Annotated in this window: 54 protein-coding genes, 1 tRNA gene and 1 pseudogene (2 of these 56 running past the window's edge); 25 read left to right on the top strand and 31 right to left on the bottom strand. The window is 46.3% G+C overall.

Features of this window, described 5'->3' with window-relative positions:
* The 3 genes from GA0116948_RS04095 to GA0116948_RS04085 all read left to right on the top strand — a co-directional run.
* Positions 1-779 carry the 3' portion of a sensor histidine kinase gene (locus GA0116948_RS04095; protein ID WP_089709315.1) on the top strand. The gene continues 241 nt to the left of window position 1, outside the view, so the window shows 779 of its 1,020 coding nt (coding positions 242-1,020); the start codon falls outside the window, past its left edge; its stop codon occupies positions 777-779.
* A gap of 53 nt (positions 780-832) precedes the next feature.
* Positions 833-1,540, top strand: a complete 708-nt coding sequence (locus tag GA0116948_RS04090; RefSeq protein ID WP_089709312.1) for a response regulator transcription factor — start codon at positions 833-835, stop codon at positions 1,538-1,540.
* 258 nt (positions 1,541-1,798) lie between these two features.
* Positions 1,799-2,518 (top strand): sensor histidine kinase, encoded by a 720-nt coding sequence (locus GA0116948_RS04085; RefSeq protein ID WP_089709310.1) that lies wholly within the window; start codon positions 1,799-1,801, stop codon positions 2,516-2,518.
* A gap of 52 nt (positions 2,519-2,570) precedes the next feature.
* On the opposite strand, the gene GA0116948_RS04080 is transcribed toward GA0116948_RS04085, so the two are convergent.
* From GA0116948_RS04080 to GA0116948_RS04070, 3 genes are all read right to left on the bottom strand, one after another.
* On the bottom strand, positions 2,571-3,326 hold the full coding sequence (locus tag GA0116948_RS04080; protein ID WP_089709308.1) for an SH3 domain-containing protein: 756 nt from the start codon (positions 3,324-3,326) through the stop codon (positions 2,571-2,573).
* Positions 3,327-3,354: 28 nt separating this feature from the next.
* Positions 3,355-5,253, bottom strand: a complete 1,899-nt coding sequence (locus GA0116948_RS04075; RefSeq protein WP_165798400.1) for a BatD family protein — start codon at positions 5,251-5,253, stop codon at positions 3,355-3,357.
* Positions 5,254-5,416: 163 nt separating this feature from the next.
* The gene (locus GA0116948_RS04070) at positions 5,417-6,118 is read right to left on the bottom strand and encodes an SDR family oxidoreductase (protein ID WP_089709305.1); all 702 of its coding nucleotides are present in this window, start codon (positions 6,116-6,118) and stop codon (positions 5,417-5,419) included.
* Positions 6,119-6,162: 44 nt separating this feature from the next.
* On the opposite strand from GA0116948_RS04070, the gene GA0116948_RS04065 reads away from it, so the two are divergent.
* Entirely contained in the window at positions 6,163-6,858 is a 696-nt protein-coding gene (locus tag GA0116948_RS04065; protein WP_089709303.1) for a YjjG family noncanonical pyrimidine nucleotidase, read from the top strand.
* Between the two features lie 80 nt (positions 6,859-6,938).
* Here GA0116948_RS04065 and GA0116948_RS04060 read toward each other — a convergent pair whose 3' ends face one another.
* The 3 genes from GA0116948_RS04060 to GA0116948_RS04050 form a co-directional block, all read right to left on the bottom strand.
* On the bottom strand, positions 6,939-7,586 hold the full coding sequence (locus tag GA0116948_RS04060; RefSeq protein WP_089709300.1) for a phosphatidylserine decarboxylase family protein: 648 nt from the start codon (positions 7,584-7,586) through the stop codon (positions 6,939-6,941).
* A 72-nt stretch (positions 7,587-7,658) separates the two neighbouring features.
* A complete protein-coding gene (locus GA0116948_RS04055) occupies positions 7,659-8,549 on the bottom strand; it encodes a phosphatidate cytidylyltransferase (RefSeq protein ID WP_240619173.1) in 891 nt (296 codons plus the stop codon).
* 11 nt (positions 8,550-8,560) lie between these two features.
* Positions 8,561-9,499: a CPBP family intramembrane glutamic endopeptidase gene (locus GA0116948_RS04050; protein ID WP_089709296.1), complete on the bottom strand. Its 939-nt coding sequence runs from the start codon at positions 9,497-9,499 to the stop codon at positions 8,561-8,563.
* 89 nt (positions 9,500-9,588) lie between these two features.
* Here GA0116948_RS04050 and dusB point away from each other — a divergent pair, with 89 nt between their 5' ends.
* The 3 genes from dusB to proC all read left to right on the top strand — a co-directional run bounded on the left by dusB (position 9,589) and on the right by proC (position 12,225).
* Positions 9,589-10,656 carry a tRNA dihydrouridine synthase DusB gene (gene dusB / locus GA0116948_RS04045; RefSeq protein WP_089709294.1) on the top strand — a complete coding sequence of 356 codons (1,068 nt, stop codon included), beginning with the start codon at positions 9,589-9,591 and terminating at the stop codon, positions 10,654-10,656.
* Between the two features lie 42 nt (positions 10,657-10,698).
* Positions 10,699-11,268, top strand: a complete 570-nt coding sequence (locus tag GA0116948_RS04040) for an NUMOD4 domain-containing protein (protein ID WP_089709292.1) — start codon at positions 10,699-10,701, stop codon at positions 11,266-11,268.
* A gap of 159 nt (positions 11,269-11,427) precedes the next feature.
* Positions 11,428-12,225 (top strand): pyrroline-5-carboxylate reductase, encoded by a 798-nt coding sequence (proC, locus tag GA0116948_RS04035; protein ID WP_089709290.1) that lies wholly within the window; start codon positions 11,428-11,430, stop codon positions 12,223-12,225.
* Positions 12,226-12,240: 15 nt separating this feature from the next.
* On the opposite strand, the gene GA0116948_RS04030 is transcribed toward proC, so the two are convergent.
* The 7 genes and pseudogenes from GA0116948_RS04030 to GA0116948_RS04005 form a co-directional block, all read right to left on the bottom strand.
* Positions 12,241-12,738 carry a SixA phosphatase family protein gene (locus GA0116948_RS04030; RefSeq protein WP_089709288.1) on the bottom strand — a complete coding sequence of 166 codons (498 nt, stop codon included), beginning with the start codon at positions 12,736-12,738 and terminating at the stop codon, positions 12,241-12,243.
* A gap of 292 nt (positions 12,739-13,030) precedes the next feature.
* Positions 13,031-14,878, bottom strand: coding sequence for an amidophosphoribosyltransferase (locus GA0116948_RS04025; protein ID WP_089709286.1), 1,848 nt, complete (start codon positions 14,876-14,878; stop codon positions 13,031-13,033).
* A gap of 158 nt (positions 14,879-15,036) precedes the next feature.
* Positions 15,037-16,023 carry a peptidylprolyl isomerase gene (locus GA0116948_RS04020; protein ID WP_394336944.1) on the bottom strand — a complete coding sequence of 329 codons (987 nt, stop codon included), beginning with the start codon at positions 16,021-16,023 and terminating at the stop codon, positions 15,037-15,039.
* 12 nt (positions 16,024-16,035) lie between these two features.
* Positions 16,036-16,446: pseudogene (locus GA0116948_RS21750) on the bottom strand (SurA N-terminal domain-containing protein); the annotation flags it as partial.
* A 157-nt stretch (positions 16,447-16,603) separates the two neighbouring features.
* On the bottom strand, positions 16,604-20,179 hold the full coding sequence (gene infB, locus GA0116948_RS04015) for a translation initiation factor IF-2 (protein WP_089709281.1): 3,576 nt from the start codon (positions 20,177-20,179) through the stop codon (positions 16,604-16,606).
* A 115-nt stretch (positions 20,180-20,294) separates the two neighbouring features.
* Positions 20,295-21,542 carry a transcription termination factor NusA gene (gene nusA, locus GA0116948_RS04010; protein WP_089709279.1) on the bottom strand — a complete coding sequence of 416 codons (1,248 nt, stop codon included), beginning with the start codon at positions 21,540-21,542 and terminating at the stop codon, positions 20,295-20,297.
* Positions 21,543-21,557: 15 nt separating this feature from the next.
* The gene (locus tag GA0116948_RS04005; protein WP_089709276.1) at positions 21,558-22,022 is read right to left on the bottom strand and encodes a ribosome maturation factor RimP; all 465 of its coding nucleotides are present in this window, start codon (positions 22,020-22,022) and stop codon (positions 21,558-21,560) included.
* 491 nt (positions 22,023-22,513) lie between these two features.
* Here GA0116948_RS04005 and GA0116948_RS04000 point away from each other — a divergent pair, with 491 nt between their 5' ends.
* Positions 22,514-22,867 (top strand): TM2 domain-containing protein, encoded by a 354-nt coding sequence (locus tag GA0116948_RS04000; RefSeq protein WP_089709274.1) that lies wholly within the window; start codon positions 22,514-22,516, stop codon positions 22,865-22,867.
* Positions 22,868-22,956: 89 nt separating this feature from the next.
* Positions 22,957-23,223: a DUF4834 family protein gene (locus GA0116948_RS03995; protein ID WP_089709272.1), complete on the top strand. Its 267-nt coding sequence runs from the start codon at positions 22,957-22,959 to the stop codon at positions 23,221-23,223.
* Positions 23,224-23,234: 11 nt separating this feature from the next.
* Here the strand turns inward: GA0116948_RS03995 and GA0116948_RS03990 are convergent, their stop codons facing one another.
* A complete protein-coding gene (locus GA0116948_RS03990) occupies positions 23,235-23,858 on the bottom strand; it encodes an HAD family hydrolase (RefSeq protein WP_089709270.1) in 624 nt (207 codons plus the stop codon).
* A gap of 100 nt (positions 23,859-23,958) precedes the next feature.
* Here GA0116948_RS03990 and GA0116948_RS03985 point away from each other — a divergent pair.
* The 5 genes from GA0116948_RS03985 (at position 23,959) to GA0116948_RS21415 (ending at position 26,260) form a co-directional block, all read left to right on the top strand.
* A tRNA-Ile gene (locus tag GA0116948_RS03985) sits at positions 23,959-24,032 on the top strand.
* A 279-nt stretch (positions 24,033-24,311) separates the two neighbouring features.
* Positions 24,312-24,815: a hypothetical protein gene (locus GA0116948_RS03980; protein WP_089709268.1), complete on the top strand. Its 504-nt coding sequence runs from the start codon at positions 24,312-24,314 to the stop codon at positions 24,813-24,815.
* A gap of 41 nt (positions 24,816-24,856) precedes the next feature.
* A complete protein-coding gene (locus GA0116948_RS03975; protein ID WP_089709266.1) occupies positions 24,857-25,390 on the top strand; it encodes a hypothetical protein in 534 nt (177 codons plus the stop codon).
* A 271-nt stretch (positions 25,391-25,661) separates the two neighbouring features.
* Positions 25,662-25,982, top strand: a complete 321-nt coding sequence (tnpA, locus tag GA0116948_RS03970) for an IS66 family insertion sequence element accessory protein TnpA (protein ID WP_089709264.1) — start codon at positions 25,662-25,664, stop codon at positions 25,980-25,982.
* Positions 25,983-26,098: 116 nt separating this feature from the next.
* Entirely contained in the window at positions 26,099-26,260 is a 162-nt protein-coding gene (locus GA0116948_RS21415; protein WP_205686087.1) for a hypothetical protein, read from the top strand.
* 51 nt (positions 26,261-26,311) lie between these two features.
* Here GA0116948_RS21415 and GA0116948_RS03965 read toward each other — a convergent pair whose 3' ends face one another.
* Complete coding sequence (locus GA0116948_RS03965; RefSeq protein WP_089709261.1) at positions 26,312-28,135, bottom strand: glycoside hydrolase family 9 protein; 1,824 nt, start codon at positions 28,133-28,135, stop codon at positions 26,312-26,314.
* 267 nt (positions 28,136-28,402) lie between these two features.
* On the opposite strand from GA0116948_RS03965, the gene GA0116948_RS03960 reads away from it, so the two are divergent.
* Entirely contained in the window at positions 28,403-29,026 is a 624-nt protein-coding gene (locus tag GA0116948_RS03960) for a hypothetical protein (RefSeq protein WP_089709259.1), read from the top strand.
* A 17-nt stretch (positions 29,027-29,043) separates the two neighbouring features.
* Here GA0116948_RS03960 and GA0116948_RS03955 read toward each other — a convergent pair whose 3' ends face one another.
* Together GA0116948_RS03955 and polA are read right to left on the bottom strand one after the other, a co-directional pair.
* Complete coding sequence (locus GA0116948_RS03955) at positions 29,044-29,592, bottom strand: GNAT family N-acetyltransferase (RefSeq protein ID WP_089709258.1); 549 nt, start codon at positions 29,590-29,592, stop codon at positions 29,044-29,046.
* Positions 29,593-29,782: 190 nt separating this feature from the next.
* Positions 29,783-32,593: a DNA polymerase I gene (gene polA, locus GA0116948_RS03950; protein ID WP_089709256.1), complete on the bottom strand. Its 2,811-nt coding sequence runs from the start codon at positions 32,591-32,593 to the stop codon at positions 29,783-29,785.
* A gap of 111 nt (positions 32,594-32,704) precedes the next feature.
* On the opposite strand from polA, the gene GA0116948_RS03945 reads away from it, so the two are divergent.
* Positions 32,705-33,058: an arsenate reductase family protein gene (locus GA0116948_RS03945; RefSeq protein WP_089709564.1), complete on the top strand. Its 354-nt coding sequence runs from the start codon at positions 32,705-32,707 to the stop codon at positions 33,056-33,058.
* A gap of 63 nt (positions 33,059-33,121) precedes the next feature.
* Here the strand turns inward: GA0116948_RS03945 and GA0116948_RS03940 are convergent, their stop codons facing one another.
* The gene (locus tag GA0116948_RS03940) at positions 33,122-34,237 is read right to left on the bottom strand and encodes a glycosyltransferase (RefSeq protein WP_089709253.1); all 1,116 of its coding nucleotides are present in this window, start codon (positions 34,235-34,237) and stop codon (positions 33,122-33,124) included.
* A 350-nt stretch (positions 34,238-34,587) separates the two neighbouring features.
* On the opposite strand from GA0116948_RS03940, the gene GA0116948_RS03935 reads away from it, so the two are divergent.
* Complete coding sequence (locus GA0116948_RS03935; protein WP_089709251.1) at positions 34,588-34,836, top strand: hypothetical protein; 249 nt, start codon at positions 34,588-34,590, stop codon at positions 34,834-34,836.
* Positions 34,837-34,948: 112 nt separating this feature from the next.
* Positions 34,949-36,091 (top strand): formimidoylglutamase, encoded by a 1,143-nt coding sequence (locus tag GA0116948_RS03930; protein ID WP_089709249.1) that lies wholly within the window; start codon positions 34,949-34,951, stop codon positions 36,089-36,091.
* A gap of 100 nt (positions 36,092-36,191) precedes the next feature.
* Here GA0116948_RS03930 and GA0116948_RS03925 read toward each other — a convergent pair whose 3' ends face one another.
* From GA0116948_RS03925 to GA0116948_RS03910, 4 genes are all read right to left on the bottom strand, one after another.
* Positions 36,192-36,605: a lysozyme inhibitor LprI family protein gene (locus GA0116948_RS03925; protein ID WP_165798399.1), complete on the bottom strand. Its 414-nt coding sequence runs from the start codon at positions 36,603-36,605 to the stop codon at positions 36,192-36,194.
* Positions 36,606-36,777: 172 nt separating this feature from the next.
* A complete protein-coding gene (locus GA0116948_RS03920; RefSeq protein ID WP_089709245.1) occupies positions 36,778-38,058 on the bottom strand; it encodes a M16 family metallopeptidase in 1,281 nt (426 codons plus the stop codon).
* A 39-nt stretch (positions 38,059-38,097) separates the two neighbouring features.
* Positions 38,098-39,339 (bottom strand): M16 family metallopeptidase, encoded by a 1,242-nt coding sequence (locus GA0116948_RS03915; protein WP_089709561.1) that lies wholly within the window; start codon positions 39,337-39,339, stop codon positions 38,098-38,100.
* A gap of 133 nt (positions 39,340-39,472) precedes the next feature.
* Positions 39,473-40,675: an aspartyl protease family protein gene (locus GA0116948_RS03910; RefSeq protein ID WP_165798398.1), complete on the bottom strand. Its 1,203-nt coding sequence runs from the start codon at positions 40,673-40,675 to the stop codon at positions 39,473-39,475.
* Positions 40,676-40,976: 301 nt separating this feature from the next.
* On the opposite strand from GA0116948_RS03910, the gene mqnC reads away from it, so the two are divergent.
* Both mqnC and GA0116948_RS03900 read left to right on the top strand, forming a co-directional pair.
* Positions 40,977-42,101 carry a cyclic dehypoxanthinyl futalosine synthase gene (gene mqnC, locus GA0116948_RS03905; RefSeq protein WP_089709241.1) on the top strand — a complete coding sequence of 375 codons (1,125 nt, stop codon included), beginning with the start codon at positions 40,977-40,979 and terminating at the stop codon, positions 42,099-42,101.
* 1,110 nt (positions 42,102-43,211) lie between these two features.
* Positions 43,212-43,754 (top strand): GNAT family N-acetyltransferase, encoded by a 543-nt coding sequence (locus GA0116948_RS03900; RefSeq protein ID WP_089709239.1) that lies wholly within the window; start codon positions 43,212-43,214, stop codon positions 43,752-43,754.
* Positions 43,755-43,804: 50 nt separating this feature from the next.
* Here GA0116948_RS03900 and GA0116948_RS03895 read toward each other — a convergent pair whose 3' ends face one another.
* Entirely contained in the window at positions 43,805-45,262 is a 1,458-nt protein-coding gene (locus GA0116948_RS03895) for an amino acid permease (protein ID WP_089709236.1), read from the bottom strand.
* 118 nt (positions 45,263-45,380) lie between these two features.
* The gene (locus tag GA0116948_RS03890) at positions 45,381-46,271 is read right to left on the bottom strand and encodes a hydroxypyruvate isomerase family protein (protein WP_089709234.1); all 891 of its coding nucleotides are present in this window, start codon (positions 46,269-46,271) and stop codon (positions 45,381-45,383) included.
* Between the two features lie 270 nt (positions 46,272-46,541).
* Here GA0116948_RS03890 and GA0116948_RS03885 point away from each other — a divergent pair, with 270 nt between their 5' ends.
* Positions 46,542-46,808 (top strand): hypothetical protein, encoded by a 267-nt coding sequence (locus tag GA0116948_RS03885; protein WP_240619172.1) that lies wholly within the window; start codon positions 46,542-46,544, stop codon positions 46,806-46,808.
* A 170-nt stretch (positions 46,809-46,978) separates the two neighbouring features.
* Here the strand turns inward: GA0116948_RS03885 and GA0116948_RS03880 are convergent, their stop codons facing one another.
* A complete protein-coding gene (locus tag GA0116948_RS03880) occupies positions 46,979-49,876 on the bottom strand; it encodes a TonB-dependent receptor family protein (RefSeq protein WP_089709230.1) in 2,898 nt (965 codons plus the stop codon).
* A 172-nt stretch (positions 49,877-50,048) separates the two neighbouring features.
* Positions 50,049-50,789 carry a GLPGLI family protein gene (locus GA0116948_RS03875; RefSeq protein ID WP_165798397.1) on the bottom strand — a complete coding sequence of 247 codons (741 nt, stop codon included), beginning with the start codon at positions 50,787-50,789 and terminating at the stop codon, positions 50,049-50,051.
* 143 nt (positions 50,790-50,932) lie between these two features.
* Between GA0116948_RS03875 and GA0116948_RS03870 the strand changes: the two genes are divergently transcribed.
* Together GA0116948_RS03870 and GA0116948_RS03865 are read left to right on the top strand one after the other, a co-directional pair.
* A complete protein-coding gene (locus GA0116948_RS03870; protein ID WP_089709226.1) occupies positions 50,933-52,387 on the top strand; it encodes a sensor histidine kinase in 1,455 nt (484 codons plus the stop codon).
* Positions 52,388-52,419: 32 nt separating this feature from the next.
* A complete protein-coding gene (locus GA0116948_RS03865; RefSeq protein WP_089709224.1) occupies positions 52,420-53,106 on the top strand; it encodes a response regulator transcription factor in 687 nt (228 codons plus the stop codon).
* 7 nt (positions 53,107-53,113) lie between these two features.
* Here GA0116948_RS03865 and GA0116948_RS03860 read toward each other — a convergent pair whose 3' ends face one another.
* The gene (locus GA0116948_RS03860) at positions 53,114-53,428 is read right to left on the bottom strand and encodes a hypothetical protein (protein WP_089709222.1); all 315 of its coding nucleotides are present in this window, start codon (positions 53,426-53,428) and stop codon (positions 53,114-53,116) included.
* Positions 53,429-53,465: 37 nt separating this feature from the next.
* Entirely contained in the window at positions 53,466-54,083 is a 618-nt protein-coding gene (locus GA0116948_RS03855) for an L-threonylcarbamoyladenylate synthase (protein ID WP_089709220.1), read from the bottom strand.
* 119 nt (positions 54,084-54,202) lie between these two features.
* Between GA0116948_RS03855 and mtgA the strand changes: the two genes are divergently transcribed.
* Entirely contained in the window at positions 54,203-54,916 is a 714-nt protein-coding gene (mtgA, locus tag GA0116948_RS03850) for a monofunctional biosynthetic peptidoglycan transglycosylase (protein WP_089709218.1), read from the top strand.
* A 48-nt stretch (positions 54,917-54,964) separates the two neighbouring features.
* Here the strand turns inward: mtgA and GA0116948_RS03845 are convergent, their stop codons facing one another.
* From GA0116948_RS03845 to GA0116948_RS03835, 3 genes are all read right to left on the bottom strand, one after another.
* Positions 54,965-55,480, bottom strand: coding sequence for an AAA family ATPase (locus GA0116948_RS03845; RefSeq protein WP_089709216.1), 516 nt, complete (start codon positions 55,478-55,480; stop codon positions 54,965-54,967).
* A gap of 9 nt (positions 55,481-55,489) precedes the next feature.
* Entirely contained in the window at positions 55,490-56,113 is a 624-nt protein-coding gene (gene pnuC, locus GA0116948_RS03840; protein WP_089709212.1) for a nicotinamide riboside transporter PnuC, read from the bottom strand.
* Between the two features lie 95 nt (positions 56,114-56,208).
* A complete protein-coding gene (locus tag GA0116948_RS03835) occupies positions 56,209-56,805 on the bottom strand; it encodes a NifU family protein (protein ID WP_089709210.1) in 597 nt (198 codons plus the stop codon).
* Positions 56,806-57,014: 209 nt separating this feature from the next.
* Here GA0116948_RS03835 and GA0116948_RS03830 point away from each other — a divergent pair, with 209 nt between their 5' ends.
* A protein-coding gene (locus GA0116948_RS03830; protein WP_089709208.1) for a methylglyoxal synthase crosses the window boundary here: on the top strand, positions 57,015-57,362 show its 5' portion. 108 nt of this gene lie beyond the right edge of the window; 348 of the gene's 456 nt are visible here — the first part of the coding sequence; it begins with the start codon at positions 57,015-57,017; its stop codon lies beyond the right edge, outside the window.

Raw genomic sequence — 57,362 nt, 5'->3', positions numbered from 1 at the left:
TCAAGTTCTTTGGCGAAGGCGCCACTTTTATGGGCATTATCCTGCTGGGGGCTTTCTTTGTGTACCGTGCCGTATGGAAACAAATGCGGCTGAATAGCCAGCAGCAAAATTTCATGATGGCCGTTACCCACGAATTTAAATCACCCATCGCCGTCGTTAAACTTAATCTCGAAACCATTCGAAAACATAAACTGGATGAAGAAAAGCAAAGAAAACTACTGGATAATACCGTGCGAGAGGCCGATCGGCTGAACCAGCTCACAAACAATATCCTGCTAGCCGCCCAACTAGAGTCACACAAGTTTAAACCGGTGATGGAAATGCTAGACCTTTCCGGCCTGCTGGAACACACCATTATAACGCTGCAAGGCCGTATCACCACCCATACCATACAGGCACATATATTGCCACAGTTATGGATATACGGAGATACGTTTATACTGGAACTGGTGATTAATAATATCGTGGAAAATGCGGTGAAATACGCTCCCAAAGACTCCCTGATCAGTGTGCGGCTGGCACCGCAGGGCCATTTCCTGCACCTGGAGATTGCCGACCAGGGCCCCGGCATTCCAGACAGTGAGAAACACAAAGTATTTCAGAAATTTTACCGCATCGGCAACGAAAATACACGCAAAGCCAAAGGTTCCGGCCTCGGACTTTTCCTGAGCGAACGGATACTGGCCCAACACGGTGCCCGCATCCGGGTACGCGATAATGTACCGGCTGGCAGCATTTTCGAAATCACCTGGCCATCATATTCCACGCAATCTGCGTAAATTTGACAAAGACGATACTTTTACATGGCAATTAGCATCGAAAAAACAGCAACATGAAGGAACCTACCAAAGCATCCATCCTGCTGGTGGAAGATGAAGAAAATCTACAGGAAGCACTAAAGCTCAACCTGGAGCTGGAAGGTTATGAAGTGACGGCGGTAGACAACGGCACGGCGGCCCTGAAGGCGGTCAAGAACGAATATTTTGATCTGCTCATCCTCGATATTATGCTGCCCGAAATGGATGGCATAGCAGTATGCGAAAACATTCGCATCCAGAATAATGATGTACCCATCCTTTTCCTCAGCGCCAAAAACAGCAGTGCAGACCGTGTACTGGGCCTAAAAAAAGGCGGCGACGACTATATGACCAAGCCTTTTAACCTGGAAGAACTATTGCTCCGGGTGGAAAAGCTCATTGTAAAAAACAAAAAGATCCTCGATAAAGACAGTGTGCCCAACGTTTACCAGTTTGGCAACAACCAAATCGACTTTGCCGCGCAGGAATGCATTGGCAAAGATGGCAAACACTATGAACTGAGCAAGAAAGAAACCATGCTCCTGAAACTGCTCATCGAGAACAAAGGCGAAGTTGTGACAAGGGAAAAAATTCTCCAGGTAGTGTGGGGCTACAATGTGTACCCTACCACCCGTACCATCGATAATTTTATCCTCAACTTCCGCAAGTATTTCGAAGAAGACAGCCGCAACTCGCGTTACTTCCACTCGGTAAGGGGAGTAGGATATAAATTCACCGAATAAGCGCACATCCTGCGTAATACCCTTGCATGCAGTAAGTCTATCTATGCCGCATACAAGGCCCTGTAAGCCATTTATATCTTTTTTACTTCCGGCTACCCCGCAATTTACCCCTTGTATTAATTGGCGTTTCCCTTTAACCCTGAATTGCCCGATATTGTTATAACATGGGACTATAACACCGGATATGTGATACCATACGCTGATATAAATATTTCACCGTGCTGGTGCTGGGTGCTGTTTGCTGTTGCAATCAGTGTGATGACAGTATTTTTTTACCAGCGGGAACGGCGCATCAAAACCGCCGCCGCCCGGCAGCTTCGCTTTCAAAGCAATAACGCCAGCCTGGAACTGCAAGCCTTGCAAGCCCAGATGGATCCCCACTTTATATTCAACAGCCTCAACGCTATCCATCATTATATCCTTACCACCAGTACCGAGCTGGCCTCACTCTACCTTACCCGTTTCGCAAAACTTATGCGCTTTACTATCACTAATGTGAATAAAGAACTGATCAAACTGGATGAAGACATAGAAGCACTGGAACTATACCTACAATTAGAAAACCTCCGTTTTCAAGAAAAGTTTGCTTACCAGGTAGAAGTAGCGCCAGAGGTAAAAGGCCTCACCATGTTGGTACCACCCCTGATCATACAACCTTACGTACAGCGTGCCATCTGGCACCACCTCCTTCAAAGGCCGGAAGATAAGGGTGGACAACTCAACATCCATATAGGCCGTAAGGATAACCAGCTTTACATCAAAGTGGAAGACAATGGCGTACGCGCCTCAATACCCAACCTTGCAGCAGACCATCGCCGCCAGGCCGTTGTAATAGCCGCTGCCAGGCTGCATATGCTTGGTAATAAGTTCCAGATAAATACCCATATCACCGAAGAAGAGCTACTGGACGAACAGTATGAACACCGGGGTAATGCTGTGATGATACACATAGGCGGTACACTGCAGGAACCTGCATAAAAAACGCCCTGCAACAAGAGCTGCAAGGCGCTATTCTAAAAGGTTTCGAAAGTTATAAGCGCTTAATATTATCGCAGGTTACCCAACCGGTTTTGCCATCCACCAGTTGTACCTTGCAAAATTCCTGTGTATGGTCCAGCACCTCCACTTTCATTCCTTCTTGCAACTCGAACATATCCTTACTACCGGCATCTGGGGCTGCCTTTGCTTTCAACCCCGCATTCATGACGATGGCATTGCGCTGATCGAAATGATTGGCATACGCAGCCGCTGCCATACCAAAGGTGATAACCAGCAAAAGGGAGGTTACGTAAATGCCTGCCTTGGCCCATATAGCACGGCTTCCCGGTAAGAAAAAATACACGATGAGTACCGCCCCCAGCAGCCAGGCGCAAATCACTGCGGCCACCGCCCAGCCATTAGCTGAAAAAACTTGGGTAAATACCTGCCACCATTGCTGGAAAAACAACAAGGGTAAAGCATCCGGATTGTTAGCTATCTGCTGATTCACGATTTCCAGGTTATGCAAGGTAGCTTCATCGCGGGGAGCTAATTGCAACGCCTTTTCATAATTGTAAACCGCCGCGCCGATATGACTGGCTTTATAATAAGCATTGCCCGCATTGTAGTATAACGCTGGCTGATAGTATCCCTGGTCTATGAGCTGCTGATACTTTGCGGCAGCATTGGTATAACGCTTTTGCTGGTACAACTCATTGGCTTCCGAAAACGTAGCCTGTGGCGCCTGTGCATGTACGGCGGCCTGGCAGTAAAGGAAAGTGAGGATGATAAAAAACAACTTATGCATGAAATATTTTTTAGGCAAATGCCTGCGTTTAAACTTGTTGATGTTTAAGGTCTTGTTCCAGTTGGCTGATGATCTCTATCGCCTGCTGGTAGGTTTGCTGCATGCGGCCTTGGCCTCCAGCCGGCGCATACAGCGCCATTTCACAATCATCCAGCAGTTCAAACAGCGGGGCGGTACGATCGCTGTTAAGCTGTTGCAGTTTATCCATCACCAGTTGTTTACTCAGGTCAGAGAAAGGAATGTGCAGCTTATTGCTTAAATAACCCCAGATAGCTCTGGACGTTTCTTCATAAAACGGTTTAGACTTGCCTTCTTTCAAGTACCGTGCTGCTAACGATAATCGTTTCAACGCTACTTTATTGGCATAGCGATGCTTCAGCAGCGAGGCGTTTTGCACATTATAATCTTCTTTCCGCTTCCTGAAAATAAGCCACAATAGCGGCACAGCAGGTAGTAATAGCAACAGCCAGAACCATCCGCTGCCAAAGAATAATCTTCCGCCCTTGTTCCAGTGCAACACGGTGTGATGAATGGGCGCCAGTTCATTTTTGCCCACACTGAAATCTTCCTTCTCATGTTTGGTTTGTTTGCCAGGGGTAACATGAATATTGAAGGGTTGCGAATGCAGCGTTTTGAACGTATTGGATACCGGATCAAAATAACTAAAGTCTATCCCTGGGATGGTATGGTCGCCTACTTCCTGCGGCATCAGCGCAAACTCAAAAGTGCGGGAGCCGGAAAGTGGGTTGCTGTTTTTCTCAATATTGTCCGTAACCTTAGGGTCATATCGTTCAAAGCCCGTGGGTACGTTTATTTTGGGGGCATTCAGCAGGTTCACATTACCCTGGCCGGTAATTGTTACTTTCAGGTTCAGCGCGTCATCTGTGGTGAGCGCGGTTTTGTCGATACTGGCATCCATCGTGAAATTACCCACGGCTCCGGTATAAGTGTCCGGATGATTAGCGGGAACAGGCTTCACAGTAATCATTAGCGGAGGACTCTGTATTTTGTAAGGTACCGTTACATATTCAGCCCCCTGCTGGTTAAAGAAATCGTCATCAAAAGCATCGCCAAACATTTCTTCAAAAGGATCTTTCACACGCTTGCGTCCATTGGCCGATAGTTGTACCAGCTTTACCTGGTTATCCACCTCGGCGGGGTCCAGTTCTAACTGGCCGGATTGCAACGGGAACAGCAGGGTTTTGCGGATGATAAATACTTTATACACCTGGCCGTTCACTACCTCTTCGCTGGCCTGGGGTGGGTTGGGCAATTCTACATCCTTTGCCGAAAAACCTTTGAATGCCGGTACTTTCGTAACACTGGAACTGGTAGGCAGGCGGGTGTATAATTTGTACGTGGCGGTAAGTTGTTCCCCTTCATAAAGTGTAGTTTTATCTACAACCACTTTTACAAAAATATTTTTACGGAGTTTCGCGTCCACATTTTCGCCCTTGCGCAATACCCCGTCTGGCAGGTTTTCGCCTCCCCCGGCAGGGCCAGCAGGGCCCACCCGCTGGGAAGAAGAAGGCGCCGAGGCTACATTATTGCCCTTCACTACCTCTATGGTAACGGGATTGGAGTGTACAATATTTCCATTCACCCTTACCGTAGCGCCGGCCAGGGTAAAACTGCCCACATGCTTTGGTTGCAGCACATAGATCAATGCCACATAATCCGAGCGCGCGCCATTAATGATAGAAGTACCTTGCATCTGCATGGGTCCTTGCACTACATCAAAATCTTTGAAGGAAGGGGGCTGGAAATTATTGGCATCACGTGCGTTTTCAAGCATAAACTGCACCTGAAGGCCTTCGTCCAATGCAATGGAGGTAGCACTCACCTTAGTGGTAAAACGCATTTCCTGCGCCTGGGCTACCTGGAAAAAGCAGATAAAAAGAAAAAAGGGTAATACCCGTTTTAGCATAAGATTTAAATAAACCATAATAACTTGCCTGACAAATTTAATTAAAGCATTTCCTGTGCTTTCCAATCTGCCGTTAAAAGTACGTTAAAAAAGAAGACAGCATCCTTTGCCGACGGGCTACTGGTAAGGATTTCGGCTCTTCCGTGTCCAGGCATTTCCCTCCTCAAATGGGTCCCAGCATCGGCTGCATCAAAATGTCTTCTATCACCGTTTGCGGAGCCAGGGTAAAGGCCGTCCACAGCACATGGGCCACATCTTCCGGTTCCATCATGCGGCCCGGGGGTGCGTCAAATCCGTCCCAGGAGGCCGTGAGCGTGGGGCCAGGGCTAATGGCAGTTACTTTTACCTGCGCCGTTTTTAATTCTTCCCGAAGGTTTTTGGAAAATCCCAGCAAGGCAAATTTAGAAATGCCATAAGCCCCTCCATTCGGATAGGCCTGGTGGCTGGCGCTGGAACAAAGGTTAAATATATGACCGCTTCGCCGGGCAATCATGCCAGGCAATATAGTCCGCGTAAGATGATAGGCACTGTATACATTGGTGGCCATTAGCTGCTCCAGGTGCCCGTCTGCTTCATTTTGCAGGGCGCCCGGGATGAAAATGCCGGCATTATTTACCAGCAGGTCAATATCGCCAAAAGCTTCCTGCACGGTTTTGCCAAATTGTATCACTGCTTTTTTATCCGCCATGTCTACAGAGAGGGCCAGCACTTTCACGTTATCATTGGCAGCCTGCACAACTGCCGCCGTGGCTTGCAACGTGGCTTCATGGCGGGCGCAAATGGCTACATTACATCCTTCCCTGGCCAGCCGGATGGCCACCGCCCGGCCTATGCCTTTACTGGCACCGGTAACTACTGCGTTCATATCCTTGTCCGTTTAATTTAAAAACTGAATTCCTACCTTTGCTCATGCCGTATAAACACATTTTTTTCGATCTGGATCATACGCTCTGGGACTTTGAAACCAACTCCCGCGAAACCTTGCTGGAACTATACCAAACCCACCACCTGGCCACACGGGGCATCCTGCATTTCGATGAATTTCTGCACCGCTATTCCATACACAACGATCGCTTGTGGGACCGCTTCCGCAAAGGCTTCATCACCCGCAAAGAGCTTCGCAGTAAACGTTTCTGGCTCACCTTCCTGGAGTATAAAATTGCGGATGAAAAACTAACCCAGCTTTTCAGCGAGCAATTTCTGGAAATATTGCCTACTAAAACAGCGCTTTTCCCCTACACCACCGAAGTACTTGAATATCTCCTGCAAAAACAGTACACGCTGCATCTCATCACCAACGGGTTTGAAGATACGCAATTGATGAAGCTGCGCAATGCAAACATTTTCCACTATTTTACCAACATCATTACATCTGAAGCCGCCGGCAGCCTGAAACCACACGCCGCCATCTTCAACTTTGCCCTGCAAAAAAGCAGCGCCATGGCCACAGAAAGTATCATGATAGGAGATACCCTCGAAGTAGACATACTCGGTGCCCAACAAGCCGGCATGGATCAGATCTATTTCAATCCAAACGTGCCGGCTACCGCCATTATTCCAACCTATACCATACAGCATTTGCAGGAGATCGAAAACATCTTATAAACAATAATGTCGCAACAATAAGAAAGGCAAACCGCCCTCAAACGATTTGCCTTTCTTATTTTCCGTAAGTTATTGAAATACTAAATATTCGCAATCACGGTTTGTCCGCCGCGTACCAGTTGGTTCAATGTCACTTCTATTTTGGTATCTACCGGCAGATAAATATCCACCCGGGAGCCAAATTTAATGAAACCCATCTCTTCGTTCTGCGTTACAGTATCGCCGGCCTTCAGGTAGTTCACAATACGGCGGGCCAAAGCGCCCGCGATCTGGCGCACCAGGATGGCCCGCCCATTCTGCTCTATCACTACGGTATGACGCTCGTTTTCCGTGGAGGATTTCGGATGCCAGGCTACCAGGTATTTACCGGCATGGTATTGCGATAATTTTACTTCACCGCTGATGGGGTTACGGTTTACATGCACATTCGCAGGACTCATGAAAATAGACACTTGTAGCCGTTTATCTTTAAAATATTCTAATTCATACGTTTCTTCAATTACCACTACTTTACCATCGGCAGGTGCTATTACCTGGGTGGTACCAAAAGTGTGGTCGCGTTTGGGCACACGAAAAAATGATACGATGAAAAGAAAGATCACTACTCCTACTGCCAGCACCCAGTAACCCGCTAGAGAGCTGCTCCAATAAAAAACGGCGCCCGTAAGAAGGGCTAACACTAAAAAGGCAAGGGCAATCGAAGCAAATCCTTCACGATGGATCTTCATGTTTAATACAGTTGTTTTTAAAAAGCGGCTTTCCCTCCCTGCCCACGCTGCCGCACCAGGGAGTGGAGCGTTTTACCGCACGAAATTATGGATAAAAAAATAAACATATATCCAGGCGAACGGAGCTGCCAGCAACAAAGAATCAAAACGGTCCAGGAAGCCGCCATGGCCTGGCATAATACGACCGGAATCTTTTACCCCCGCCATGCGCTTTAATTTAGATTCCAGCAGATCACCATAAGTACCCGCAATGGCTGCAATGCCCGCCAGCACCAGCCAGTGCTGCAATGCCAGCCATTGTTGCCCCCAGTAATAACCATACACGCCGGCCACCGCTACGGCCAGCACCATGCCCCCCACAGTACCTTCGATGGTTTTTTTGGGTGATATTTTGGAAAACGGTGTGTGCCCGATCAGGGATCCTACAATATAAGCCATCGTATCATTGATCCAAATGAATAGAATAAGCAATAAAGGTATAAGCCAGCCCGGCGCATGGGCCGAAGCGGTGCCTGGTCGCGCGTTTTCCACGCCCAGGTGAGTACGCATCCAAACAAGCAATGCAAAAGGTAGGGAAACATATAAAAGTCCTAACAGGGTAAGGCGTAAATTCTTAACATCTAGCCGCTGCGTAATAATCATATCGCCCAGGGGCAACACCAGCAAGAAAAGAATGGTCAGCAAGATGCCCAACGCATGTATGGGAAACAAGGTTAGTACCTGTCCACCCACAAACAATATGATGATCGCTACATTGGCGCAAAGCGCCCCGATGTACTGCCACTTACTGCCCTTGTCATAACCATTTTCCATAAGGCGCACCAGCTTGAAGTATTCTACTAGCGCCCCCAGGCTTATCAAGGTGAATAATAGGATAAACGACCCTTCGTTCCACAGAATACCAGCCAGCATCACAGCCACAAATACCAGTGCGGTAAGTGTTCTTGTTATAAATGTTTTCAAAAGCGTATGGTTTAGAATTGGGTATTGTCATTTTCAGGTGTACCTGTTTCCGCTTTCTCCATGAATGACAGGGCCGGGTGCGGTGAAACCCGTTGCAGCATCATGATGGCCACCACCGTAACCATTATGCTGATCAAGGCTGAATACCAAGCCACATGATCGCCCACGGAAGGGTCGGATTTTAGGACGCCCGTATTGAAAAGATAGAAAGCTCCTACCTGAATGCCATTGTTTACAAAATGCACTAAAATAGATAGCCACAGCCTACCCGTAATGATATATATAGCGCCAAGTAAACAGCCCAATATTACGCGGGGTATAAAACCTAAGGCCTCAAAGTGAATAGCGCTGAATACAACGCCGGTAATCACTACAGCCAGCCATTTTTTATGGGTGATTTGCGCCAGCAATTTTTGCACGCCCGCGCGAAAAAACAATTCCTCCGCAATAGCCGGCACCAGGGCAATCAACGCCAGGTTCACCAACAGCGTGCCCACGCTACGGCCCGCCAAAAAGGATTTCACTAAAGCATCGGCATCTTTCTCCGCTTGCCGCAGGCTTTCCGAAACCGGCCAGGTCTCATTCCACTGGGCGGTCCAGCCTACCAGGGGGGTAACCACCACCAAGGCAAATATTGCCCAGGCAGCCTGCCGCCAACGGATAGGTCCACGCAGGCCCAGCCAGGTTGCCGGGCTATCCTGCGTAAGCACGGATAGTACTACCGGCGGAAGTAGAAAAACCATGATGGTATAGCCGAATTGTGCTAATTTCATATAGCCGAGTAGGTTAGCATCCTGCAAGTGATCTTTAAGTTGCTCCATACTCACGTGAGCGGTATGGAGCAGCAGTGCTGCAGAAAGCATAAAATACAGGAACAGAAAAGCAACGCATAGCAAGAATAAAAAAGCTAGTTGTGTGCCGGGAGTGGTTCGTTTCAGGTAAGCGGCCATAATGCGTTACTGTATTAAATTTGGCGTAAATTTACACCGAATAATCGGCTACACAAGATCGTTTAGATCACTACCCTGTACAAAACATTATGGTGAAGATTGGACAAATAGAGCTGGGATCATTTCCTTTATTATTGGCGCCCATGGAAGATGTGAGCGATCCACCTTTCCGTGCGGTATGCAAATCCAATGGGGCAGACCTCATGTATTCGGAGTTTATTAGCTCCGAAGGCCTCATCCGCGACGCCATAAAAAGTAGGGCTAAACTGGATATTTTTGAATACGAACGCCCCGTGGGCATACAAATATTTGGGGGCGACGAAGAGCCATTGGCTATGGCCGCTCAGATTGTAGAAGCCGTAAACCCCGACCTGCTCGACATTAACTTTGGCTGTCCCGTAAAAAAAGTGACCTGCAAAGGCGCTGGTGCCGGCATTCTTAAAGACATCCCTAAAATGGTAAAACTCACCGCCGCCGTGGTAAAAGCCACCCGGCTGCCAGTTACCGTAAAAACCCGCCTGGGCTGGGACGACGATAGCAAAAATATTGAAGAGGTGGCCGAACGTTTACAAGATGTGGGCATACAAGCACTCACCATCCACGGGCGTACCCGCACCCAAATGTACAAGGGCACCGCAGATTGGACACTTATCGGGAAAGTAAAAAACAATCCGCGTATTCATATTCCTGTTTTTGGTAATGGCGATATCACGATACCGGAACAAGCCCTGGATGCTCGCGAACGCTATGGGGTAGATGGGGTAATGATAGGCCGTGCCGCCATTGGCTATCCCTGGATATTCCGGGAGATCAAGCATTTTATGGCCACCGGCGAACATTTGCCGCCACCAACTGTTGAAGAAAGAGTGGCTATTTGCAAGGAACACCTGCAAAAATCGGTAGCCTGGAAAGGTAGTGTGGTAGGCGTTTTAGAAATGCGCAGGCATTATACCAACTACCTGAAAGGCCTGCCCCACATCAAAGATTTCCGGGCGCGACTAGTAACAGCCTCCGCTCAAGATGCCATCGAAGCCATTCTTGATGAAGTGGTGTTCCACTATAGAGATTACTTATTTGAACGCTCCGCGACATTGCCAACAATACAAGACGTGCTGTCATCCGGAGCCCAGGCAACCGGGTGTAACGTGTACGGATAAACGACAACTTCCAATACACTCATCCCCATAAATTTTTGTTACATGACCTCCGTAAAATTATTGAAAAACGAAATCTGGAAAGACTTACCCATCAAAAATAAAAGTGCTCTCCGCAAGCGGTACGCCGTTTCCAATATGGGCCGTGTAATTAGTTACCAAAACAGTAGGGAGGAGGGCAAATTACTAACAGGCAGTACGGTAGAAGGATATACCGTGCTAAACGTAAAACCGGCAGACAGCTACCAGTCGCTATACCTTCACCGAGAAGTGGCCCGCCTCTTCTGCGAAAAAGGCGGCCGCAGCGCCAAATACGTGATCCACCAGGATCACGATAAGAAAAATAACAAGGCATCCAACCTGCGCTGGGCCACCAAGGAGGAAATGGAAATTCACCAACAAACCAGCCCCGCCAAACTTGCCTATAAGGAACGGCAGCGCACCCGGCTCAAGGGTCTGAAACTTAATGCCACCAAGGTAAAAAGTATTAAACGATTGCTGAATAAGCCCGGCAAAAAAACTATGAAGCAAATCGCCGAACAATTTAATATTAGCGAAATGCAGCTTTACCGCATTAAAAGCGGCGAAAACTGGGGACACGTAACCCTGGATTAGCCCATAAAAATATTGCTTTTTTATTTCGATGGTTATGCTATAAGGCATAACCATCGCGCATTTCAGGCCATTCCTGGCTAAGCGTCTTATACCCGCTTACTTGCCACTATTAGCTTTCTGCATTTATCATTATCTTTCTGCCTCAAGTAAATACCAACAATGTCTTATCAAAAAATAGCCATCATCGGTGGTGGAAACCTGGGAGCAGCCATTGCGCAGGGTCTGCTCAAAAGTGGGTTTTCCCAGGCTGCAGATATTACCGTAACTAAGCGCAACACCACTACCCTAGCAGCCCTACAGCGGCAGGGCGTACAAATTACTTCCGATAATGCCGCTGCCATCCAAGGCGCAGATGTGGTGCTGGTAGCACTGAAACCATACAACGTACGCGAGATCCTTACCGAATTTAAGGCCGCTTTTAATTCCCGGCAGCTTATTATCAGCGTAGTTACCGGCGTTTTTATCGATGAGCTGGAAGCCATAGTAGGTCATGGTTTACCCGTATTTCGCGCTATGCCCAATACAGCCATCGCCATCGAGGAATCCATGACCTGCATCTGTCAGAAAAATGCGTCCCCCGAACAAGTAAATTGGGTAACCAGCCTGTTTAATACCGTAGGGGTAGCCGTAAACATAGAGGAAAAACTGATGGACGCCGCCACCGTTCTGGGTGCCTGCGGCATTGCCTACGCACTACGGTTCATTCGCGCCAACATACAGGGCGGAATTGAAATTGGTTTTGACGTACGCACTGCCAACCTTATTGCGGCCCAAACCATCAAAGGTGCCGCCGAACTGCTGATACGGGGTGGCCGCCATCCGGAGGAGGAGATCGATAAAGTAACCACACCCAAAGGCTGTACCATAGTAGGTCTCAATGAGATGGAACATCAAGGCTTCAGTTCCTCGCTCATTAAAGGTATTATGGCTTCTTATGATAAAATTATTACGGGCTGAGGGCTGGGCAATGACCTAATCTTCATTCCGGGGATAATCAAAAAACAAAAACTTCTTTTCGGACCGGTCAAAATCTGTCCAGGAATCGGTGTTGGCCTTAATGCCAAAGATGCCGGCAGTCGGCACATTATCTATACGGATCTCTTCGGTCAGGTAACTGGCAAAGTCGGTAATGCCAGGGTTGTGCGCAAAAATAGCCACCGTGTTAAAATCGTTGTCAATGCGGGTAATCACTTTCAAAAAAGTAGATGCATAACACAGATAAAGATCCTCTTCAAACAGGATGGCTTGGCGCGGATAATTCCACTCCCTGGCCATGATTTTGGCCGTGCTTTTAGCCCGCTTCGCGGGGCTGGAAATAAGCAAATCAGGTAATATGCCCCTTTGCAACAGGCGTTTGGCCATCTCCGGTGCGCTCGCTTTCCCTCTTTTGTTCAGAGGACGGTCAAAATCATCCATGTCCGAATCGGTCCAACTTGATTTGGCATGACGGATGAGCAGTAAAGTTTTCATAACAGAAAACAATGATTGATCTATCCTAATTTAAGCATTAATTCTACAGAAAGTTAACTTCTTCCAACAACTTGACCGCAACGCGCCACTCATTAAATAATTAGTAAAAACAGCGCTATACCTGCAGCGGAAAAAAGCGCTGTCGAAGCCTAGCGCAAAATAATTGCGGAACACCAGTGGCATCGGGCATATTTGGCATTGCCTCAAATTGCATCCGCTTTTGCATCCGCAAAAATCTATGAAATTAAAAAAACCGCTGTTCTCACAGCGGTTTTGCTTTTATTTTCAGTGCTTAATATCCTCTTTCGTTGCTGCCTTCCATAAAGTTCATGAAAGCCTTATTCACCACGCGGTTACCTCCCGGTGTGGGATAATTGCCAGTAAAGTACCAGTCTCCCAGATTGCTGGGACAAGCCTGGTGCAAACTTTCAATGCTCTGATACACCACGTCCACCTGGGCATTGATGTCTTTCGGAGTGATAATTTGGGCAATTTTAGCAGAAATTTGTTCCGTAGTAAAAGGTTTATAAATGTTACGCACTACATTTTGCGCATGCAGGGTATTGGTGCGTTCCAGCTCTTTGCATAACCCATAAGCTTCCTGAAGGATATGCTCTTTGTCATTTTCCTTCAGCAGTTCTATGGCCGCAGCGAACGCCACGAAATCGCCCATCTTGCTCATGTCTATGCCGTAACAATCCGGGTAGCGGATCTGGGGAGCAGATGATACTACAATGATGCGTTTAGGGCCCAAACGATCTAGCATTTTTATGATGCTTTCCCGCAAGGTGGTACCCCGAACAATGGAATCGTCTATTACTACCAGTGTGTCTATTCCGGGTTTCACCGTACCGTAGGTAATGTCGTATACGTGCTGCACCATTTCATTACGTCCGGAATCTTCGGAAATAAAGGTGCGCATTTTCACATCCTTAATCGCGATTTTGTCTATCCGTACCCGGCGGTTCACCATTTCGGTAAGTTTTTCCGGATCATAATCCTTGCCCCATGACAGGATGCGCTCAATTTTAATCTTATTCAGGTAATCCTCCAATCCCTTAATCATTCCATAAAAAGCCACTTCGGCGGTATTAGGAATGAAGGAGAAGATAGTGTTTTTCAAGTCATTGTCAATATCCCCCAGCACCTTTTCCGCCAGGTTGTACCCTAGCTGCAAACGCTCTTTGTAAATCTTTTCATCATTACCGCGGCTGAAATAAATACGCTCAAAGCTGCATGCCCTGCGCTCCCGCGGTTCCAAAATACGGGTTATCTCGTACTCGCCTTCCGGATTTACAATCAGTGCATGGCCAGGCATCAGTTCATGCACTTCATTCTCTCCTACGTTAAAAGCCGTACGAATAGCAGCCCTTTCGGAGGCAGCCACAATTACATCGTCATTGATATAGTAATAGGAAGGACGGATACCGTGGGCATCTCGGATCACAAAAGAATCGCCAGTACCGATAAGTCCACTTACATGAAACCCTCCATCAAACATGCTGAAAGCTTGTTTAAGGATGTTTTTCACATCCAAGCCGTTTTGGCGGGTCTCATCTTCTTTATTAAGGAAATGGGCAATTACTTCCAGCATGGCCGCCAGGTCGGAATTGCGATGAGCACCTTCGGGAAATTTTTCTGCGAACTTAAACAGCTCCTGCACATTCACCAGGTTAAAATTTCCAGCTAACGCCAGGTTACGGGCCGGAACAATATGGTGGCGAACAAAAGGATGGCAAAGTTCTACATTATTTCTACCCTGTGTTGCGTAACGCAGATGGCCCAGTAGCAGTTCGCCCAGAAAGCGAACGTGGCCTTTCAGAAGGCCGGGATATTTAGTGATCTCCGGTTGGTACTTTTCAATTTCGGCTATTTCCTCCCGCACTTTGCTAAAAATTTCAGCAATAGGCTGGGGCTGACTGCTACGTATGCGGTGCATAAATGGCACCCCGGGTTCCGTATTCAATTTTACAGTGGCCAGGCCGGCGCCATCCTGTCCGCGGTTATGCTGCTTCTCCATCAGGAGGTACAACTTGTTCAGGCCGTAAAACACCGTACCATATTGCTGCTGGTAATACGAGAATGGTCTCCTTAGCCGTATGTAGGCCAAACCGCATTCATGCTTTATCGCATCGCTCATACCCTAAAAATTGAAAACGCAAAGGTACGGTGAATTAAGGGCAAATCCCAAATTCCCATCCTGTAAATGACAATAGGAACATAGAGGACGCCAATTACTTTAATTAAAAATGGCTTCCCTACCGGAAAGCCATTTTTATAAAGTTTAGTTACACATTTTTATTTCTTTGCCGTAGTAGACGTCGTCACTGTAGCTGTTTCCTGGCTTAGCCACTGCGAAATATTCGGACATTGACGATATTCATCTTCTACGTGTACATAGTAGGTTGGCACTTTTTCCCGCAGCCACTTATTCAGGGCAACCGCTTTCTTACGTTCCAGCGCCTGCTGCATTATGCGGGCGTAATCATCGTCCAGATTCATACGATGTGGCTTGGTGCGGGTTTTAAGGTAAATGATCCGAACACCCTGGCGGCCCTGCTCATCTGTATAACGCTCTGGCTGGGAAATATCGCCTGCCTTTAAAGAGTCCAGCATCAGTACAATACTACGATCGGAAGGATCGTCCAACTGGTCGATGGTAATGAGCGAAGTACCGTTATTTTTATTCTGGCGCATCCCACCGTCAAACTTCGCCATCTGTGCGTCGCTATATTCGGCAACGGCTTCGGCAAAGTTGTATTTCCCTGAAATGATATTGGCGCGGATAGAATCTAGTTTCTTAGTAGCATCGGTTAAGTCTGAGTTGGTTATCACCGGCTTTACAAGGATATGCTGTACCCTTACATTATCACCCTGGCGGCTAATGCACTGAACAATATGGTAACCGAACTGCGACTTAAAAGGCTGACTGATCTCGCCCTCTTTTAGACGGAAAGCCTGCGACAAAAAGTCGGCGTCCCACATATTTTTATCATTACGGTTCAATACCATTACCCCTTCATTTTCCTTTACACTAGGATCTTCAGAATAGAGGGTGGCCAAGGTAGAGAAAGTGGCCTGCTTGGTTTCAATTCGCTTTTTATAATCCAATAACTTATCAGTAGCATATTTCTCCATTTCGTAAGACGCTTTGGGGAAAACCACCAGGCTACCAATTTCCAGTTCAGATTCAAAGAAGGGTAAGCTATCCTTAGGAATGCCGTCAAAGAAGTTCTTTACTTCAGAAGGCGTTACTTTCACAGCGTTCACAATCTTTTCACGCATCGCCTTGGCCAGTAAACCATCACGTATAGGCTCGCGGAAGCGCTCACGCAGTTGATATACGGAATAGCCTGTTACTTGCTTCATTTTTTCCTGGCTGCCGTAAAGATTCTGGAAATAGCGGATACGGTTATCAATTTCTCCATCTACGTCATTATCACTTACGGGCAGAGAGTCGCGTTCGGCTTGCAGCACCAGAATTTTCTGTGCCACAATCTGCTCCATGATGTTACAACCCGCTTCGGCCGGCAGTGGTTTCTGCTGATCCCTTTCCTGGTTCATCAACTCGCCATCAATTTCCGATTTCAGCACAATTTTGTCGCCAACGATGGCCACAATCTTATCTGCAACGAGTTTTTGCTGCGCCTTACCGGCTTGCCAGCAGATTAATGCAGTTACAGATAAAGTCAGCAGTTTCTTCATATAATAATTGCGTGAATTTCAAAAATAACCATTAAACGGGCTGCTGATACGTAGCGCCTGGCCGATTTAACAAAAGTTTATGCAACAAAAAGCCGGAAGCAATACTTACTTGACCTGTGATACAAGCTTAATAAGCACTTCTTCCGGCTCAGTAAAGTTATTAAAGGGTGCGTTTTACTTCTACTTCTTCAAATCCTTCTACGATATCACCCACCTGAATGTCATTATAATTACGGATACTTAAACCGCACTCCATATTAGCGGCTACTTCCTTCACATCATCTTTGTAACGTTTCAGGGAACCCAGTTCGCCGCTATGTACTACGATACCATCGCGTACCAGGTTGATGCGGGTATTTCTTGCCAGCTTGCCGTCCAGTACAAAGCAACCGGCCACTGTAACCTTATCGAAACGGTAGGTTTCGCGGATTTCCACGTTGGCCACCACTTTCTTCTCGATCTTGGGCTCCAGCATCCCTTCCATGGCGCTCTTGATCTCTTCAATGGCGTCATAGATAATGGAATAGTTGCGGATTTCGATATTTTCTTTCTCGGCAAGACGACCAGCCTGTGAAGACGGACGTACCTGGAAGCCCAGGATAATCGCGTCGGAAGCGGTAGCCAACAATACATCAGATTCGGTAATCTGACCCACTGCCTTGTGTACAATGCTCACCACGATTTCTTCGGTACTCAGCTTCTGGAGGGAATCGCTCAACGCTTCCACAGAACCATCAAAGTCACCCTTGATGATCAGGTTCAGTTGTTTGAAGTTGCCCAATGCCAGGCGACGGCCAATTTCGTCGAGAGTAATATGTTTCTTGGTACGGATCACCTGTTCGCGTTCCAACTGGGAGCGGCGGTTAGCCACTTCCTTGGCTTCAGCCTCGTCGGCATACACGCGGAATTTTTCACCCGCCTGCGGCGCACCATTCAAACCAAGTATTTGTACCGGGGTAGAAGGGCCAGCCGTGTTCCTGCGTTGTCCTTTTTCATTGGACATGGCCTTGATCTTACCAAAGTAAGCGCCGGAAACGATGGTATCACCTTGTTTCAGTGTACCGTTCTGTACAAGAATGGTACTTACATAGCCACGTCCTTTGTCCAGAGAAGCTTCGATAATGCTACCGGAAGCCTCTCGGTTCGGATTAGCTTTCAGCTCCAGCAGTTCGGCTTCCAGCAGTATTTTAATGAGCAACTGGTCTATATTAAGCCCTGTCTTTGCGGAGATTTCCTGGCTTTGGTATTTACCCCCCCAGTCTTCTACCAACAGGTTCAGACCTGCCAGTTGTTCTTTAATCTTTTCAGGATTAGCGCCGTCTTTATCCACCTTGTTAATGGCAAAGATCATCGGCACATTGGCTGCCTGGGCATGGGAGATAGCCTCCCGCGTTTGTGGCATGATTGCGTCATCAGCTGCGATCACGATCACGGCGATGTCTGCACCCTTGGCACCACGGGCACGCATTGCGGTAAAGGCTTCGTGACCGGGCGTATCCAGGAAGCATATTTGCTTACCGTCGTCCATAGTTACCTCGTAGGCACCAATGTGCTGGGTAATTCCCCCAGCCTCACCTGCAGTTACTTTAGTATTACGGATATAATCGAGCAGGGAAGTTTTACCATGGTCTACGTGACCCATAATCGTTACGATTGGGGCTCGTGGTTGCAGGTCTTCCGGTGCATCTACAATATCTTCTTCATCCATTTCCTCGGCGTCGTCCATGCCGATGAATTCTACTTCAAAGCCAAATTCGCCGGCTACCAGTTCAATTACTTCGGCATCTATACGCTGGTTAATGGAAACCATGATACCCAGGCTCATACATTTGGAGATCACTTCTGCGAAGCTCACATCCATCAGATTGGCCAATTCACTCACGGAGATAAACTCAGTTACCTGGAGCTTATTGTTTTGTTCTCCATTGGCCAGTTGCTCAGCCAGTTCCTGGCGTTTCTCACGGCGGTGTTTGGATTTCTGGCTACGGCTACCTCTGGAACCACCGCCCAGTTTGGCCATGGTTTCCTTAATCTTATTCTGGATCTCATTTTTATCAATCTCACGATCTCCGCCAGCACCGGGTGCGCCGGGGCTGTTACGGTTAAATGGCGTGTTAGGACGGTTATTACCGAAGTTACGGTTGCCGCCTGGGCCACGGTTACCACCAGGACCTCCTTGGCCGCGATTACCACCAGGGCCCCCAGGGCCACGATTACCACCAGGGCCACCTGGACCTTGGTTACGATCGAAGGTGGGTCTTCCACTAGGATGACGTTCCACAATAGGACGGCTACCACCGCCAGCGGGTGTACCCGTATGATTACTATTGTTATTCGTATTATTTCCTCCGGGGCGGTTATTATGATGTTCTCCACGGTTACCACCGGCGTTGTTACCAAAACGGTTGTTGGGACCCTGGCCGCCTGGCTGGTTGTTTCCACGGTTGTTGTGGTCACCACCAAATTCCCGGGGCTGAATAGGTTCCGGTTTTTTCTCCACGATAATACGCTTGCGTTTGCGCTTGTCCTCGCGAGTATTTTTATTGTTATCACGACGGTCAGATTCCACTGGCAGATTAATTTTACCGATCACCTTAGGGCCGGTAAGCCTTTCTGCCTGGATGTTCTCGACCACAGCACTGCTTTCATCTTCAGAAGGTGCTTGCACATCTGACATTTCAGCCGGGATGGCAGTAGTTGCAGGAATGCTGGAGGCGGCAGGAGGAGTGGGTACTTCCTGGCGGGTAGTAGTAGTTGTTGTAGCATTCACTACAACGGTCTGACTTTCACGAGCGGCCGGTTTTTCCTGTTTTTCAACAGGGGGCTGCGCTACGGGTATTGCTTGCACGGGAGCCGGTTTTGTATGTTCCGTTTGTTCTTGTTTAGGCGCTTCTGGCTTAACAATAGCAGCGGGTGCTTCCGGTGCGGCAGCAGCGGGCTTAATTGTTTCTTTAGGCGTCGTGTCTGTAAGCTTTTCCTCCTTGGCAGCGGCCGTCGCCTCTTGGGCGGGGGCTGGTGCGGGCGTTATGTCTATTGGTTTTTCTGCTACCGGTTCTGATGTGGCGGGTTTATCGGCTGCCGTTTTTTTAGCACGGTTGGCCGGGTTTAGCGCATTCAGATCAATAGTAGCAATGACTTTAGGACCGTTTATTTTCGGGCTTTCTGTTTTAACTACTTCTGGCGCCGGTGCAGCAGGTGCAGGCGCATCGGGTGCCTTGGCCACAGGCGGCACAGGGGCGGCGGGGGCTTCAGCGGGTTTTACTTCCGGGGCCGGTTTAGGTGCGGCAACGGGAGTTATAGCAGCGGGTGGCGCGCTAACAGGAACTTCCGGTGCTTTTTCAGCAACCGGTGGTTTCACTACTTCGGGTTCAGGTTTTACAGGCTGTTTGGGTAATTCCTGGACAGGAGCGGGTGTCTCCTTAGGGGCAGCGGGGGCGGATGCAACGGGCTTCTTAGCGGGTGCTTCTGCTTCTTCTTTCTCCTTTTTCTTCGCTGTTTCTAACACGCTTCCTTTAGGGAGAGCGATCTGGTCGCTCTTCTTTTTATTATTCTTATCCTGTTGGAACTCCGATTGCAGGGCTGAGTACATCTGCGCATTGAGGCGGGCGTTGGGAGAAGAAAATTCACCCATATCATAGCCCTTATTGGAAAGGAATTCCACGAGGGTATCCTTGCCAATATTGAACTCCTTGGCGGCAGCCAGCAATCGTGGTGTGTTGTTTGATGTTTCAGACATACTTGAAATCGTGCCCTCCCCATACTTCGCGGTCGGCGAAGTTTTTTACTTTTTAACAAATTACTCAAAAATATATCCCTGCTGAATAAGCCACCCGGGAAGGATTGGGTATAACTTACTCTTTTTCAAATTCTTCCTGTAAAATCTTTCTCACATCTTCCACAGTTTCCACTTCCAGGTCAGAACGGCGAACCAATTCTTCTGGAGTGAGTTCCAATACACTGCGGGCTGTATCGCAACCAATGCGTTTTAGCTCGTCAATGATCCACTCTTCGATTTCATCAGAAAATTCTTCCAGGTCAATATCAAATTCAGACTGTTCCTGCACTTCATCACGGAATACGTCGATTTCAAATCCCGTCAATTCGCAGGCCAATTTAATGTTTACGCCTTTCTTGCCAATAGCCAGGGATACCTGGTCGGGCATGAGATATACGGAGGCGTATTTGCGTTCCTGGTCAATGTCCATACGGCTAATGCGGGCGGGCGTAAGCGCGCGCTGGATCAGCAACTGAATATTAGATGTATAATTAATGATGTCAATGTTCTCATTGCGCAACTCCCGTACAATGCCGTGAATGCGGCTTCCTTTCATTCCCACGCAAGCGCCTACCGGATCAATACGATCATCGTAAGACTCTACTGCCACCTTCGCTCTTTCGCCTGGTTCGCGTACAATCTTTTTAATAACGATTAACCCATCAAAGATCTCGGGTACTTCAATTTCCAGCAATTTGGCCAGGAAAAGCGGGCTGGTGCGGGAAAGCACGATGAGGGGCGCGTTGTTCTTCAACTCCACTTTTTTCACCACTGCTTTAATATTTTCGCCTTTTTTGAAGTAGTCGGTAGGTATCTGCTCCGTTTTAGGCAATATTAATTCATTCCCTTCATCATCTAGCAATAAAACTTCTTTTTTCCATACCTGGTATACTTCCCCGTTGATGATTTCGCCTTCTTTGTCGGCGTATTTCTTCACCAGGATATTCTTTTTCAAGTCACCAATGCGGGCGCTCAGCGTTTGCTTTGCCGCCAGGATGGCCCTACGGCCAAAATCCTGTATCTCTACTTCCTCGTAAAGATCTTCCCCTACCTGATAATCAGGTTCTACTTTGATCGCTTCTGAGTAGGCGATCTGTGCGTTATCATCTTCCACCTCTCCATCGGTTACAATTGTACGGCGGCGGAGGATTTCCAAGTCACCTTTTTCAGTATTTACAATCACGTCAAAGTTCTCATCGGAGCCATACTTTTTGCGCAGCAGTGTCTTGAACACGTCTTCCAGCACTTTCATCAGGGTAGGGCGATCGATATTCTCGGCCTCCTTAAACTCTGTAAATGACTCAATAAGATTAATACTAGCCATGTTTCTAATTGTTGTTTAAAACACAATACACACCTTGGTGTACTTGATTTCAGTAAATGGTATCGTTGTTAATTGTTTTTCCTTTTTTTTGCCGATCAGCTCTTCAATGTCTATCTGATCTTCCCTTACAGCCAGCAAGGTGCCTTCCCTGGCAGTGTTATCGGGAAAGGTAACTTCTATCTTACGGCCAATGTTTTTGGTATATTGACGATGCAGCTTCAACGGTTCGTCCAATCCGGGGCTGGATACTTCCAGGGAGAAATCATCGGCCGGGAAAAGGCCGGAAGTTTCCAATAAAGGATACAGAGCGCGATTAAATTTAATCAATTTATCTATGGGCACCCCTTGATCGCCGTCTATAAAGAGCTTGATGTTATTAGTGGGCTTAATTTTAACCTCTACCACGAAAAACTCCGGTGTTTCGGTTAATAGTCCTTCCGCCATTGAGCGGATACTTTCAATTATTTGTTCGTTTGCCATGTTGCAAAAGCAGAAGGGGACAATAACTCGTCCCCTTCAAATGAATCATTATTACTACGCAAAATTAAGATTTTATTTTAATCAAAAAACTATTTCTTCTAACTTATAAAAGAATTTTAATCTTAACATATAGCCCCCGCATTCATAGTAAAGTTTTCACTAATACGAAACACCGGAACCCCTTCATGAAATTCGCCACCATAGCGCAGTTAAAGCAATTGAACCCCGAATTGATCATCTGGCCACTGGCACTGGCAGGGCTGGCCTTTATGCATCCGGAGCATGCCTACCCCAGCATTTGTCCGCTTAAATGGCTGGGACTTACCTGGTGTCCAGGCTGCGGACTGGGCAGATCAGTGAGTTTTTCTGCTTCACGGCCAAGTAATCGCAGCCTGGCAAACACACAAATTGGGCGGCTTTGCCCTGGTTGTCCTGTTGCACCGGGTGGTAATACTAGGAAACCTTCAATATAAAATCATCCAAAAACCTATATGAACAATGCACATTTTGCCTTGCTGCCTAATGTTAGCACCGAAGAACTCCTTTGGCTGGAGCAGCTAACGGCTTCCTTCGATGACGCTACTAAACAAAAATTCCTCGCAGTGTATTCAGGCCGCCGGCAGGATCCTCAGACCATCCTGATCGTTACATTGGTAGGATTTTTCTGCGTGGCCGGCATTCAGCGCTTTATGACCAAAAGTATTGGTCTGGGCATTTTATACCTTTTTACTGGTGGCCTTTGCCTGATAGGGACTATCATCGATGCGGTGAATTACCGGAAAATTGCCTGGGACTATAATAAGAAGGAAGCCATTGAATCCGCCACCCTGCTGGGACTGCGCTAGAATTACCCCGGGTAAAAGATTTGTTAAAAAAAGAGGCTGGCATACTCAGCCCCAGCATCTTATAATAGAATCTTCAATACCTTTGGCATATGTTAGAAAATGCGCTCAGGGAAATATTCGTCATTTTCGTCGGATACCTGCTATATAAATTTGTCTTTAACTTTTTGCTACCCGTGGTGCGTACCACGCGTCAGGTGAGGCGGCAAATGCATGACATGCAACAGCACATGCAGGAACAGTTCCGCCAGCAACAACAGCCGCAGCAATCCATGCACAACAACATGAATCAGGGTACATCCTCCCAGCCTAAACGCCCGATTGAAGGCGATTATATCGACTTTGAAGAAGTGAAGTAATCCCCCCGCACCTAGTGGAGCGGCTTAAATATGTCCAGGATCGTTTTAGGTCCTGGCAAGTGTAAAGTGCGGAGCCCCACCGCCTCGGCCCCTGTAATGTTTGGCAGGGTGTCATCAATGAATAATGTTTCCGATGCTTTTAATGCATGTGCATCCAGCACAAACTGATACGCTTCTGCATAAGGCTTTCGCAGCCCGATGATATGGGAGAAATAGGCCCGGTCGAAAAACGTATCCAGCGATGGGATACCCCGGCTTTCCAATAATATTTTATTAAACGCATCGTAGTGCAGGGCATTGGTATTACTTAACAAATACAGGTTATAATGCTGGCGCAACTGCTGTAATATTTGCAGGCGGGCCAGCGGGAAGTCCAGCAACATTGCATTCCATGCATTTAGCAACTGCTCCCGGGTTATATGAGGGGGGGCCTGCTGCTGAAGCGCCTCCAGGAATTGCTCCGGGCTTATTTTCCCCGTCTCAAAATGATCGAATAATTCACTGAGGTGAAACTGGGAATATAGTTGTTCAAAATGATCAAATCCCAGGTCTTTAAAAGCCCTTACCGTGCGCTGGTAGTCTATGTTGAGGATAACGCCCCCAAGGTCGAAGATGATATTGCGAATGCCTTGCATGATCGCAAGATAAAAGTCTATTTTGAGGTTTTTTAACCAAGGGTGTGGTGAATTGGGAAAAATAACTATTTTTGCGCCTCTCCCGAAGAAACGGGGGACCGGTCCTATAGCTCAGTTGGTTAGAGCATCTGACTCATAATCAGAGGGTCCCTGGTTCAAGCCCAGGTGGGACCACTTCATTTTCAAGCAATTACGAAGGTCGCTGTGAGGCGGCCTTTGTTATTTGCAAACATTTTCGTTCGCCGGGTTTTTACTTTAATTATCAACAAGTTAATCAATTTTTGTTGGAGATTACTTTACTAAATGTTACCTTTTTTAGCTTAACTTCCTATTCGTTCCGGCCATTTATTTAATACTACCTCCCTTTTCAACAAAGCCTTATACCTCGCCTGGAATTTACAAATTTGTAAATTTTTACGTATCTTTCATATCTGATAAAATCGCGGTAAATGAATGGTATTGCACAACGTCAAGACGGATGAAAAGCACCAAGCCGTTATAGAAAAAGTTGTTGAAGAAGACTTTAAACATATAAAGAAAAACAAAGCCCGTTTTGATTCGTTTAATTGGAACAAATTCAAAGGGCAAGAGGTTTATAAACTTAGGTTGGCCGATAGCCAGGATATTTTGGGACTAATGTGTTTAATAGACTATCCACCGGAGAACGGCATGAAAGCACTTGAAATAAATCTCCTTGAGGTTTCCTCGGAAAATAGAGGACAAGGCAAAAAGTGGTCTGGAATTGCAGGATGTTTAATTGCATTCGCTTGCCGGGAATCGTTTAAGAGAGGATACGAAGGGTGGGTGTTCCTCATTCCTAAGTCTGAGTTGGTCGAACATTATACGAAGGCATACGGCTTTATACATGTTCCGCTAACTACCACCCATCGGCCTGCCGGTTTTATGGAACTGGAAACAGCGAGCGCCCGAGCATTGATAAAAAGGTATCAAGTTTGATCCGTCTTTTATCACCGATAAAAGATTTTAATTGTACAAATATGAAATCGTTCAAAGAAATAAGCAAAAACCAATCTGGAGAAGAAATTGCGGAATCCTTGGTTTTTCCTGGAACATCTTCTTTAAAGGATGAGCATAAAGCCGCCTTTATAAAGGAGTTTCGTGAACATAGAAGGAAGGTTGCTGCCCAATATTCTGAAAAAACGCGTTTAATTTCGAAACTGCTGGAATTAAAATTTAAAATCGAGGATTATATTGAGTCTAGCAATTTCAATGAAAACCTCTATTTCGGCTATTTCCTAAATGAATACATTTCGAGGTTGGATAAAAAGAAAAAGGATTTTGCTCACGAAATAGAAATAGATCCTACAGAAATTAGCCAAATAATCAACAAGCATCGCAAACCTACAGACAAACTTATTTTCAGGTTGGAGATACATTCAAACAGGAACTTTCCTGCACTGTTGTGGTTTAAAATTTTAGAAAAAGAACGAGCATTTGAACTTAATAATAACAGACATATTATCGAAGAAGAAGGCGTGCATGTGAAGGAAAAACTGGAGTTCTCTTTTTAATTTACCGACCATCTTTCATAATAAATAAAACCATCACATTATAATTATAACAAATTGGGCGCTAAAAAGCGCCCTTTTGTTTAATTGGTCTTCCCCACAGAAGACCTGCGTAAATAAATCCTCAACTTCTTTTAATGCGTTTAAAATTTCTTCACCGGCATTGTCCAAAGCCTAAGGTTGGCTGACCTCATTGCACGTATGCCTCCCACAGAGTACAGGTCCAAATGAATTAAAAAGTCATCTATGCTTGCGGTTAGTAAAAAAATGATAAATGCCATTACGATCTACGCTTGGCGGCACCCGCAGTAAAGAAGCTATGTTAGGGCTGATAACCAAGCGCAACAAAAGCACTATGACAGTTAAGGCGTTTTGTCAACAGCATGGTTTGAAGCAGGGTGTGTTTTACTACTGGCAAAAGAAGTATCACCTGGAGCGTAACGAGCTTGGTAGTCAAGGCGGTTTTATTGAGCTACGGGTAGAATATCCTCGGCCTGTTGGGACTTCGCAGGGATTATTTGCCGAAGTAAGAGGCATAAAGCTTTATCAGGCGATAACCGCCTCGTATCTAAATGAACTGTTAAAGGAACGCTGAACTAATAAAACCGCTGGAAGATGCTTTGTTAAAGGAAATGCTGCACTACCAATATTGGCTTGCCGATTAAACCCGGATCAAGGTATTGGATAAGAAAAAGCCGAAAGATACACACAATGACTATTTTTGGATCTATCAGGCGGGGAATGCTCCGCTGGTATATTTTGACTATCAACGTAGCAGACATTGCCTATTCGCTCGGTTTCGACGAAGTGGCACACTTTTCCAACTATTTTAAAAAACAAACAACCTCCGCTCCGCTTACGTTCAGGGCATGATACACATTAATCCGTAAAGGAATATACCTGGCCTGCTGCCAACCTTTTACATTATTCCCCCACACTTACCGCCAGCAGGTACCACGCTGTATGGGGCAGCCATTGTTCCGCCCAGCGCCAATCATAATCTTTGCCCGTTTGCGCATAAGAAAGATTCAGATCAATATCATCTGTATCATCAAGGCCTGCAGTAATGCCGTTGATAATGCCACCGGGCGCATTGGTGTATTCAAACGTATTAAAGAATCCATATGCAGGGTTGTTATGCCCGGTGCCTTGCAACATGCTGGCATCAAAAGGATTTAGACCTAATATCCAGTTCAGTTGATCTGTCGCATATGTGCGCAGGTGATGGCGGAAGGAGGTATCGTTGGCGAAATAGTTTGCTGCCAAACGTGCAGCCGTGGCAAGAGAACCCAGACGTGCGTTTTCTCCCTGCCACCAAGGCGTGGTCTCTGCATTGTGCGGGAAGAAAAAGGAGGGGTATCGCTTACCGGCAGTATCCTGCACCAATTGTCTGCCATACCCAAAAGGGTTGCTTACGGCTCCTGTAATGTTTAACTCGTGTTGCAGGGAGCGCTTAATAACTGCCAATATTTTATTACGTGTATTCGTATCCGTTATATCCAGGTAATACAGCAAACTTACTACTGGCAGCCCTGCATCCGAAGGGTGGAAGAAGGGGCGTGTACCATCGTCTGCACGCCAGTAATCGGTTTCTCCATAGCCGGATACCAGGCGGCTACAGAGGCTGAAGGCACGTTTGTCTGCCGCTTCCCGGTAAGTTTTAAGGTGTGTGGTTTTGTAGAGTTCTGTAGCGGCGGTAAGTGCGCAGTAATCATCGAGAATGTTTTCTTTACCATCATATAGCACAGCGGCGTTGTTAGCTTCCAGAAACTTAAAGGCGCGCTCAGCGGCAGCCAGGTATTCGCTGCGATTGAATTCACCACCGCTATCTACACGGGCCGCCATGGCCAGGGCAGCAATAGATAATCCACCGCCTGCACGGTAACCCACCTGGTAGGCCTTTACATCTTCCTGTGCAGAAGGTTCGCCGTGCAGGGTTTGATTTTCAGAGGTTTTTATAATGAACCCTTTGCCCTCCGCTTGTATAACGCGATCTTTGGCCAGCTTGCCCGGGCCAGGAGCGCCTACTGATCGGTAGAAGGAGCCATCTTTCACCTGCATCCGCACCAGGTAATCTGCCCCGTACATAGCTTCATCAAACACCCGTCGTTTATATTGGCGGAAGCTGTTGCCTGGACGTTTTTCCAATTGTTCCAATGTTTTGAACAAGCTGTATGCCGTGAGGCTGATCTGTTGCGGATTAAAATAATTGGAGAAGGAAAGGTGGGATAAATGTTTGCCATAATCGCCGGTGGCATCGTACCAGCCGCCATGCGCGTCTATATTACCCGGCTTGCGTTCAAAGGATAAATGACGATCTGCCTGATCCAGCAATCCACTGCAGCGCTGGCTCTTAAAATAATATACCACATCAGACAAGGTATAGCGCTCCAGCACATCATCGTCTACCTGGAAGGGATAGGAAAACTGACTGGTTTTATCCGCTTTCACCTCAATGCGGTAAGTACCTTTTTTTGTAAGTGGAGAAAAATCCAGTGTCCAGAACAACCAATTTTTCCATTTTTTTACCTGGCCTTGGGGTATCGGAGTGCCGGTAAAAACGGTCTGATTATTTTCATCTACCACCTGGAAGTTGTTTACCCCATAAATGGGCGCAGTAGCAACTATTACGGCTTTTTTATCGCCCAGGGTTTCATAGCCCACATGATTGGTAACTACCTTAAAATTTTGTGCAAACAAGCTCGCCGAAAAGCCTATGGCAAGACCAAACGTAAGGAGGTATTTCATGTTGTTAGTACGTATTTAGAAACAAGCAAATCATTCGGGCCCTCTTAGCCGGGGGCTAACAAGCTACTCATCAACGGGCATATTTGCAAGCCCGCTCATCACTTTTATAAAGGTAAATAGCACACCTGCGCTGGAAGTTGCCAGTAAAATTGAAAAGCCTACAATAAATGCTATCCAGTGTGGCCATAACGAGTGGTAAGTTCTTGATGATTGCACATTAGGATGATTTATACGTCACAAATATAACATTCATCGTATATTGGCTGCATGTTAGAACTGCCCATCACCCTTCGTGTACCTACACCCGACGAGATGCCGGATAGGCCGGATATTGATGAAATACTAGAGAAAAGGCGGGAAGCCAATATCCGGCCCGGCTACACCTTGCAACCCAATCATACACCGCAGCTGCCTTATAAATTTTATGCGGAGATCAATGTGGATAATTCCAGGCTCTGGCACCTCTTCCTGGCCCTGGCAGCCATGTTTCCGGCAAGCGCCAGTGCTGTATACAATGAAGCAGCGCAGGATACCCTCACCACCAACCTGCAACCTACTTCTTACATCCTACAACATTTTTCTAAATACCAAACCGAGCTAACGAAAGATTGTGCCTTGGAATTTGGACTGCTCTCCAATACCCGCGAGCAACTTACAGAACTGGCGGTGAGCAGTTGCAAATACATAAAGTTCTGGGGTAATGAGCAACCCGCTTTTACAGCGCTGATGAAGGTGCATAACCTGCCATTATTCCGCCACCTTGATTTTGTGGATGAATTCCCAAAGATTATACTACCCCTGCGCCAGTTGATACCAGGTACTACACCACCAGCACAGGTGGTAGATCATTTTGATCGGGCTTTTAAGGTAGAGCGGGAAAATTTTTATTGATAAAGGATGGATAGCGGTTAACTCAATATTTTTTCCGTTTGGGTAATAACTTTACGTTCGTATACTTCCCGCCGCAGCGACCAGCGCCACAGGGGTTCATCGTCAGTAGGCATACTGCCGGCAAAGGTGAGACCGCATTTCTGTAACACCTTAACCGTAGCATTATATTCTTCCAGTGTATGCGCAATTACTTCAGTTACCGCTGCATGCGCAAATGCATAATCGATAAGGGCTTCCAACAGTTCGGTGCCATAGCCCTGCTCCCGGTAATCTTCCTGAACTTCATAGCCTACCTCCACGACCCCATTGGCATCGGGCAGCGACTTAAACCCACCGGTACCAATAAGCGTACGATCTGTTTTATGCACAACCAGGTAAAAGAACCAGCCATCCAGTTCGGGATGGTTGCGCAGCTTGTCATAAGCCACCAGCACCAATTCAGTGTACGGTGGCCAATGCTCCGGAATTTTTATCGCAAGCAGTTCAGCCAGATGCTGTGGACCATGCAACAAAGCTTCAAAATATTCCAGCTTGCAGAATATTAAATGTAGTCTTGAGGTTTGCATTTTATATTAAACGGTGATTCGTTAATTATAGGTTTTCTATCAGGCTGCCTTGTTTATTTAGTAAAACTGGTTTACGATTTATGGTACCAAAAAAGTACAATATAAATTTGATACTTCATAGCATCACACCATAAAAAAGGAAGTGTTTTGATGTACACTTCCATGATATGTTTGTAGTATCAATGCTTGTTTAGTGAGCCTGCAACCAGTTTGCACCCACACCTAACTCCGCATCAATGGGAACGGCCAAGGGCATGGCATTGCGCATACCCTCCAGGATAATGGGTTTCACAATTTCCAGTTCTGATTGGTGTACGTCAAACACTAACTCATCGTGTACTTGCAGGATCATACGGGAGCGAAGCCCTTCTTTTTTAAAGGTATCATGAATGGATATCATGGCCAGTTTGATCATGTCTGCCGCTGTTCCCTGTATAGGCATATTGATGGCATTGCGCTCTGCATAACCCCGTACCACGGCATTGGAAGAATTAATATCTTTTAGCCAGCGTTTACGGCCCAGCAAGGTTTCTACATAACCCTTGCGCTGTGCGGAAGTTATCTGGTCTTCCATATATTGTTTAATAGCCGGGTATTGGGCAAAATAGTTGTCGATAAGTAATTTGGCCTCGCTGCGTGCAATGCCCAGGTTTTCCGACAATCCAAAAGCACTTACCCCGTAAATTATACCGAAGTTTACACTTTTCGCGTTACGTCGCATTTCAGGTGTTACGGCGTCTATTTCCACACCATATACCTTGGCCGCAGTGGCAGCATGTATGTCTAACCCTTCACGGAAGGCGGAGAGCATCTGCGCATCTTCACTAATGGCTGCAATGATGCGCAATTCTATCTGCGAGTAATCCGCCGAAACCAGCATATGCTCCGCATCCCTGGGTACAAAAGCTTTTCGCACCTCACGCCCACGGTCGGTACGGATGGGTATGTTCTGCAGGTTAGGATTGTTGGAACTTAAACGTCCGGTTACCGCTACTGCCTGGTTGTAGGAAGTATGCACCCGGCCTGTACGCCGGTTAATCATTAACGGCAACGCATCTACGTAAGTAGATTTCAATTTGCTCAGTTCACGGAATACCAGGATATCTTCCACAATCTGGTGTTTGTTAGCAAGCCTGGACAACACATCTTCTCCGGTGGCATACTGCCCTGTGCGGGTTTTCTTAGCCTTGGGGTCCAATTGCAGTTTTTCAAACAATACTTCTCCCAGTTGTTTGGGCGACGCCAGGTTAAAGCGCACGCCAGCCTGGCTGTACACGCTTTCTTCTGCCCGCTTGATCTCGGTCTCCAACTCTCTGGAATAATCCTGCAATACGTTGATGTCTATTTTAATACCTTCATACTCCATGTCGGTCAACACTTTTACCAGCGGTGTTTCTACTTCATAAAACACCTTTTCCACCGTGCGCGCGGTAAGTAAAGGAATAAACTTTTCCTTCAGCTGCAAGGTAATATCTGCGTCTTCTGCTGCATAATCTTTAATCTTTTCCACTTCCACATCCCGCATATTGCCCTGACCTTTGCCTTTTTTGCCAATCAGCTCTTCAATGTGTACCGGTTCATAATGAAGGTATTGAGCGCTGAGTAAATCCATGCCGCGCCGGCCTTCTGGCTCTATGAGGTAGTGAGCCAGCATGGTGTCGAAGAGTTTGCCTTTCAGGGTAAAGCCATACCATTTCAGTACAATCAGGTCGTACTTGATATTTTGACCAATAATGGTTACATCTTCGCGGTCGAACAGAGGCTGAAAGACCTGCAGGATAGCAATGGCAGCTTCGCGCTCTTCGGGTATAGGTACATACCAGCCTTCCCCGCTTTTTACCGAAAAGCTCATACCTACAATACTCACATTATTTGGATCTGTACCGGTAGTTTCCGTATCAAAGGATACCTCGTCATGCCGCAGTAGTTCATCTAATAAGGCTTTTAGCGCCTCAGGCGCTTGGGCTAGTTTATAATCATGCGGAGTGTTGTTAATATTGTTCTCAGCGCGGTATACGTCTACTCCCGGCTCTTCCACCACTGGCAAAGGTGCTTCAGCGGCGGAATTTTCTACTATCTGACCAAAAAGATCCGTCTGTTGTACCCGGGCTTTGGCGGGTATTTCAGCAGGCTCTCCCAAAATTCGTTTGCTAAGGTTTCTGAATTCCAACTCATTGAAAACAGCCGCAAGTTTTTCTTTATCGGGCGCTTTCAGGCAAAATTGTTCTTCATGGAAGCTAACCGGCACATCGGTGATAATAGTGGCCAGTTGTTTTGAGAGCAGGGCATTGTCTCGGCCCGCTTTAATTTTCTCTCCCATTTTACCGCCAATCTTGTCGGCATTTTCCAACACATTTTCAAGGCTATGGTATTCCGCCAGCAGCTTCATGGCCGTTTTTTCTCCCACCCCGGCAATACCTGGGATGTTATCCACCGCATCGCCCATCAGGCCCAGGATGTCTATCACCTGGTGTACATCCCTGATCTGCCATTTTGCGCATATTTCTTCCGGCCCCATCACTTCTTCTTTGCTGCCCATGTAAGGCGGTTTCCAGATTTTTACGTTGGGGCGTACCAACTGGCCATAGTCTTTATCTGGCGTTACCATAAATACGTCGTAGCCCGCATCGCCGGCCTGCCAGGCCAGGGTGCCGATCACATCATCTGCTTCATAACCGTCTACTTCTATCACCGGTATGTTAAAGCCTTCAATAATGCGTTTTATATCTGGCAGTGCGGCCATCAGGTCTTCCGGAGCGTCTTCGCGGTTGGCTTTGTATTCGGTGAAAGTGGTATGTCGTTCGGTAGGCGCCAGCGTATCAAAAGCCACCGCCATGTGGGTAGGATTTTCTTTATTGATCAGATCTAGCAGGGTAGTGGTAAATCCAAATTGCGCATTGGTGTTGCGCCCTTTGCTGGTGAGCCGTGGATTACGGATCAGTGCATAATAAGCCCGGTAAATGAGGGCCATGGCATCCAGTAAAAACAATTTCTTTTGCATGCGATAAACCTACACGTTTTTCAGGTAATACACAAAACCAAGTTATACGTGAACCCCTGTGGCTGCCGCCCATGCTGGCTTTTAGTATCTTTGCGCAAAATTATCATGCGCATGAATAAATGTTATCATCTTTCCACGTGCAGCACCTGCAAAAAAATTATCGATGCCGCCGGTCTGCCATCTAAGGGCTTTACCTTGCAAAATATCAAGACCGAAAAGATCACTTCCGAGCAATTGGAGGAAATGCATAAACTGGTTGGCAGTTATGAAGCCCTGTTCAGTCGTAAATCCCAGCAGTACCGCTCACGGGGCCTGCACGAAAAACAACTTACCGAAGATGATTATAAAAATCTTATCCTGGAAGAATACTCTTTTTTAAAACGCCCGGTAACAATTGTGGGCAATCAGATATTTATTGGCAATGGCAAGGATGCCATAGCTGGGCTGGTAGAGGCCACTGCATAGCTTTTAACGATAAAAACGGGCATCGTGAAGGATGCCCGTCTTTATAAATTTGCCAATTATGTATCACCTCCCCGCCAGCTTGCTATCTTTCACTTCCTGCGCAAAATCACGGACAATGCCTTTATAGATGTCCATGTCCAGTTTACCAAAAGATTTGAAAGGGAAGGTTTTTACCGCTTCCAATACTTTTACCAAGTCGAAATCTTCCTGTTTTACGCTATAAAAATATCCCTTTTCCATCAGCCACTCGCCCAGGTATACTTGTTCAGACTGGCCAGGAGTAGGCACTAGGATGGCCTTTTTGTTTAGTTTGGTCAAATCCATCAATGTGGTATAGCCAGATCGGCTCAGCACCATGGCTGCTGCCTGCATGGCCTCGTTCAGTTGTGTGGCGTTCATATGATTTACCTGTTGCACACTGTCCGATACCTGGGTCATTTCCGGCGTGCCGGGCTTTCCGCTTACGATCAGCGCTTTGATGGGCAGGTGGCGTATTTGTGATAACACCAGGTTTTCCAGGTTGGTGCGTTGTGGTTCCGGGCCGGAAATCAGGACTAGCAAGTCGTATTGCTGCGGCACATTTTCTTGTAGCTCAAAGCGCGACAGGCAGCCCAGGTACTGCACATTGGGCGGCAGCGGGTGGGGGTGCGACAATTCGCCGGAAAGATTGTTAGCCCCAGCATAGTCGGGCACCCAACAATGCCGGTATTTGCGGATATAACGGTAATTCAAGGCCTTTAACCACCGTTCCGGCCATCCGCCATAGGGCGTTTTGATCAGCAACTGGTGGGAAATAATTACCGTGGGAAAATCTTTGTGATAAAGCCCAAACCGATTGTCGGAGATCACGGCGTCTACCTGGTGGGTTTTTAGCAACGCGCGGAGCCAGCGCCGCTCATTGCGTATAGCACTCAATATTTGGGGTATTTGTTGTATAATCTTGAGTCCGAAGAACTTACCTTTTTGCGCATAGGCAATGCGGTAGCCTCTCAAGGGAAGAATGGTCAATTGTGGAAACTCCTGACTCAATAATGCGGCATGTTTCCCCTCAGCGGCAATAAGTACCGTACAGCCAGCGTTTAATAGTTCATGAATAATAGGAATGTCGCGTGTGGCATGACCAAGACCCCAGTCCAGCGGGACTATCAGAATCTTTACAGGCGGGAAAGGTGTGGACAAAAAATGTTAATTTTCTGCGAATTTAGTTCTAAATTAGAAGAATTCCAGTTAAGAAATTGTAAATTCCTTTATTCCGTTGGCAGTACCTTTTTTTAAAATTGACACTTTAATAGTACTTGGAAGAGTGAGAAGAATCTTAAACTGCAGTATGAAAATTAAATGGATACTGATCCTTTGTTTGTGTGGAAGTTTATTTTGTGAATCATGTAGCGTCCTGAAAAAGAACGATTGCGGGTGTCCCACGATGAACAAAAAGCGCATGCATTAATCATTATTTACTGACTATCCTTATTCCGATGAAAGCGCCTGTGGAACAGAAATTATTCTAAAGGACAAACAAATTTATTTCCATGAAACCGGTAGAAAGAGATTTATTGATCTTACTACACGAAGATCGTTATAATGAACAACAGATTCAATCTGCGGTAAAACAGATCAGTGAGATGTTGAGCATAATTGAAACGATGGACTATGTGGTGAGTATAACGGAAGTGGTGGATTGCAACAAAACCCGCATCAGCAACAAACGCAGCACGCTGCTGAAAGCTTTTGCACGGAAAACACCAAAGCCTTTCGAGTTTATTGTACATAAAAACTAACACGAGGGCCTATACCTTTCTTTTTCAAGTAGCACGCACGCTATAGTCTTTCCTGTAATTCGTGTTTTAAAATTCTTGTTGTAGGTTTGCCGGCAAACAACTGGTTTATCTGATGGCAGATTTGACGCATTTACAAGATTTTATTGAGCCTGTATCTAAAAACTGGTTGAACGATGACCAGGAATACGAAGCCGTGCAAATAGGCGGCGTAATTGATACCTATGAAACGGAAACGCTTTTTCCCGATCTGGATAAGGCAGACATTATCTTGCTGGGTGTAGGTGAGGAACGGGGCAGCTTTCCACCACGTACCGGCCCTGAAGGCCCTAACGCCATTCGTCGTGAACTTTACAATTTATATTACTGGCACACAGATGTGCATTTAGCCGATATCGGGAATCTCTTGCCAGGAAAGGGTTTGGGCGATGCCTATACCGCGCTGACCGAAGTTCTCAGCCCCCTTATCAGCGCCGGCAAAACCATCGTCATCCTGGGCGGCTCACACGATCTTACCTACGGCCAATACCAGGCCTACGCCTCCCGCCAATTTATCATTGAAGCCACCGTCGCCGATGCCCTCATTGACCTCCAGGAAGCCTCCCCACGCCGGGACCATGGTTTTCTAATGGACATGCTCACAGAACAGCCTAATTACATTAAACATTATAATCACCTGGCCTTCCAGAGTTACTACGTGCATCCCCAGATGTTGGAAACGCTGGATAAACTTCGTTTCGACTGTTACCGCCTGGGCCGCGTACGCGAAAACCTTGAAGAGATAGAACCCGTGCTACGCCACACCGACCTGTTTAGTTTGGACATGAACGTGCTACGCGCCGGCGATGCGCCAGCTACCGCCATTTCGCCCAATGGACTCTCCGGTGAGGAAGCCTGCACCCTGGCGCGCTACGCCGGCATGAGCAGCCGCCTGAGCACTTTTGGTATATACGGTTATAAGGTAGCCGCCGATAAAAATCTTATGACGGCAAAACAGATATCGCAAATGCTTTGGTACTTCATAGATGGCCGCGCAGTGAAAAACCGCGAAGCCGACCTGAAAGACCGGGAATCGTTTTGGGAATTTCACATTGCTGGTGCCGATATAGAAACCATATTTCTGAAAAGCAAAAAAACACAGCGCTGGTGGATGCAATTGCCAGGCAAAGACTTTGTACCCTGCTCTCACCACGACTACCTGCTGGCCAGCAATAATGAAATGCCGGAAAGATGGCTGCGACACCAGGAAAGATTATAATTTCAAGAAGACCGTCCTGCATTTTTACGTGGCTGATCATGATTAAATATACATGCTGGGGAATGCCCGTGCTTTCCCCAGCATTTTTTAATAATAACCATTACTTGTTACTTAGTACACTTAATTGTACTACCCGGTTGCGCAGGTAAGCGGCTTTATTGTCCGTTGAAATCATACGGTCATCCAGGCCGTCCGGTGTTTTTTTCTCCATCTTACCTACTCTTGCATCCAATAAATCAAAATAAGCGGCTTTTTTTTCTTCCCAGTTTTGCTGTTCCACTCGCAGGCTACGCTGGCGGGCAGTATCCAGCCTGGCATACAAAGTTTGATAGCTGTGTTGTAACAGGCTGTCCATACCTTTATAGTAGGTAAGTACGCAACCATACAAATTGCCTGATCGGGCGGCAAGGCATTGCTGGTAGCTTTTATCCAAGGAATCTAGTGCTGTCCTGGATTGCGCCATGGCTACAGCGCCGGTTAACAGGGTAAACAACAAGAATAAAATTACTTTCATAGGCATATTTACAAAGCAGTTTTCTTGCATTCTACAAGAATGACCTTCAGAAAACAACGCCGCAAATCTATGTTAGATATTTCATATTTCAATTAATTGAAATATGATTTGATTATAAAAACGCCGGGCATTTATGTACCCAGCGTTTTCATAAAACGTATATCCGTACCTGTTATATTACCACCAGCTCATAAAATTCGCCTGGATTGTAGTATAACTTTGCAAGGTGTTGCAGCTCCTCTACAGAAATTTCCTTGATCATGCGAATGTTGTTGTAGAAGTAATGCTCGTCTAGGTCGTTCAAAATAAGATTTTTCCAGCGGGTGATGATGTGGAAGGCCCCGTCCAGGTCTCCCAGTATAGCACCTATCATGTAGTTACGCACCAGGCTAATCTCATCCTCCGGAATAAGTTCCGTTTGCAAACGTTCCATTTCCTTGTAGATCTCCACGATAGCCGCCTCACAAACATCGCGGCCGGCCTCGGTAGTGATATTGATGGCACTGGTCTGGCGGAAATTATGCACCTGGGAATGAATACCATAGGTATATCCTTTTTCCTCGCGGATATTATTCATCAAACGGGAACCAAAGTAACCGCCAAAAATGGTGTTAAGCACTAGCATCTTAGAAAAATCAGGATGGTAGCGGTTCGGGAAAGGACGCGCTATACGGATAGAACCCTGCACCCCATTCTCATCATTGAATATGCGATACTTTTTCTCTTCCGCAGGCTGGATAGGCAACTCCGGTTTTACGATATGAGAATTGCCATTCCACTGCGCTTTACCAAAACGCTCGTTCAATAAATCGATCGCATTGCCTGGCACATTGCCCGCCATAAAAATACGGCAGTTATTATACGTATAATGCCGCTGGTAAAATGTTTTCAACGTTTCCGTTTGCAAAGCGTCATAACCCTCCATCGAACTTACACGGCCATAAGGGTGAAATTCTCCGAAGAGGTATTTATCGATATACCGGTTGGCCACGAATTCGCTTTTTTGCAAGTTTACCACCAGCCGCTGTTTCATATTCTGCTTATAAATGGCTAATTCCTCTTCCGGGAAGCTGGGCTCCTGGATCACCGCTTGTAAGGTGGGCATTAGCGCGGGCAGATGTTTGCTCAGGCAGTGCAGGGTATAGGTGGCGTTTTCATGCGCACAGGTTCGGTTCAGGTATGCACCGTAATAATCAATGGCTTCATTGATTTCTAGTGCGCTGTGATGTGCAGTGCCATTTTTCATCAGGAAATTGGTCGCCGTGGCTACCAAGCTTTCTGTTTCGTGCCAGCTTCCTGCCGGAAACACCAGTTCCAATTGTAAAGTATCTTGTTCCGCTGCTTTCACAACGTATACGGGAATACCATTATCCAGCGTAAACTTTTCGTACGGTTTCAGTAGCACGTCAAATTCCACTGCATCCTTTATCGCCGGGGCGTTTGATCTGTTCATGGGTGCAATTATTTTATCCAGTCTTTTGCAATTTGATCGTTACTGGTTATCTGCGTAATAGTAAAGTGTATTAGAATTTTTGTCGTCCAGCAGCGCAAGTGTTTCTGCATGTACCTCTTCTGCTGTTACCTGATCGTAGTTGGCAAACTCGGAGTTCATCAGGGAGGCATCGCCCATCAGCTCATAAAAAGCAAGGTTATTGGCACGGCTCAGGAGGCTGATGTCTTCAAATGCCAGCATGCTTTCCACACGGTTTTTCACTTTCTGCAATTCACGTTCGTTGATATCTTCACTTTGCAGCTTGCGGATCTCTTCCTTGATGGCGGTGTCCGCATCTTCCATTTTCACTCCTTTTACCAGTTTACCTTCTATGGTAATCAGGCCGGCATCCAAACTGCCAAAATGATAACAATCTATGTTGCTGAACAGCTTTTTTTCTTTTACCAGCACCTGGTGTAGCCGGCTGGAGCTGCCACCGCCAAGAATATCGGCTACCAGGTCTGCCGCGTAATAACGGCGATCAGAGCGTGGATACATAGGGTAGCTCTTATACAAAGCGTCTAATGGCACCTTGGCTTTTATTTCCAGTTTGCGGGCGGCCGTTTGGGCCGGCTCCTGGGGCAAATGACGTTCATATTTTTCACCACCGGGAATATCGCCAAACCATTTCTCAGCCAGCTCCTTTACCTGGGCCAACGTTACTTTGCCGCCTACTACCAGGATGGCGTTTACCGGGGTATAATGTTTAAAGAAAAATGCTTTCACATCTTCAAGTTTTGCATTTTCAATGTGACTCAGCTCTTTTCCAATAGTCATCCATCGATAAGGATGCGTGGTATAGGCCAGCTCACGTATTTTAGCCCATACATCACCGTAAGGTTTGTTGATATAATGCTCCTTAAATTCTTCCACCACCACCTTCCGCTGCACTTCCAGGCTTTTTTTACTAAATGCCAGCGACATCATACGGTCGCTTTCCAACCAAAAAGCTGTTTCTATATTTTCAGCGGGCAGTTGTATGTAATAGTTGGTGAGGTCGTTGGTAGTGTAAGCATTGTTTTCGCCGCCTGCCATCTGCAAAGGCTCATCGTAGTCAGGAATGTTCACCGAGCCGCCAAACATAAGGTGCTCAAAAAGATGGGCAAAACCCGTCTGGGCTGGATTTTCGTCGCGCGAGCCCACATCATACAACACGTTTACAACAGCCATCGGCGTTGTTTGATCTTCATGCACTAAAACCCGCAGGCCATTCTCCAGTGTAAATTTATCGTAATGAATCATAATTGTTACGGGTTGATATTGCTTGCAATAATAAGGATAATATCCACACGCCTGCCAAAGGTGCCAGTGTTTGGAAGTATGAATCAAGGAACGGGCCATTTGGGGAAATATGACCTTCTGGCATGGCAAAGGCTCAGAGAATGCTTTTAACCGGCAGTTTTTTCACCATCATTTCATTGCCCCGGCGGATCAGGAGTTCTACCTTGGTGCCGGTATTTTTTAACTGCTCACGATATATCATTAGGTTGTTGGTAAAGATTTTGTTCACCGCCAGTACTTCATCTCCAACTCGGAAACCAGCCCTTTCTGCAGGGGAATTTGCTATCACTTGCATCACAACCACCCTGTCATTGATCAGGTAAAAAATGAGTCCGGTATAGGAGTAATCAAAGGGCTCGCGAAAGTGGCTGTTTGGCTCCAGGTGAATTTCCTTTTGGGCGTAATTCAGGGTTAGATTAAAACGGCGCAACAGGTCATTACCTATCAGGCCGCCCAAGGAAGGATATTGCGTGATATTTGCCTCATCATCGAAGAGATAGGTGGGTACATTTTTAAACGTGTAATTGCCAAGCCGGAATTCTTCCATGGTGGTAATGTCCATATTCACTTTACCATTTAGTCCCTCTGCCTGCGTAGGCGTACGCTTAAATTTGCGGCGCTTAAACAAACTGCTGTCTATTGAGAACTGATTGGAGAGTAGCAGGCACATACCAGCACCGGTATCAAAATAATAATAGCCCAGTGCCTGCCCTTTACCATTGCGAATTGGAGCCTTCACCACTGGAATCATGTTCATAGAGAGTTTCAGCATGGTACCGCCTTTGGGGTACCGGAAATTTCCTTTGGGATAGAGGCGTATTTCTTCCTTATCAAAATCAACTTGTACGATATAGCGGCATATAAGGCTATACCCGATAATACCATCCACACGAAAGCCATACACTTCTGAAATGGATTCGTAATCGTTCACATGAAAATTAAGACTATCCAGCTCAAAACAAGGAAAACGCAGCTTGCGGTTGTATACAAAATTAGCTTTACGGGAGCCGCCCAGGCCCCGGATCACGGTAGATGAAGGACTAGCAGCAACACCTAACCGTAAACATGCGGAGCTATCCAAAGAAATCCCGGCGCTTCCAGTATCGAAAATAAATTGCAAGGTGTCGGGCCAGGGATCTAGGGTAGCTTTAATTACTACAACTCCTCCAAAATATTGCTTAAAGGGAAAGTGGGCTATGGCGCTATCCTGTTCCTTGCGTCCTGGCTGACCAAAAGCATTTGTAAGGAATGAGATAGTAAACAATAGCAACAGTACGTGGAAAATTTTACTTTGCATATGGTAAAAGGGGCGTGCTATCATTAAATTTACGGAAATATATCATGACATACACTGCAATGAATATATTAAAACAAAACTTCCATAAAGGGTCGTTTTCGCCCTATTAACGGCATTCTTAGCCTGCCACAAATCGCCGATTGACCCTCAGGAACCTCCATGTCAGGTAACAGTCATCATGTACCGCTGGCCTATTGCCCTTTATTAAAAATAGCCATAGGAAAACATTACCTGGCAAATAAGAATGCAAAATTTCATAGTCAATTCCCCTACCTTTGTAAGGTCAGCAAGGAACAATATCATGCAACTGGAAGCTTTATATCAGCGTGCGCTGAATTTCGATTTTTTATCGCCGGAGGAAGGGGTGTATTTATTTGAACACGCCCCACTGGCAGCCCTCATGCAGGTAGCCAACGAACTGCGCAAAATACAGGTACCACACGGTAAAGTTACCTGGCAAATAGACCGCAATGTAAACACCACCAATGTGTGTGTAGCCAATTGCAAGTTTTGTAACTTTTACCGCATTCCCGGTCATGCCGATGCCTACATTACCAGCATTGACGAATATAAACGTAAAATAGAGGAGACCATTAAGTATGGCGGCGATCAGCTACTATTGCAAGGAGGCCATCACCCGGAACTGGGCCTGAAATTTTATACAGACCTATTCTCCGAACTTAAAAGACTTTTCCCCGATATCCGCTTGCATACACTGGGTCCCCCAGAAGTAGCCCATATCACGAAACTGGAAAAAAGTACACATCTGGAAGTACTCACAGCCCTGAAAGCTGCAGGTATGGACAGCCTGCCGGGTGCCGGCGCCGAGATCCTGAACGATCGGGTTCGCCGTCTTATTTCCAAAGGTAAATGTGGTGCCCAGGAATGGCTGGATGTAATGCGGGCGGCTCATAAACTCAACATTGCTACATCTGCCACCATGATGTTTGGCCACGTGGAAACGGTGCTAGAACGGTTTGAACACTTGGCTGCCATCCGCCAGGTGCAGAGCGAAAAACCAGAAGGTCACTATGGCTTTACGGCTTTCATTCCCTGGACTTTCCAGGACGTAGACACATTGCTGGCCCGTATCCGGGGTGTGCACAATATAACTACTGCGGAAGAATATATCCGCATGATCGCGCTAAGTCGCATTATGCTGCCAAACGTCAAGAACATCCAGGCTTCTTGGCTGACGGTGGGTAAACAAGTGGCTAAATTGTGCCTGCATGCCGGTGCTAATGATTTTGGCTCCATTATGATCGAGGAAAATGTGGTGAGCGCTGCCGGAGCACCGCACCGCTTTACCTATAAATCTATCCAGGAAGCTATCCGGGATGCCGGTTTTGAGCCGCAACTGCGCACACAACTGTACAAGTTCCGCGAACTGCCACAGCATATTCAGGAGCAGATTATCACGTACTAGCCAAGATCTTTAAGGAGTTTACAAAATAAAGGGAAACCTGCAAGCCAATGGCTTATAGGTTTCCCTTTTTCGGTATAATACAGTGAGATAATTTATAACATGTGTAAAAAATTGCAGAAATCTGTATAATTGTCATTGTCATGCTGTCAGAATTGCACAGGTACTGCCACCTAAATTTTAACGTTTTCTGCTGACATCGTTTGTATCTTTTGCTTGGTTAGGTTCATTATTTTGGCTAATTTAGAAGTGCTGGGGAGATGAGCACCTCAGATGCATCTTCTGTGGAGATGAGCCACCAAGGAAGGTTATGTTATTTTTCAACCGGTAAGCAATTTAGATACACAGCAAGCGTTGTAAGTAAAAAGTATTATAACCTATACAATCAAGGCCAAACGGTATATAGATGCCTGTTTTTTTAAAATTCTCCAAAGCAACGGCACTTCTTAGTATTTCATTAACAATAAGCTTAAAGTATTGTTAATAGCAGATTTGCCGAATACAATCGGAGTATTATTTGCCATATTAGAGTCTTAATCGAAATTGATAATCGTGATGGAAAGAAACGAGGTGATTGAAATTATTTATAGCTTTATCTCCTGCCTTCTACCTTCTTCCCATTTGCATATAAAAAGATATTTAAGAGAGTAATAAGTACAGTCATAACCTACAGCGGGTGGGCGTCTGCCCGCCTGCTTCTTTTTTAAAACTTGTTTGTCTCTTAATAAAATTTAAAATAGTAATAAGTACAGTCATAACAGCGGGTGGGCGTCTGCCCGCCTGCTTCTTTTTAAACTAGATTAGTCCTCTATAGCGATATTTAAAATAGTAATAAGTACAGTCATAACAGCGGGTGGGCTTCTGCCCGCCTTCTTTTTAAATAATAAGTACCATCATAACAAAGAACGGGCAACGGAATCTCCGCAAATTTATACTTCTCTTAACAATTATTGTTCCTCTTTAGTTGCTAACCACAGAAAATAATGACCATCAGGGCATAATTGTCTATATCCAAGCAAATTTTCTATCCGAAATTTATTTTCCCATATCCGTCACGATGCCGTTTGTTTATTCGCTATTTTTGCCGCGCACCTACACAAATTGCTGCTTAATATGCTAGAAATCAAGGTCAATGATCAATTGAGCCTGCGACAATTACTGCCAGCAGATGCCCCATTGGTTTACGACCAGATCGATACTTCCCGTAAAACGCTGCGGCGTTTTCTTCCTTGGGTAGATTACAATGTGAAAGAAGATCATTCCCTTCGTTTCATAGAACTTATGCTGCGTAAGGCCGACGAGCAAGATGCTATTGCCTTCGGTATGTTTCAACGTGACGCACTTTGTGGCGTAATGGACCTACATGGCTGGGACCATTCCTTGCAAAAAGCCGAGATTGGTTACTGGCTGGGCGAGGCCTTCCGCGGCCAGGGCATCGCGCTGGAATGCTGCCGTGCGCTGATGAAATTTGCCTTCGATGAATTACACCTCAACAAAATAGAAATTCGCTTCGCCCTACAAAACGAACGCAGCAGCAAAATTCCCATCCGATTAGGTTTTGCAAAAGAAGGTGTATTACGCCACAGCGCCAAATTACATGGGCAATTGGTGGATATGGTGGTGATGGGAATGCTTAAAAAGGATTTTAAAGTTTGATGCAGCTTATCCTATTCAAAAATGCCGGCATTTGATATGCCGGTATTCCATTATTTGGAGCGATAATGTTTCTGCACCTTACTGTTTTTTCTCCCGTAGAGGTAATAAATAGCCAGGCCTGCGCCCATCCAGATTACTAGTCGCAACCAGGTTTCTTTGGGCAATGACACCATCATAACCACACACACCAACACTCCCATAATTGGTACAAAAGGAACCCAGGGTGTTTTAAAAGCGCGCGGTACGTCCGGCATTTTCACCCGCATAATCCATACCCCCAAACAAACGATCACAAAGGCTAACAGGGTGCCAATACTCGTCATTTCTCCCACGACCTTTAAAGGAACCAGGGCTGCAAAGCCGCCCACAAATACACAGAGCAACATATTTGATTTCCAGGGTGTACGGTATCTGGAATGAATGGCAGCAAAGACCGGCGGCAATAAACCATCATTGGCCATCGCATAAAATACGCGCGACTGGGCCAGCAAATCTACCAGGATCACGGAAGTATACCCAACAATAATGGCTAGCAAAACCACCTGCGACAACCAAATATAAGGCGTATGTTTTAGCGCTACGGCTACCGGTGCCGCGCTATCTTTAAATTCCCGGTAGGGCGCCAGGCCAGTAAGCACATGGGAGAATAGCAGGAATAATATCGTACACAAGGCTAGCGACCCCAGAATGCCAATGGGCATATTTCGTTGTGGATTCTTGGCCTCCTGGGCCGCAGTGCTTACCATATCAAACCCCAGGTACACAAAAAAGATCACACCTGCGCCCCGTAAAATTCCAGACCAACCGTATTCACCAAAATGGCCAGTATTTATTGGGATATACGGATGGTAATTGGCGGGTTGTATATATTTCCAGCCCAGCGCAATGAAAACCAGTACCACACCCACTTTCAACGATACCACGATGGCATTCCAGATAGCCGACCCCCTCGTACCCCGCATGAGCAGCAATGACATGGCCACCACCACTAGCAAGGCGGGAAGATTAAACCAAGCATTTACCAGCGAGCCGTCTGCCAGTTTTACCGATTCAAAAGGGGAACGCAGGAGCTGAACAGGCAAATGAATATTGTATGCCCTAAGAAATTCGGTAAGATAGTTTGACCAGCTAATGGCAACTGTAGCTCCGCCCACAGAGAACTCCAGCACAAGGTCCCAACCAATAATCCAGGCTAGCAGCTCACCCATGGTGGCATATGCATATGTATAAGCACTGCCCGCCACGGGAATCATGGAAGAAAACTCGGCGTAACAAAGCCCTGCAAAGCAGCAACCAACGGCCGAAACAACAAAAGATAGTGTTACCGCCGGCCCTGCATTATTGGCTGCGGCCAGCCCAGTTAGGGAAAACAGTCCAGCACCAATAATCACCCCCAAACCAAGTGTTACGAGCTGAAAAGCGCTAAGACTGCGTTTCAGGGTATGCGTGTTGTCGGTAACAGATTCCTGTATCAACCAGTTAAGCGGCTTTTTGAATATTTGGCCCATATTACTCTATAAATTTTGTAGACTAATTGGCGGCAAATATACGGATGCCATCAGTACCAACATCATTCTATCCTGCCTGAAAATTAATTAGCTTTTTCGAGGTATATCAAAAGAGGACTCAAACATCGCAGATCTGTACACAGCGTTTCAGGGCGGACAAGGGATCTTTTTCTGTGGGAACAAATTCTTGCGCCACATACCCCTTATAGCCAGTGGCCACAATAGCACGCATTACTGCTGGGTAAAATATCTCTTGGGTGTCGTCTAATTCATGCCGGCCTGGTACCCCACCCGTATGATAGTGGGCAATGTATGCATGGTAATCCGTGATATTACGGATAAGATCACCTTCCATGATCTGCATATGATAAATGTCGTAGAGAAGTTTAAAATTATTGGATCCAATTTTTTGTGCCAGCGCTGCGCCCCAAGCAGTATGATCGCACTGATAGTCGTGGTGATCTTTTTTACTATTCAACAACTCCATAACAATAGTCACTTTTTTCTTTTCAGCGTAAGGCATGATGCGTTGAAGACCGGCAGCACAGTTCAGCAAGCCCTGTTCATCGTCCAGCCCCTTTCGGGCGCCGGAAAAACAAATAAGATTCTTAAATCCGGCATTGGCTGTTTCATCGATCATATGATAGTAGTATTCTACCAGCGGGTCATGATGTTCTATGTGGTTCCAGCCGCGATAAATATCCCAATCTTTGTTAATGCTGGCCACTATCCCGCAATCCAACCCGTATTTGTGGGCAGTAGCAAATTGTGGAGGATCCAGTAGGTCAATGGCTTCCAGGCCCATAGCCTTAAATGCCTTACACAAATCGTCTAGTGGGATGTTAGGATAACACCAGGCGCAGGCCGAGTGATGAATGTTTCCTTTAAGCATGGTGGAAGAAGAATGAGTGGAAGATAAGGATGCCGCCAGGGAGGGCAGCGCAGTAGCCGCCATTGCCGCAGTGGCTACCTGCTTTAGCATTTGTCGGCGGGAATGTTTTTCTGGCATAACGCATAATTAAAATGATCGTGAATTTAATAGAAAAAATTTATGAATCATTTATTTCATCGATAAGTTTTCGCTCGAAAGGATTTGCCCCAATACCTTCAACCGGCTGATTATGAATGATTGATGAGCTACCTCGCTTAGTGCCTGTCGGCTATCACAATATTTGTCGCTGAAAATTGGCTAAATCTGGTAAGCTATTTGTCTACAATAAAAAAAAGTGAGGTGGATATGAGTAAAAAAACTACTCCGAATTTGACAATTTGTATTATCATGGATCTCATCGGTTGTGCCAGTTATGCCTTTCCGGTAGTGGGTGAGGTGGCTGACGTTTTGTGGGCACCCATATCAGCGCTTATATTTTACCGCCTGTTTGGTGGCAGCGCCTTTGCCGCCTTTGGTGGTGTGTTTAATTTTATGGAGGAATTATTCCCCGGTACAGACATTATTCCCTGCTTCACCCTGGGCTGGGTGGTTCAACGCGTGGTAAATGGCCGGAAAACCGCTACCGAACAAAAGTTTGCCACCGTAGTGCCATAATATAAATCTTCTTTCTCAATATATACCTTTCTTCCCGCAAGGAGAATTGTATCTGGCTGCATGCTGATAGCAGGATGCAGCCTTTTTATTTGCTTAGAAAAGTCAATGGCCAGGCGCTGTGTCGCACCCGGCCATTGTTTCACATACTGTAAGGTTTCCAGTAATTATTTTCATCCTCCTCTGCCAAAACGACCGCCGCCCGGCATGCCAAAACCCGGGCCTCCTGGACCTCTCGGGCCTCTTTGCTGGTTGCCTGCTCCAAACTTATTGAGAAAGTAGGTAAAGCTGATCATAAAGTAGCGCTGTAGTACTACATTGTTCACGTCTTGTATATAGTTATCACTTACCGAACGGCTGATGCTTACATTCTGTCGCAGCAGGTCGTAACCTTCTATCTTGATAAGCCCCTGTTTTTTCTTGAACACACTCTTCGATACAAACCCATTCAACATTGTGATCTTTTGGTTGTATGCCGCCCCACGGCCTGTAGTCACGGTATAGTCTACATTGCTACCGATGATAAATCCCAACGGCAGGTTCACATTGAAATCAAAAGTAAAGTTGTAGTCGAAATAGTTCGTCGTGTTTTGCAGCGAACTGGAAGTGTTGTTCCAATTTACACTGCCGGAGGTATTAAAATCGAACAGTTCTTTGTACGTATAGTCGAAGCGTACACTTTGTTTTACATTCAGGGTGCGGTTCAGTGATGGGGTGCTCTGAACATCGCCGTTTTCGGCAGTCTTCGTGGTATCCACATTGCCGGAGTAGCTGTGGCTCTGACCATAACTTGCGTTGGTAGACAAATTAAAACTGGTATTTTCCAGGCCTTTTACCGGAATGATGTTGGTCATAAAACCATTCAATGTATAATTACCATTCACGTTCACGGGTTTTACAATCTGCCGGCCCTGTGCATCATTTGTGGTTTGGTTTACAATCTGGTTCTGTGACACATTCGCACTCACATTAGAGAAGAAGCCCCGCATAGTAACCTGGTTGAAGGAGTTATACCGTAATTGAATGTTGTGGGTAAATGTTGGCTTTAGTTCTGGATTACCCAATTGTATGTATTGCGGGTTGCTATTGTCTGGTACGGGCTGCAACTGCGATAAGGTAGGTTGCGTGGTGCTACCCCGGTAGGTAAATTGTAGACGCTTGCCCTTCGCAAAATTATAGTTGAACAAAGCCAGCGGGAAGAAATTCAGCGTGTGCTGCCGCACGGTACTGTCTTTCGTAACGTTGTAACTTTTAAGGCTGTTATCCTGTAAACTAACGCCAATGGTATAACCGTATTTCAGTTTTTGGGTGCGGATGTTAATACTTCCCATTTGTGTTTGGGTGGTATTATTAAACGAGTTACTTAAACTATCGTTCAACTGGTCGTATTGGTGGGTGTTTTGGTTAAAGTCGTACGTATATTTGGTAGATACGGTATTATTCTGACTGTAATTATACGCCAGTTCCAGGTAGCGGTTTTTGAAGATCGGCTCCGTATAGTTCAAGTGTATGCCTTCGTTATTTGTTTCGTTGTGTTGTTTGTTTTGCTGGTTAATGGAGTCGTAGGAAATTTCCCCTCCCTTCAATGTATACTGCGTATTAGAAAGATTAAGGTTAGTACGGTCTGTGGTAGTGTATCCGCCGCTCAGGTTTACGCTTAGGGTGCGGCCTTGTTTCGCAAAGCGCTTGCGGTACAAAAGGTTGCCGGAAATATTGGGTGAATTGGCGTCGCTTTCGCTGACGGTATTACCTGCATTCAATAACTTAGTACGGCTGGTATCGAAAGAAGAATAATCGTTGTCGTTCTCATTATGGCCTTTGTTGTAAGTGAACGTAGGCGTAAGGATGAACGAGTTCATGCTATCCGGCGCATATTCCAACCGCATATCCACTCGGTGGTTGGCGTTTTCAGAAAGACCTTTTGTTTTGGCGTCATAGAAATAGGAACTATCTCTGCCGGTTTGATCAATATCCCGCAGGAAATATTGTGTGGTGCTGGTTTGTTGGGTATTGGTTTTGGAATCGTTATAAAAATAACTAGCATTTACTTTCAACTTGGTATTGAAATCTTGATTAAAATTAAGGCCGCCATTCCAGTTGCGGGTAATGCCTGTGGAACCGGAGCCAATAGACAGGCCGCCTGCGCTCACAGAGCCACTTTTCACGTTCATGCCGCCACCACGTCCGCCGCCGCCACTGCCACTGGAGAAGTTAAATACATCCTGTGCGGTGTAGCCCAGGTTATTTACATTATTGCCCCCGCCAATGATAGAGAGCTGCTGGTTTTCGCGGAAACGGTTGGCGGTGAGTGATCCCATAAAACGGTCATCGGTGCCGTATCCTGCAGTGGCACGGCCAAAATAGCCTTTACGCTTTTCGGGTTTCAGTACTATGTTTATTGCTTTTTCAATATTACCATCATCAATGCCGGTAAATTGCGCCTGGTCCGATTTACGATCAATAATCTGTACTTTATCTACGATGTCTGCCGGCAGGTTTTTAGTTGCCAATTTTGGATCGGTGCCGAAGAAAGGCTTGCCATCTACCAGTACGCGGGTAACCTGCTGGCCCTGCGCGGTAATGGTACCATCTTTATCCACCTGCACACCAGGCAGTTTTTTCACTAGATCTTCTACCACGGCATTTTCGCGGGTCTTGAAGGAACTGGCGTTAAATTCCAGGGTATCTGTTTTTACCACCACCGGCGGTTTTTCTTGTACAATCTCCACTTCATTTAGAGCAAGGCCTTTGCGGGAAAGGCCTACCATGCCAAGATCCACCTGCGATTTGGCAGCAGAGAGTTCTACCGTTTGGTAAATTGGCTTATATCCAAGAAAGGTCACGAACACGCGAAAAGTGCCATTGCCCATGCCGCTCATTATAAAATTGCCGTTATTATCGGTCACCGCAGTTTGCACCACGGAGGAATCTGAGCTGCGCAAAAGCGCCACTGCCGCAGCTGGCATCGCATCTTTTGAGTCTTTATCCACCAGTTTGCCTTTGATCTGGGTTTGACCAAAAGACACGACGGTATAAAACACGCAGCAAATAATCAGTGCAATTTTATTCATGACAGGGGAGCGAATTTGGTTGGTTGGATACTTAAGCCGGTTTGCAAGATACTTCGATAAAAAGGTAAGAGTACACCGATAACCAGGTTCCTGTACCGTTCTGCCAGATCTCTGCGTGGTAGTGAATAAATCTGCGCCCGCTGGAGTTAAGCGGGCGCAGGGTAATAAGTTTTTATTGTTGTTGCTGGAATTGTTCTCTCATCTTTTCCATCGCTGTATGCCGTTTTTCGCGCATCTCCTCGTCGGTTATTTTTTCCGCGCCGGCAGGAAGGGCTATCGTGCTGTCTTCCACTGGTTTCAAAGACACTTTGGTGGCCACGAAGGAGCGCTTGTCGCTTTCTGCGCTGAGCACCACGCCATTGCCTGGTAGCAGTCCATTCACAGGGGAGTAGTTAATACCAAGTTCTGTTGTGTACCACACGGTATAATTCTCATTCCGCTGTTTCACAATTGCTTTTTTACAGTTGTACCCAGCTATTTTCTTGGTTTTGGTAGAGGAAGTATCTACACTGATGGGGGTTACAAAATTGTCTTCCGTATAGTACGTCTTCTTGTCTCCTTCGCGCTCTGTAACGGCCTGAAGCACTTTTTTATTAACTACATTCACATAGGTAGTATTCGTGAATGGTGGCTGAAAGTTGCCGCCGCGACCAAAGTTTGGACGCTCTACGTCAACCTTGCCCATGCTGGCATTAAAAGTAAAATGCTGGGTAAAGTTCATCACCTGGGGAGGAGCGCCTTCTTCACCACCGCCCTGCCCGCCGCCGCCAAATCCACCGCCGCCAGGACCACCCCGTCTTTCAACTTCCATGGTTACCTCATAGTCAATCACGCCCGAAACCTGGGCCTTGGCCCACTGGCCAAAAGGTAACGCCACTGTGGCGCATATCAGAAATTTAACGAACTTATGCATGTTGCTGCTTTTTTGCTGCATCAAAGTTCCTGCTTACTGAGAACTTTTATCCGTTAATCATTATTATTTACTGTTAATTATTGTTAAGGATCGCCAGGCTACTAGCGGGAAACCGGTAGTTTTGCGAAACACCATCCAATAGAATGCGTCAAAGAATTCGAAATATCCTGTTATTAATGTGCAGTTGTATCCTTGGAATTTACCTTTTCCAGGGCTATTGGCTGTATAATTCCTACCGGATGCGGATGGACCAGTTTAACCATGAGGTAAATGACGCCCTGCGCAGCGCTGTTTTTAAGAAACAATTTGTAGACATTGCCAATAATGTTCGTTTTAGGGAGGCGACAACAGACTCGCAGTATGAACATATGCGAATTAAGCTGTCTACTGCGGATTTTAACCGTTATAAAGACCTGCATCGCACCTTGGGCATGATCCGCAAACCGGTGATAGACCGGGAAGATGACACCTCCTTCTTGCAGCTTTCGACCGATTCGCTCTCTCGGGTATATGCTGATACCATGGCCCGGCAAATATCCAACCTCCTCATATTGAACCAAATGTATAATAATAGCATTAATTTGCTACGCCTAGACTCTATCCTGAAAACGGAGCTGCATAACCGCGACATCTATGCGCCTTACCGGCTAGATACCTTCCACATCACGATGAAAGGTATCGACCGGCTGAATCCAGCCTTCCGCGACAGCCTGCGCCGTAGTGAACCAGAAAAAACCTTTAAAACCCCGCTTACACCGCTAAGTAATACTTTTGTACAAGCCAGTTTTGAAGAGACGTTTGGTTATATTATACATAAAATGTTGTGGGCCGTGATCAGCTCCCTGATGCTGGTTTTTCTTACCACAGCAGGCTTCACCTATATGTTGCAAACCATCCTCAAACAAAAAAAGCTCTCCGAAGTAAAAAATGACTTTATCAATAACATGACGCATGAGCTGAAAACCCCCATTGCTACCGTGTCTGCGGCGGTGGAGGCCATGCAGAACTTCAATGCGTTAAACGACACCCGCAAAACGCAGAATTATCTCTCCATCTCCAAGCAAGAACTATCACGGCTTTCGGACCTGGTGGAAAAAGTTCTGCAGATTGCCGCAGAAGAAAAAGAAGAGATAGAACTGTTTAAAGAACCTACCATGCTGGGCGACCTGATAGAAGGTATGCTGAGCAACTATGAAATGGTATCCAGTAAGGAAATAAAATTTATTTTTGACAACAGGGTAGGTGACCAGCTGGTAATGATAGACCGTATCCACCTGTCCAACGCGGTAAGCAACCTGGTAGACAACGCCATCAAGTACAGTGGCGACTCGGTAAACATCCGACTAATGGCCAGCCTGGATAAAGGATTTCTGGAGCTTCGGGTTATCGACAATGGCATAGGCATTCCCCGTAATTATCAGGAAAATGTATTTGACAAATTTTTCCGGGTACCCACGGGCAACCTGCATAAAGTAAAAGGTTTTGGCCTGGGCCTGAGTTATGTAAAAAAAGTGGTGGAAATGCATGGCGGCACCATTTTATTACAAAGCGAAACGGGCGTCGGCAGTGAATTTATTATTCGCATATCTGTTGCCTAAACAATTGCCGGCGCACTAAAAAACAAACGACTATGTCTAAAGTATTACTGGTGGAAGACGAGTGGCAACTGGGGCAGATCGTGAAAGACAGCCTGGAGATGCGAGGCTTTGAAATGCTTTATGCCACCGACGGTCGCGAGGGCCTTGCGTTATTCAAAGAACAGCACCCCGACGTGGTGGTGTTAGATATCATGATGCCCAATATGGATGGTTTTATGCTTACGCAGGAAATCCGTAAGGAAGATAAAATTACCCCCATCATTTTCCTCACCGCCAAATCACAGACTGCAGATGTGGTGAAGGGTTTTGAAGTGGGTGGCAATGATTACCTGAAGAAGCCATTTAGCATGGATGAGCTGATTGTACGCATCAAATCTTTGCTACAGCGCTATAACGAACAGGTACCCCCACCAGACGCAGACGATGGTAGTGTGGTGATTGGCCAGTACGCTTTTAATTATACGAAGCAAACCCTTACCCGTAATAATGTGTCGGAATTTATGTCGCACCGCGAAGCAGAAATTCTGCGCCGCTTATACGACAATAAAAACGAGATCATGGAACGCAAGAAAGTGCTGCTAGACTTATGGGGAGATGACAATTTCTTTAATGCCCGTAGCATGGACGTGTTTATTACAAAATTACGCCGCTACCTAAAAGAAGATCCCCGCGTACAGATCGTAAACATTCGTGGGGTGGGTTATAAACTAATCTTTTAAGGACCTTTCACCGCGAATATCCTTCCTGCGCCTGTGCAGTTTGATAAGTACCCAACCGCAGCTTTACCGGCACATGCACCTTTTGCTGTAATTCCCATTCCCGCTTACAGAAAAATCCATAACACTGCTGGTAGTAACTATCCGGCAGGGGGGTAGTAGCATTCACATAAGTGGTGGGCCTGGGTTTGGAACCAATTATTTGCGAAAAAAGCATCCATTGGCTTTTAGGATGCACAACGTACAAATCCGTCTTCAGGGGTTTCCAGTTCATGGCTTGCTGTGCCTGGGCGGAAAGGCCCAGGCAACAAAAGATGATGATCATAACACTACACGTTTTCATAACTCGCTTATTATTAAAATTACGCCACCGCTTCCCAGCTACCCAGCCCTTCTCTTACCAGTTCCGGTACCCCACTGGTACAATCGATCACAGTAGAAAACTGCATTCCGCCTACACCGCCATCTATCACAATATCTACCAAGTGGCCAAATTTTTCATGAATAATCTCTGGGTCGGTGTATTCTTCAATATAATAATCTATTGGCAAACTAGTACTCATCAGTGGGTTACCCAGGTCGCGCACAATGCTTTGGCAGATTACATTATCCGGCACACGAATACCTACGGTATCTTTCCTGGTTTTAATGATCTTTGGCACTTCACGGCTGGCGGGCAATATAAAGGTATATGGCCCGGGTAGCGCCCGTTTCAATATGCGGAAAATGGGCGTATCCACACTTTTAGTATAGTCTGAAAGATGGCTCAGGTCGTGGCAAATAAAAGAGAACTGAGCTTTGCGGGGATCTAAATCTTTAATACGGCAAATACGCTCCACGGCTTTGTGCTGGAAAATATCGCAGCCCATACCATATACCGTATCCGTGGGGTAAATGATCACCCCTCCATTTTTTAAACATTCCACTACCTGTTTCAGATTGCGGGGATTTGGATTCTGCGGATGCAATTCAAGTAACATACCCCAATTTACGCTATTTCTATGCCATGCCGCACGTTTATAAATATGGAGAGAATTGAATATATTTAATGGGTCCGGATATTCTTTTTATCTTTCGGCACTTTTTGTAAACCTACTGCATGAATTTAAAAGGCATCGTCCCAAGAACCTGGAGGAAAGTAAGATTGGTACTGTTGGCATTGATCATCGGGCAATTTGTGTATATCATTTTGCTGAAGTGGATCCATCCCCCCTTTACGCTCACGATGCTGAATAATCGCCTGCACTTGCCCAAGGATAAGGAGTTTAAATATGATTGGGTAGACTACAATCATATTTCCCAATTTGCTAAACTGGCGGTGATCGCCAAAGAAGATCAGCTATTTACCGACCACGATGGATTCGATTTCAAATCCATTGAAAAGGCCATGAAACATAATCAGCAAAGCAAAAAGATTCACGGCGCCAGCACCATTAGCCAGCAAGTGGCCAAAAATGTATTCCTGTGGCAGCATGGGGGCTACTTCCGCAAAGGACTGGAAGTGTATTTTACGTTTATGATTGAAAAGCTTTGGGGTAAACAGCGCATCCTGGAAATGTACCTGAACGTAGCCCAAACGGGCGATGGTATTTACGGCATGGAAGCCGCAGCGCAAAGCTATTACCATATTCCTGCAGCCAATCTTACAAGGGAAGAAGCCGCCATGATCGCGGGCTGCCTCTCCAACCCAGTGAAATTTACCGTAGTACCACCATCAAAAATCACAATATGGTACCAGCGGCATACCCTTACCCAAATGCGCTACATCGCGCCAGATCCAGATATTTCTGCACTGGTGGCCGGAAGAAAATAATCTGCTGCACTTAAGGAAATCGCCGCTAAACAAACCCTTCAGTGAATTTTATAAACCATTCACCGCATCCGCCGCAGTTTTCAGGCGTTGATTAAAGTCTCCGCGAATATCAGCCCAAGGCAACCCCGATTGTATCACGATGTCGCGGTAAACGTTATAAAAGTATTGTCGCATTTGCAGATCTCCATGCTCCCGTTGCGGATCATCTTCCCATGGAATGTCAATGTAGGTAAGCAGGTACAAATCGTAGCGCCGTTGCGCAATGTGTTCCAGTATACGCATATCGCAATGTCCATACCGATGCTCACTCCATACCTTCACCACTTGTAAGTCTGTATCGCAGAAAAGTAGGGGCCGGGGCGCTTTTGCAGCCATCACATCTTCTTCTGCCAGTTGCCCCAGGGCAATGCGGTACAAGTCTTCTTCGGCATAAGGCCGCTGTAAACCTTCAATATAAGCCCGCGCATATTCCGGCACCCACAAAGTCTGAAAGCGGGCAGCCAACTGTGCGCTCAGCGTACTTTTCCCGGTACTTTCGGGACCTATGATTACTACTTTCTGCATGCGCTGTTTTTACGACAAAACCGCCGCCTCCTGGGCCGCTATTTTCTTCCAGTTTACAAATCCAAAGCAAGCTACTACAAACAGAAATACCGTGAGGGCTGCTGTCAGGTAATAATGTTTGTAAATAAGCAAAGGCTCTGCCGCCAGGTTGGATATATTCAGCAGCACCCAGTTTTCCACCTTCCGTTTGGCCAGTAGCCACATACCGCTGCATGCCGTAGCCGCCACGAAAGAATCCCACACAGGTACTATAGAATCGGAGGCATACCGTAGTAGCAGATAGATCAGCCCCCAACCCAGCACGGCTATCAACACCGCTGTAACCAGCTCCCCGCGGGAAGTCCACGCTACCGGTGTTACATGCTCGGCGTTGTCTTTACGGGTCCAGTGGTACCATCCATACACACTCATTACGAAGTAATATACGTTCAGTCCCGCATCCGCATATAGGCCGCCAGCAAAAAACAGGTAAATATAAATACCCGTGCTTACTAACCCGGTAGGATATACGTAAATTTTGTTCCGGTTGGAATAGAGGACACTTAGCACGCCAAAGAAAACACCTACCAACTCCAGCCAGTTCATGTGGGAGAATTCGGCTTGCATGCCCTGGATAACGGATTCAATATTCATGTGGCAAAGTTAGGGTATGCACACAAAAAAGCACAACCCGCTGGCCGCAGGTTGTGCATCCTTCATTATTTTTCCGGAAAGGGGAAACGTTATAATTATTCCGCTTCGGCCACTACTTCAGTTACTTCTGGAATCATACGCTTCATCATGCCTTCAATACCGGCTTTCAGCGTAATCATAGAAGAGGGGCAACCGGAGCAGGAACCCTGTAACATTACAGTTACCACGCCGCTGTCATAATTTTTAAACTGGATAGCTCCACCGTCCATTTCAACAGCCGGCTTTACGTGATCCTCCAACAAAGCCTTAATGCGTTGTACTACATCCGTATCGTCGGCGCTAATAGAATTGCCGCCGGTAGCCTTGGTTACTACTACTTCCTCTTGATTAACCACCGGACGGTTTTCTTCCAAATAGTCCTTGAGGAAAGTGCGGATAGTGGGGATGATATCATTCCAATCTGTATCGCTGGTTTTGGTCAGCGTTATAAAATTGGCCATAATAAACACGCCTCTTATAAATGGAAAGCTAAACAGCTCGGTAGCAAGCGGGGAAGGTTTGGCACTGGCTTCGTCCTGAAAGTCGATGCTTTTGCCAGGATACAGTAATTTATTCGCCACGAACTTCATCGTTTCAGGGTTGGGCGTCATCTCCGTATAAATGCTGATGATGGGATTTCCTGTTTTAATCATGATAACACACAGTTTTGCTTATCAAAGGTAGCAAACTTTCGGCGGGTTCTGCATCCTGGATGGTGAAAATAACAATTCTGATATAAGTTTAGCTTATATTTAACTCATACTCAATAGATTTTAATAATGCTTGAGGTCGTATTACCATAAACTATTATTTCTTATCCCGGATTTCCCTACTTATTTTGCAGCACAAACATACCCTACGAATGTCCAACATTAAACATCTTCAACCCCGCAAGCGGGTGGCACTCATTGCGCATGATCATAAAAAGGCAGAGCTTATTGAGTGGGCCCTTTACAACAAGGGGGTACTGGTGCGTCATGAACTGTATGCAACGGGTACTACCGGCAAACTGATCGAGGAAACATTGGACGTCCCCGTACGTAAGCTGCTCAGCGGCCCCCTCGGTGGCGACCAGCAGATCGGTGCCATGGTGGCAGAAGGCGCTATCGATGTGGTAATTTTTTTCTGGGATCCTATGGAATCTCTGCCCCACGATCCGGATATCAAAGCCCTGCTACGCCTGGGTGCCGTATGGAACATTCCGGTGGCG

Origin of the sequence: Chitinophaga costaii (assembly GCF_900094705.1) — a bacterium.
In the GTDB taxonomy this organism is placed as follows: Bacteria; Bacteroidota; Bacteroidia; order Chitinophagales; family Chitinophagaceae; genus Chitinophaga; species Chitinophaga costaii.
This window is presented reverse-complemented; position numbering and strand designations above follow the sequence as displayed.

What these genes read in the sequence shown, in the direction of transcription:
- GA0116948_RS04090 (WP_089709312.1), top strand. Translation starts at nt 833, where the DNA reads ATGAAGGAACCTACCAAAGCATCCATCCTGCTGGTGGAAGATGAAGAA.
- GA0116948_RS04085 (WP_089709310.1), top strand. Translation starts at nt 1,799, where the DNA reads ATGACAGTATTTTTTTACCAGCGGGAACGGCGCATCAAAACCGCCGCC.
- GA0116948_RS04080 (WP_089709308.1), bottom strand. Translation starts at nt 3,326, where the DNA reads ATGCATAAGTTGTTTTTTATCATCCTCACTTTCCTTTACTGCCAGGCC.
- GA0116948_RS04075 (WP_165798400.1), bottom strand. Translation starts at nt 5,253, where the DNA reads ATGCTAAAACGGGTATTACCCTTTTTTCTTTTTATCTGCTTTTTCCAG.
- GA0116948_RS04070 (WP_089709305.1), bottom strand. Translation starts at nt 6,118, where the DNA reads ATGAACGCAGTAGTTACCGGTGCCAGTAAAGGCATAGGCCGGGCGGTG.
- GA0116948_RS04065 (WP_089709303.1), top strand. Translation starts at nt 6,163, where the DNA reads ATGCCGTATAAACACATTTTTTTCGATCTGGATCATACGCTCTGGGAC.
- GA0116948_RS04060 (WP_089709300.1), bottom strand. Translation starts at nt 7,586, where the DNA reads ATGAAGATCCATCGTGAAGGATTTGCTTCGATTGCCCTTGCCTTTTTA.
- GA0116948_RS04050 (WP_089709296.1), bottom strand. Translation starts at nt 9,499, where the DNA reads ATGGCCGCTTACCTGAAACGAACCACTCCCGGCACACAACTAGCTTTT.
- dusB (WP_089709294.1), top strand. Translation starts at nt 9,589, where the DNA reads ATGGTGAAGATTGGACAAATAGAGCTGGGATCATTTCCTTTATTATTG.
- GA0116948_RS04040 (WP_089709292.1), top strand. Translation starts at nt 10,699, where the DNA reads ATGACCTCCGTAAAATTATTGAAAAACGAAATCTGGAAAGACTTACCC.
- proC (WP_089709290.1), top strand. Translation starts at nt 11,428, where the DNA reads ATGTCTTATCAAAAAATAGCCATCATCGGTGGTGGAAACCTGGGAGCA.
- GA0116948_RS04030 (WP_089709288.1), bottom strand. Translation starts at nt 12,738, where the DNA reads ATGAAAACTTTACTGCTCATCCGTCATGCCAAATCAAGTTGGACCGAT.
- GA0116948_RS04025 (WP_089709286.1), bottom strand. Translation starts at nt 14,878, where the DNA reads ATGAGCGATGCGATAAAGCATGAATGCGGTTTGGCCTACATACGGCTA.
- GA0116948_RS04020 (WP_394336944.1), bottom strand. Translation starts at nt 16,023, where the DNA reads ATGCGTGAAAAGATTGTGAACGCTGTGAAAGTAACGCCTTCTGAAGTA.
- infB (WP_089709281.1), bottom strand. Translation starts at nt 20,179, where the DNA reads ATGTCTGAAACATCAAACAACACACCACGATTGCTGGCTGCCGCCAAG.
- nusA (WP_089709279.1), bottom strand. Translation starts at nt 21,542, where the DNA reads ATGGCTAGTATTAATCTTATTGAGTCATTTACAGAGTTTAAGGAGGCC.
- GA0116948_RS04005 (WP_089709276.1), bottom strand. Translation starts at nt 22,022, where the DNA reads ATGGCAAACGAACAAATAATTGAAAGTATCCGCTCAATGGCGGAAGGA.
- GA0116948_RS04000 (WP_089709274.1), top strand. Translation starts at nt 22,514, where the DNA reads ATGAACAATGCACATTTTGCCTTGCTGCCTAATGTTAGCACCGAAGAA.
- GA0116948_RS03995 (WP_089709272.1), top strand. Translation starts at nt 22,957, where the DNA reads ATGTTAGAAAATGCGCTCAGGGAAATATTCGTCATTTTCGTCGGATAC.
- GA0116948_RS03990 (WP_089709270.1), bottom strand. Translation starts at nt 23,858, where the DNA reads ATGCAAGGCATTCGCAATATCATCTTCGACCTTGGGGGCGTTATCCTC.
- GA0116948_RS03980 (WP_089709268.1), top strand. Translation starts at nt 24,312, where the DNA reads ATGGTATTGCACAACGTCAAGACGGATGAAAAGCACCAAGCCGTTATA.
- GA0116948_RS03975 (WP_089709266.1), top strand. Translation starts at nt 24,857, where the DNA reads ATGAAATCGTTCAAAGAAATAAGCAAAAACCAATCTGGAGAAGAAATT.
- tnpA (WP_089709264.1), top strand. Translation starts at nt 25,662, where the DNA reads ATGCCATTACGATCTACGCTTGGCGGCACCCGCAGTAAAGAAGCTATG.
- GA0116948_RS21415 (WP_205686087.1), top strand. Translation starts at nt 26,099, where the DNA reads ATGACTATTTTTGGATCTATCAGGCGGGGAATGCTCCGCTGGTATATT.
- GA0116948_RS03965 (WP_089709261.1), bottom strand. Translation starts at nt 28,135, where the DNA reads ATGAAATACCTCCTTACGTTTGGTCTTGCCATAGGCTTTTCGGCGAGC.
- GA0116948_RS03960 (WP_089709259.1), top strand. Translation starts at nt 28,403, where the DNA reads ATGTTAGAACTGCCCATCACCCTTCGTGTACCTACACCCGACGAGATG.
- GA0116948_RS03955 (WP_089709258.1), bottom strand. Translation starts at nt 29,592, where the DNA reads ATGCAAACCTCAAGACTACATTTAATATTCTGCAAGCTGGAATATTTT.
- polA (WP_089709256.1), bottom strand. Translation starts at nt 32,593, where the DNA reads ATGCAAAAGAAATTGTTTTTACTGGATGCCATGGCCCTCATTTACCGG.
- GA0116948_RS03945 (WP_089709564.1), top strand. Translation starts at nt 32,705, where the DNA reads ATGAATAAATGTTATCATCTTTCCACGTGCAGCACCTGCAAAAAAATT.
- GA0116948_RS03935 (WP_089709251.1), top strand. Translation starts at nt 34,588, where the DNA reads ATGAAACCGGTAGAAAGAGATTTATTGATCTTACTACACGAAGATCGT.
- GA0116948_RS03930 (WP_089709249.1), top strand. Translation starts at nt 34,949, where the DNA reads ATGGCAGATTTGACGCATTTACAAGATTTTATTGAGCCTGTATCTAAA.
- GA0116948_RS03925 (WP_165798399.1), bottom strand. Translation starts at nt 36,605, where the DNA reads ATGAAAGTAATTTTATTCTTGTTGTTTACCCTGTTAACCGGCGCTGTA.
- GA0116948_RS03920 (WP_089709245.1), bottom strand. Translation starts at nt 38,058, where the DNA reads ATGAACAGATCAAACGCCCCGGCGATAAAGGATGCAGTGGAATTTGAC.
- GA0116948_RS03915 (WP_089709561.1), bottom strand. Translation starts at nt 39,339, where the DNA reads ATGATTCATTACGATAAATTTACACTGGAGAATGGCCTGCGGGTTTTA.
- GA0116948_RS03910 (WP_165798398.1), bottom strand. Translation starts at nt 40,675, where the DNA reads ATGCAAAGTAAAATTTTCCACGTACTGTTGCTATTGTTTACTATCTCA.
- mqnC (WP_089709241.1), top strand. Translation starts at nt 40,977, where the DNA reads ATGCAACTGGAAGCTTTATATCAGCGTGCGCTGAATTTCGATTTTTTA.
- GA0116948_RS03900 (WP_089709239.1), top strand. Translation starts at nt 43,212, where the DNA reads ATGCTAGAAATCAAGGTCAATGATCAATTGAGCCTGCGACAATTACTG.
- GA0116948_RS03895 (WP_089709236.1), bottom strand. Translation starts at nt 45,262, where the DNA reads ATGGGCCAAATATTCAAAAAGCCGCTTAACTGGTTGATACAGGAATCT.
- GA0116948_RS03890 (WP_089709234.1), bottom strand. Translation starts at nt 46,271, where the DNA reads ATGCCAGAAAAACATTCCCGCCGACAAATGCTAAAGCAGGTAGCCACT.
- GA0116948_RS03885 (WP_240619172.1), top strand. Translation starts at nt 46,542, where the DNA reads ATGGATCTCATCGGTTGTGCCAGTTATGCCTTTCCGGTAGTGGGTGAG.
- GA0116948_RS03880 (WP_089709230.1), bottom strand. Translation starts at nt 49,876, where the DNA reads ATGAATAAAATTGCACTGATTATTTGCTGCGTGTTTTATACCGTCGTG.
- GA0116948_RS03875 (WP_165798397.1), bottom strand. Translation starts at nt 50,789, where the DNA reads ATGCATAAGTTCGTTAAATTTCTGATATGCGCCACAGTGGCGTTACCT.
- GA0116948_RS03870 (WP_089709226.1), top strand. Translation starts at nt 50,933, where the DNA reads ATGCGTCAAAGAATTCGAAATATCCTGTTATTAATGTGCAGTTGTATC.
- GA0116948_RS03865 (WP_089709224.1), top strand. Translation starts at nt 52,420, where the DNA reads ATGTCTAAAGTATTACTGGTGGAAGACGAGTGGCAACTGGGGCAGATC.
- GA0116948_RS03860 (WP_089709222.1), bottom strand. Translation starts at nt 53,428, where the DNA reads ATGATCATCATCTTTTGTTGCCTGGGCCTTTCCGCCCAGGCACAGCAA.
- GA0116948_RS03855 (WP_089709220.1), bottom strand. Translation starts at nt 54,083, where the DNA reads ATGTTACTTGAATTGCATCCGCAGAATCCAAATCCCCGCAATCTGAAA.
- mtgA (WP_089709218.1), top strand. Translation starts at nt 54,203, where the DNA reads ATGAATTTAAAAGGCATCGTCCCAAGAACCTGGAGGAAAGTAAGATTG.
- GA0116948_RS03845 (WP_089709216.1), bottom strand. Translation starts at nt 55,480, where the DNA reads ATGCAGAAAGTAGTAATCATAGGTCCCGAAAGTACCGGGAAAAGTACG.
- pnuC (WP_089709212.1), bottom strand. Translation starts at nt 56,113, where the DNA reads ATGAATATTGAATCCGTTATCCAGGGCATGCAAGCCGAATTCTCCCAC.
- GA0116948_RS03835 (WP_089709210.1), bottom strand. Translation starts at nt 56,805, where the DNA reads ATGATTAAAACAGGAAATCCCATCATCAGCATTTATACGGAGATGACG.